The organism is Clostridium swellfunianum (assembly GCF_023656515.1).
GTDB classification, from domain to species: Bacteria; Bacillota; Clostridia; order Clostridiales; family Clostridiaceae; genus Clostridium_AT; species Clostridium_AT swellfunianum.
Genome location: NZ_JAMOFV010000006.1, coordinates 2,969,518 through 3,027,188, shown reverse-complemented (window position 1 = coordinate 3,027,188; position 57,671 = coordinate 2,969,518). Strand labels below are relative to the sequence as shown.

46 protein-coding genes and 1 riboswitch (2 of these 47 only partly in view) are annotated in these 57,671 nt (G+C 35.3%); of the genes, 7 read left to right on the top strand and 39 right to left on the bottom strand.

What is annotated here, in order from left to right; all coding sequences use genetic code 11:
* The 6 genes from kduD to NBE98_RS14455 form a co-directional block, all read right to left on the bottom strand.
* Nucleotides 1-466, bottom strand: partial view of a 2-dehydro-3-deoxy-D-gluconate 5-dehydrogenase KduD gene (kduD, locus tag NBE98_RS14480; RefSeq protein WP_250815708.1) — the 5' portion only. The gene continues 317 nt to the left of window position 1, outside the view; the window shows 466 of its 783 coding nt (coding positions 1-466); its start codon is at nucleotides 464-466; its stop codon lies off the left edge, out of view.
* Between the two features lie 21 nt (nucleotides 467-487).
* Nucleotides 488-1,318 (bottom strand): 5-dehydro-4-deoxy-D-glucuronate isomerase, encoded by an 831-nt coding sequence (gene kduI / locus NBE98_RS14475; protein WP_250815705.1) that lies wholly within the window; start codon nucleotides 1,316-1,318, stop codon nucleotides 488-490.
* A gap of 144 nt (nucleotides 1,319-1,462) precedes the next feature.
* A complete protein-coding gene (locus tag NBE98_RS14470) occupies nucleotides 1,463-2,452 on the bottom strand; it encodes a LacI family DNA-binding transcriptional regulator (protein ID WP_250815704.1) in 990 nt (329 codons plus the stop codon).
* A gap of 124 nt (nucleotides 2,453-2,576) precedes the next feature.
* The gene (locus tag NBE98_RS14465; protein ID WP_250815703.1) at nucleotides 2,577-4,616 is read right to left on the bottom strand and encodes a methyl-accepting chemotaxis protein; all 2,040 of its coding nucleotides are present in this window, start codon (nucleotides 4,614-4,616) and stop codon (nucleotides 2,577-2,579) included.
* A gap of 252 nt (nucleotides 4,617-4,868) precedes the next feature.
* The gene (ilvD, locus tag NBE98_RS14460; protein WP_349305957.1) at nucleotides 4,869-6,617 is read right to left on the bottom strand and encodes a dihydroxy-acid dehydratase; all 1,749 of its coding nucleotides are present in this window, start codon (nucleotides 6,615-6,617) and stop codon (nucleotides 4,869-4,871) included.
* Nucleotides 6,618-6,751: 134 nt separating this feature from the next.
* Nucleotides 6,752-7,438: a FadR/GntR family transcriptional regulator gene (locus NBE98_RS14455; RefSeq protein ID WP_250815700.1), complete on the bottom strand. Its 687-nt coding sequence runs from the start codon at nucleotides 7,436-7,438 to the stop codon at nucleotides 6,752-6,754.
* A gap of 164 nt (nucleotides 7,439-7,602) precedes the next feature.
* On the opposite strand from NBE98_RS14455, the gene NBE98_RS14450 reads away from it, so the two are divergent.
* Entirely contained in the window at nucleotides 7,603-8,166 is a 564-nt protein-coding gene (locus NBE98_RS14450; protein ID WP_250815699.1) for a serine/threonine-protein kinase, read from the top strand.
* 22 nt (nucleotides 8,167-8,188) lie between these two features.
* Here NBE98_RS14450 and NBE98_RS14445 read toward each other — a convergent pair whose 3' ends face one another.
* The 5 genes from NBE98_RS14445 to NBE98_RS14425 form a co-directional block, all read right to left on the bottom strand.
* Nucleotides 8,189-8,470: a putative quinol monooxygenase gene (locus NBE98_RS14445; RefSeq protein ID WP_250815698.1), complete on the bottom strand. Its 282-nt coding sequence runs from the start codon at nucleotides 8,468-8,470 to the stop codon at nucleotides 8,189-8,191.
* Between the two features lie 25 nt (nucleotides 8,471-8,495).
* A complete protein-coding gene (gene ybaK, locus NBE98_RS14440) occupies nucleotides 8,496-8,972 on the bottom strand; it encodes a Cys-tRNA(Pro) deacylase (protein WP_250815697.1) in 477 nt (158 codons plus the stop codon).
* 318 nt (nucleotides 8,973-9,290) lie between these two features.
* Nucleotides 9,291-10,481, bottom strand: coding sequence for an electron transfer flavoprotein subunit alpha (locus tag NBE98_RS14435; protein WP_250815696.1), 1,191 nt, complete (start codon nucleotides 10,479-10,481; stop codon nucleotides 9,291-9,293).
* A gap of 15 nt (nucleotides 10,482-10,496) precedes the next feature.
* Nucleotides 10,497-11,285, bottom strand: a complete 789-nt coding sequence (locus NBE98_RS14430; protein ID WP_250815695.1) for an electron transfer flavoprotein subunit beta/FixA family protein — start codon at nucleotides 11,283-11,285, stop codon at nucleotides 10,497-10,499.
* Between the two features lie 19 nt (nucleotides 11,286-11,304).
* Nucleotides 11,305-12,444, bottom strand: coding sequence for an acyl-CoA dehydrogenase (locus NBE98_RS14425; protein ID WP_250815694.1), 1,140 nt, complete (start codon nucleotides 12,442-12,444; stop codon nucleotides 11,305-11,307).
* 235 nt (nucleotides 12,445-12,679) lie between these two features.
* Between NBE98_RS14425 and NBE98_RS14420 the strand changes: the two genes are divergently transcribed.
* Entirely contained in the window at nucleotides 12,680-13,459 is a 780-nt protein-coding gene (locus NBE98_RS14420) for an alpha/beta hydrolase (RefSeq protein WP_250815693.1), read from the top strand.
* A 180-nt stretch (nucleotides 13,460-13,639) separates the two neighbouring features.
* Here the strand turns inward: NBE98_RS14420 and NBE98_RS14415 are convergent, their stop codons facing one another.
* Entirely contained in the window at nucleotides 13,640-14,605 is a 966-nt protein-coding gene (locus tag NBE98_RS14415) for an acetylxylan esterase (protein WP_250815692.1), read from the bottom strand.
* 805 nt (nucleotides 14,606-15,410) lie between these two features.
* Between NBE98_RS14415 and rocF the strand changes: the two genes are divergently transcribed.
* The 3 genes from rocF (at nucleotide 15,411) to NBE98_RS14400 (ending at nucleotide 19,967) form a co-directional block, all read left to right on the top strand.
* The gene (gene rocF / locus NBE98_RS14410) at nucleotides 15,411-16,337 is read left to right on the top strand and encodes an arginase (RefSeq protein ID WP_250815690.1); all 927 of its coding nucleotides are present in this window, start codon (nucleotides 15,411-15,413) and stop codon (nucleotides 16,335-16,337) included.
* Nucleotides 16,338-16,659: 322 nt separating this feature from the next.
* Nucleotides 16,660-18,363 (top strand): methyl-accepting chemotaxis protein, encoded by a 1,704-nt coding sequence (locus NBE98_RS14405; RefSeq protein WP_250815689.1) that lies wholly within the window; start codon nucleotides 16,660-16,662, stop codon nucleotides 18,361-18,363.
* Nucleotides 18,364-18,572: 209 nt separating this feature from the next.
* On the top strand, nucleotides 18,573-19,967 hold the full coding sequence (locus NBE98_RS14400) for an aldehyde dehydrogenase (RefSeq protein WP_250815688.1): 1,395 nt from the start codon (nucleotides 18,573-18,575) through the stop codon (nucleotides 19,965-19,967).
* A 56-nt stretch (nucleotides 19,968-20,023) separates the two neighbouring features.
* Here the strand turns inward: NBE98_RS14400 and carB are convergent, their stop codons facing one another.
* From carB to NBE98_RS14345, 11 genes are all read right to left on the bottom strand, one after another.
* Nucleotides 20,024-23,254 (bottom strand): carbamoyl-phosphate synthase large subunit, encoded by a 3,231-nt coding sequence (carB, locus tag NBE98_RS14395; protein WP_250815687.1) that lies wholly within the window; start codon nucleotides 23,252-23,254, stop codon nucleotides 20,024-20,026.
* 18 nt (nucleotides 23,255-23,272) lie between these two features.
* Entirely contained in the window at nucleotides 23,273-24,316 is a 1,044-nt protein-coding gene (locus tag NBE98_RS14390; RefSeq protein ID WP_250815684.1) for a carbamoyl phosphate synthase small subunit, read from the bottom strand.
* 159 nt (nucleotides 24,317-24,475) lie between these two features.
* Nucleotides 24,476-25,042, bottom strand: coding sequence for an orotate phosphoribosyltransferase (gene pyrE, locus NBE98_RS14385; protein ID WP_250815683.1), 567 nt, complete (start codon nucleotides 25,040-25,042; stop codon nucleotides 24,476-24,478).
* 19 nt (nucleotides 25,043-25,061) lie between these two features.
* Nucleotides 25,062-25,958 carry a dihydroorotate dehydrogenase gene (locus NBE98_RS14380; RefSeq protein ID WP_250815682.1) on the bottom strand — a complete coding sequence of 299 codons (897 nt, stop codon included), beginning with the start codon at nucleotides 25,956-25,958 and terminating at the stop codon, nucleotides 25,062-25,064.
* Complete coding sequence (locus tag NBE98_RS14375; protein ID WP_250817586.1) at nucleotides 25,951-26,691, bottom strand: dihydroorotate dehydrogenase electron transfer subunit; 741 nt, start codon at nucleotides 26,689-26,691, stop codon at nucleotides 25,951-25,953. The genes NBE98_RS14380 and NBE98_RS14375 overlap by 8 nt, the downstream gene beginning before the upstream one ends.
* Entirely contained in the window at nucleotides 26,657-27,577 is a 921-nt protein-coding gene (pyrF, locus tag NBE98_RS14370; protein ID WP_250815681.1) for an orotidine-5'-phosphate decarboxylase, read from the bottom strand. The genes NBE98_RS14375 and pyrF overlap by 35 nt, the downstream gene beginning before the upstream one ends.
* A gap of 79 nt (nucleotides 27,578-27,656) precedes the next feature.
* Nucleotides 27,657-28,841 (bottom strand): dihydroorotase, encoded by a 1,185-nt coding sequence (locus NBE98_RS14365; RefSeq protein ID WP_250815680.1) that lies wholly within the window; start codon nucleotides 28,839-28,841, stop codon nucleotides 27,657-27,659.
* A gap of 14 nt (nucleotides 28,842-28,855) precedes the next feature.
* Nucleotides 28,856-29,041: a hypothetical protein gene (locus NBE98_RS14360; protein WP_250815679.1), complete on the bottom strand. Its 186-nt coding sequence runs from the start codon at nucleotides 29,039-29,041 to the stop codon at nucleotides 28,856-28,858.
* An 11-nt stretch (nucleotides 29,042-29,052) separates the two neighbouring features.
* Entirely contained in the window at nucleotides 29,053-29,976 is a 924-nt protein-coding gene (gene pyrB, locus NBE98_RS14355) for an aspartate carbamoyltransferase (protein ID WP_250815676.1), read from the bottom strand.
* A 239-nt stretch (nucleotides 29,977-30,215) separates the two neighbouring features.
* On the bottom strand, nucleotides 30,216-31,997 hold the full coding sequence (locus tag NBE98_RS14350) for an ABC transporter ATP-binding protein (protein ID WP_250815675.1): 1,782 nt from the start codon (nucleotides 31,995-31,997) through the stop codon (nucleotides 30,216-30,218).
* Nucleotides 31,998-33,746 carry an ABC transporter ATP-binding protein gene (locus NBE98_RS14345; RefSeq protein WP_250815674.1) on the bottom strand — a complete coding sequence of 583 codons (1,749 nt, stop codon included), beginning with the start codon at nucleotides 33,744-33,746 and terminating at the stop codon, nucleotides 31,998-32,000.
* Between the two features lie 189 nt (nucleotides 33,747-33,935).
* Between NBE98_RS14345 and NBE98_RS14340 the strand changes: the two genes are divergently transcribed.
* Nucleotides 33,936-34,772 (top strand): helix-turn-helix domain-containing protein, encoded by an 837-nt coding sequence (locus tag NBE98_RS14340; RefSeq protein WP_250815673.1) that lies wholly within the window; start codon nucleotides 33,936-33,938, stop codon nucleotides 34,770-34,772.
* 46 nt (nucleotides 34,773-34,818) lie between these two features.
* Here the strand turns inward: NBE98_RS14340 and NBE98_RS14335 are convergent, their stop codons facing one another.
* The 11 genes from NBE98_RS14335 to NBE98_RS14285 all read right to left on the bottom strand — a co-directional run bounded on the left by NBE98_RS14335 (nucleotide 34,819) and on the right by NBE98_RS14285 (nucleotide 51,074).
* A complete protein-coding gene (locus NBE98_RS14335; protein ID WP_250815672.1) occupies nucleotides 34,819-36,600 on the bottom strand; it encodes an ABC transporter ATP-binding protein in 1,782 nt (593 codons plus the stop codon).
* Nucleotides 36,581-38,350, bottom strand: a complete 1,770-nt coding sequence (locus NBE98_RS14330; RefSeq protein WP_250815671.1) for an ABC transporter ATP-binding protein — start codon at nucleotides 38,348-38,350, stop codon at nucleotides 36,581-36,583. Before NBE98_RS14330 ends, NBE98_RS14335 begins: the two co-directional genes overlap by 20 nt.
* A gap of 216 nt (nucleotides 38,351-38,566) precedes the next feature.
* Nucleotides 38,567-39,811, bottom strand: a complete 1,245-nt coding sequence (gene purD, locus NBE98_RS14325; protein WP_250815669.1) for a phosphoribosylamine--glycine ligase — start codon at nucleotides 39,809-39,811, stop codon at nucleotides 38,567-38,569.
* Between the two features lie 16 nt (nucleotides 39,812-39,827).
* On the bottom strand, nucleotides 39,828-41,327 hold the full coding sequence (purH, locus tag NBE98_RS14320) for a bifunctional phosphoribosylaminoimidazolecarboxamide formyltransferase/IMP cyclohydrolase (RefSeq protein ID WP_250815667.1): 1,500 nt from the start codon (nucleotides 41,325-41,327) through the stop codon (nucleotides 39,828-39,830).
* Nucleotides 41,321-41,950, bottom strand: coding sequence for a phosphoribosylglycinamide formyltransferase (purN, locus tag NBE98_RS14315; RefSeq protein WP_250815666.1), 630 nt, complete (start codon nucleotides 41,948-41,950; stop codon nucleotides 41,321-41,323). The genes purH and purN overlap by 7 nt, the downstream gene beginning before the upstream one ends.
* Nucleotides 41,938-42,936, bottom strand: a complete 999-nt coding sequence (gene purM, locus NBE98_RS14310; RefSeq protein ID WP_250815664.1) for a phosphoribosylformylglycinamidine cyclo-ligase — start codon at nucleotides 42,934-42,936, stop codon at nucleotides 41,938-41,940. The genes purN and purM overlap by 13 nt, the downstream gene beginning before the upstream one ends.
* 22 nt (nucleotides 42,937-42,958) lie before the next feature.
* Complete coding sequence (purF, locus tag NBE98_RS14305) at nucleotides 42,959-44,368, bottom strand: amidophosphoribosyltransferase (protein ID WP_250815663.1); 1,410 nt, start codon at nucleotides 44,366-44,368, stop codon at nucleotides 42,959-42,961.
* A 5-nt stretch (nucleotides 44,369-44,373) separates the two neighbouring features.
* Nucleotides 44,374-45,084, bottom strand: coding sequence for a phosphoribosylaminoimidazolesuccinocarboxamide synthase (gene purC / locus NBE98_RS14300; RefSeq protein ID WP_250815662.1), 711 nt, complete (start codon nucleotides 45,082-45,084; stop codon nucleotides 44,374-44,376).
* Complete coding sequence (gene purE, locus NBE98_RS14295; protein ID WP_250815661.1) at nucleotides 45,084-45,563, bottom strand: 5-(carboxyamino)imidazole ribonucleotide mutase; 480 nt, start codon at nucleotides 45,561-45,563, stop codon at nucleotides 45,084-45,086. The genes purC and purE overlap by 1 nt, the downstream gene beginning before the upstream one ends.
* 15 nt (nucleotides 45,564-45,578) lie before the next feature.
* Entirely contained in the window at nucleotides 45,579-49,319 is a 3,741-nt protein-coding gene (locus tag NBE98_RS14290; RefSeq protein ID WP_250815660.1) for a phosphoribosylformylglycinamidine synthase, read from the bottom strand.
* A 110-nt stretch (nucleotides 49,320-49,429) separates the two neighbouring features.
* A riboswitch (purine riboswitch) is annotated at nucleotides 49,430-49,531 on the bottom strand.
* 130 nt (nucleotides 49,532-49,661) lie between these two features.
* Nucleotides 49,662-51,074 (bottom strand): phosphoglucomutase/phosphomannomutase family protein, encoded by a 1,413-nt coding sequence (locus NBE98_RS14285; RefSeq protein ID WP_250815659.1) that lies wholly within the window; start codon nucleotides 51,072-51,074, stop codon nucleotides 49,662-49,664.
* 307 nt (nucleotides 51,075-51,381) lie between these two features.
* Between NBE98_RS14285 and NBE98_RS14280 the strand changes: the two genes are divergently transcribed.
* Nucleotides 51,382-52,311, top strand: coding sequence for a DUF2935 domain-containing protein (locus tag NBE98_RS14280; protein ID WP_250815658.1), 930 nt, complete (start codon nucleotides 51,382-51,384; stop codon nucleotides 52,309-52,311).
* Between the two features lie 44 nt (nucleotides 52,312-52,355).
* Here NBE98_RS14280 and galE read toward each other — a convergent pair whose 3' ends face one another.
* The 5 genes from galE to NBE98_RS14255 all read right to left on the bottom strand — a co-directional run.
* Nucleotides 52,356-53,342 (bottom strand): UDP-glucose 4-epimerase GalE, encoded by a 987-nt coding sequence (gene galE, locus NBE98_RS14275; protein ID WP_250815656.1) that lies wholly within the window; start codon nucleotides 53,340-53,342, stop codon nucleotides 52,356-52,358.
* Between the two features lie 22 nt (nucleotides 53,343-53,364).
* Nucleotides 53,365-54,528, bottom strand: coding sequence for a galactokinase (locus NBE98_RS14270; protein WP_432432685.1), 1,164 nt, complete (start codon nucleotides 54,526-54,528; stop codon nucleotides 53,365-53,367).
* 47 nt (nucleotides 54,529-54,575) lie between these two features.
* Nucleotides 54,576-56,144: a UDP-glucose--hexose-1-phosphate uridylyltransferase gene (locus NBE98_RS14265; RefSeq protein WP_250815653.1), complete on the bottom strand. Its 1,569-nt coding sequence runs from the start codon at nucleotides 56,142-56,144 to the stop codon at nucleotides 54,576-54,578.
* Between the two features lie 153 nt (nucleotides 56,145-56,297).
* Nucleotides 56,298-57,314 (bottom strand): LacI family DNA-binding transcriptional regulator, encoded by a 1,017-nt coding sequence (locus NBE98_RS14260; RefSeq protein WP_250815652.1) that lies wholly within the window; start codon nucleotides 57,312-57,314, stop codon nucleotides 56,298-56,300.
* 108 nt (nucleotides 57,315-57,422) lie between these two features.
* On the bottom strand, nucleotides 57,423-57,671 hold the 3' end of the coding sequence (locus NBE98_RS14255; protein WP_250815651.1) for a polysaccharide deacetylase family protein. The gene runs 666 nt beyond the window's last position; only the last 249 of its 915 coding nucleotides appear in the window; its start codon lies off the right edge, out of view — the gene reads right to left on this strand; its stop codon occupies nucleotides 57,423-57,425.

The window sequence follows — 57,671 nt, the reverse complement described above, 5'->3', positions numbered from 1 at the left end:
AGGCAAGCATTGAAGCTATGTTTATTATCTTTCCTCCACCTTGCTTTACCATAACATTAGCTACATCTTGGCTTAAGTAGTAAACAGCATTTAAATTTATATCCAATACTGCTTTCCAGTCCTCATCTTTGTATTCAAGAAGAGGTGCTCTTCTAATTGTTCCTGCGTTGTTAACAAGTACATCTATTCTTTCATATACCTCTAAGCAACGTTCAACAACAGCAGTTATACACTCTCTTTTTGATAAATCTGCTTGAAAAAACTCTACTCTTCTTCCTTCAGCCTCTATAAGCTGCTTTGTTTCTTCCCAATTTGTATCATAAGTAACTATAAATAAATCAGCTCCAGCTTTTGCAAGACCAACAGCATACCCTTGTCCGAGACCAGTATTGCCACCAGTTACTATAGCTACCTTACCATCTAATTTAAAAAAATCCATTGAAAAATTTTGTATTGAAAAGTCCATAATCCATTCTCCTCCTATGCTTTATCTTAAATCTTTAGCTGCAACTACGTCCATATCGGTAAAGGTTTGATTTTCTCCAACCATACCCCAAATAAAGGTATAATTTTTAGTTCCAACTCCAGAATGTATTGACCAACTTGGTGATATAACAGCCTGCTCATTTCTTACTACTATGTGTCTAGTCTCATCTGGTGTTCCCATCAGATGGAATACATTACTTTCTTCATCCATGTTGAAGTATAAATAAACTTCCATTCTTCTTTCATGAGTATGGCAAGGCATTGTGTTCCAAACACTTCCTGGCTCAAGTATTGTCATTCCCATAACTAACTGGCAGCTCTCGCAAACTGCTGGATGCACATATTGATTTATTGTTCTCTTATTACATTCCTCATCGCTTCCAGCCTTTACTTTGTTAGCTTTATCTAAGCCAATTTTAACTGTTGGGTAAGTTTTGTGTGCCGTTCCACTGTTCACATAGAATTTTGCAGGACTATTTGCATCTAGGCTTTCAAAGCTTACTTCCTTAACACCCATACCTACATAAAGTCCATCTTCTTTGTTTAATTCATATTTTTCACCATCAAGTTTAACGATACCAGCTCCGCCAATATTTATAACACCTAATTCTCTTCTTTCTAGAAAATATGTGCAGCCTAGCTCTTTACTGCCTTCTAAGGACAGTGCTTTATCTGTTGGGGTAATCCCTGCAACAATAATTCTATCTATATGACTATAGGTCATTTTTATTTCGCCTGGTACAAAAAGCTTTTCTATTAAAAAATGTCTTCTTAAGTCAGAGGTATCATATTTTTTTGCGTCTTCAAAGTGGCTTGAGTATCTAATATCCATTTCTAACTCCCCTTTTAAAATAAATTATAATATAGTCGTTAACGTTAACGACTTATTTAAAAAATAAAAGCGAACGGCAGATTCACTTCGTTAACGCTAACATATTATGATTATACATCTTTATGCAGGCTTGGTCAACAGCTTTTATTGTTCTCCACAGGATTTTCTAATAATCAACTTAGGCTTTAGTATTATTTCTTTACTCTGCTTGGTACTATCATTAATTTGCTCCATTAAGGTTTCTGCCGCAGTCATTCCAAGTATACTTGAGTTTTGATCAACAGTAGTTAAAGGTACAGGCATCATCGCTGATTGTTCAATATTATCGTAACCTGCCACTCCCAATTGCTCAGGTATTTTAATATCATTTAAGTAACAGTACTTAATTACACCCATAGCAACAGTATCATTTATAGCAAAAATACTATCTACACCTTTATTAACAAGTCGTTCAGCTAAGCTAAAACCATCTTCAAAGGTAGGATTGCTGTTTACTATAATATCTTCATCCAAATCTATATTATGAGATTTCAAAACATCTTCATAAGCTCTGAATCTTTCATTTGAGGCAGAGGACTTTTTATCCCCTAGTATTACTCCTATCTTTTTATAACCTTGCTTTATCATATGTTTGATAATTTTAGTACCGCCATAATAATTATCATTTCCAACAAAGCTTGCTTTAAGACCTTCTACATAGTTATCCGCCATAACTAGAGGAAGCTCTTTTGAAATACTTTCATAATCTTCTTTGTGAGGCTTCACAGGCAAAATTATAATTCCATCAACTCTGCCTTCAGATAAGAAACCTAGATACCTTGTTTCATTTGATTTTTTTCTATCGCTATTACATAGTATAAGGCCATAACCATGAGTCTCTAAATAAGAGCTTACACCTCTGCTCACATTTGCATAGTACTGATTTGTTATATCTGGTACAACAAGACCAATCATATTTGTTTTTCTAGTAATTAAACTTTTAGCAGCAGAATTTGGCCTATAACCAAGATCTTGGCATGCTTTTAATACTCTTTCCTTTGTAGATTGAGAAATTTCACTGCTGTTATTTAGTGCCCTTGAAACCGTCATAGCTGATACTCCGCAGTATATTGCTATGTCTTTTATAGTAGCCATAAGACTGCCTCCTTTTTTATTACCATGAAATTATGATAAAGTATTAATCTTATAAATGCAAGTATCTTAAAACAAGTAGAAGTCAACACTTATTACTTTGTTGACTTCTACTTGTTTTAAATAATTATTCTATTTTAAATAAATCTACGGCAGAATTCAACCTGCCAACCATGTCATTTAAACTTGCAGCAAGGTCTGATATTTTCTGTACACCCTCTATTTGGTCTTGAGTGCTTGCAGAAACCTGCTCAGTGGTAGCTGCTGTTTCTTCTGATACGGAAGAAATCTCCTCCATTGCTGTTGTAGTATTATCTCTTGCTGTAACTATTTCATCTACTGAATTCACCATTCTTGAAAGCCCAATAGATATTTCATCCATAGCATCAAATATCACTTTAAAAGCATTGTCAGTTTTTCCTACAGCATCAATTTGTTGTTCTAGGATAACCTTAGTATTGTTAGCTTCTTTTGCTGTAAGTTCAGTTTTCTTTTGAATATCATTTATGATATTGTTAATCTGAATAGAAGCTTCCTTCGATTGATCTGCAAGCTTTCTAATTTCTTCTGCAACTACTGCAAACCCCCTGCCCGATTCTCCTGCTCTTGCTGCCTCTATTGCTGCATTTAATGATAACAAATTTGTCTGATCCGCTATTGCTACTATCATTTCCACTACTGTCTTGATATGTTTAGTATCTACATTTAATGTATTTATATCATTTATGATTTTATTAGAAGCACCGCTTGTCTCAATAGCTTTTTCATTAAGTACTTTTACAGATCGTTTTGCTTCTTCTTCAAGTTTTTTTGTAGATGTTAATATCTTTGCCACCGTATCTACATTATCATTAACCACATTGATACCTTGAGATAAAATATTTAAATTATTTAACCCGTTAGAAACCTCAACAGCCTGGTCTGAGGTCCCTCTAGCAATTTCATTCATGGTTGAAGCAATTTCTTCTGAGGCTGAATAAGAATGTTCTGAAACCTGAGCAATAATTTTTGTGCTATCCGTAACACTTGAAATTAGTCCTTTTACATTTAAAATAAGCATACTTATCCTTTTAACCATTTCATCGAAAGCATAAATTACTTCACCGATTTCGTCTTTACTATTATCATTTATATGTAAAGCAAAGTTACCCTCCTTTGCTTGATTCATAAGTTCAACTAGTGAGTTTAAAGGAGTGGATATGCTTCTGGATATAGCCAATGCAGCAATCATTGCTATAACAAACGCAATAAATCCTATAACGATAATATTAGCCCTTAAAAAATTTGATTGTGAATTCATATAACTAAAGGGGATCATACCAACTATATGCCAGTCAGTTCCATTCAAGGGAACATAAGAAACTAAATACTTATTATCATTTGACTTGAAAAATTTATTTCCTTCAGCTAAATTTTCATCTTTACTTGTTATAGAGGAAATAATAGAAGTATCTTCCATAGGTTTACCTATTATGTTTTTATCTTTACTTGATATAATAATACCTTCTGAATTTATAATATTTATGAATCCGCCTTCCCCTATATTTACATTTTTATAAACATCAGCTAAAGCTTCTGGTTTAAACGCTGCAAAGGCAATACCTATATTTTCATTTGTATCCAGTGATTTAATATACTTGCTAGCTACAATACCAACACCTTGTTCTGAGTGGAATCTCCAGGACAATTTATTGTTATCCTTATTTGTATTTTCATTCAAAGCTTTTGTAAAATTATCATTTAAAGTCTCACTATTGAACTCACCGAAGATTTGATTGTTATTATCAATAATTCCAAGACTTTTTATCCCCTGATTCACAAATACCTTAGTAGAAATCAAGTTATTTATGTCTTTCGTAGTATTTAATTTATCAATTATATTTTCATATTTTTCCTTCTCAATAGCTTGCTGTATTTTTTTATCAAAGGACACTTCATCCATCAAGCCTTGATATTTAGAAAGCTCAGCTCCAACGTTTCTTCCTACCTGCTCCATTATTTGAGCAGAGAAGGCGGATATTTTATCCTCCATAGCTTGCTTCGAAACCATAAAAGATGTAACTCCTAACACTATTAAAGGTGTAATTACTAATATTCCAAATGAAATTATTAGTCTAGATTTTATTTTTAATTTCCTTAACCTACCATGGTTTTTTTTACCTCTCATAATAAACACCCATCCCTACCATAAATAAACTGCCAATTTAAAATTTACATAATTTTCACTTTGTCGACTTATTATACCACGCCTTTGGAAAATTTTAAATGTTTTACGATTACATTTACAGACTTTTGTCATAAATCACAATACGTCAAAATATATAATGCAATATAAACTAACATATTTAGGCATATATACAAAAATAAAAACTGCTGAATTAACTATCAGCAGTTTTTTATATAAAAACCAAAGCAGGCTCTACTCCATATATCCACCTTTCATAGGAGATACAGCAAGTCTAGTGTAAATTCCTAAAGTACCTTTTGTATATTTAGGAGTTGGTTTAATCCACTTAGCTCTTCTATCAGCTAAAATTCGATCCATTTCTTCTTCTGATTTTTCTTCGCTCTTTACTCCTACTATTGCTATAATTCTGTTTGCAATATCAATCTTTATTAAATCTCCTTCTTCAACTAAAGCGATATTTCCGCCCTCACTTGCTTCTGGAGAAACGTGTCCTATAGCTGGACCTCTGGTTGCCCCTGAGAATCTTCCATCTGTAATAAGCGCAACAGATTCTGAAAGGTTTGGATCTGAAACTATAGCTTCTGTAGTATAAAACATTTCAGGCATTCCAGTACCCTTAGGTCCTTCATATCTTATAAACACTGCATCTCCTGGTTTTATTTCTCCAGTAAGCACAGCATTTAATGCCTCTTCTTCACTGTTAAAAGGTCTCGCTTTTAATATTACGTTATGCATTTTCTTTGATACAGCTGAGTGCTTAACTACAGCGCCTTCTGTTGCTAGATTTCCCTTTAATATAGCTACTGCACCCTGAGCTTGAATTGGATTCTTAACAGATTTAATAATATCATCCTTCTTAACTCCTGTTTTCTCAAGATACTTGTAGCAGCCTTCATAATATCCATTCTTCTTTAAATCCTCTAGATTTTCTCCTAGTGTCTTACCAGTAACGGTTAAAACGTCAAGATGCAAGAATTCTTTAATTTCTTCCATTACTGCTGGAACTCCACCTGCATACCAAAAATATTCTCCTGGATAGAAGCCGCTTGGTCTTATATTTAATATATAAGGTATTCTTCTGTGGATTTCATCAAATAATTCCGGCTCTATCTCAAAGCCTAATTCATGAGCTATAGCTGGTATATGAAGAAGAGTATTTGTAGAACCAGCAATGGCAGCATGCACCATTATTGCATTTTCAAAAGCTTTCATAGTTAGTATCTTGGACGGTTTTAAATCCATTTCTATAAGCTTTAAAGCATGAGTTCCTGCATTAGCTGCAGCTTCTTTTAAATCCTCTGCGGTAGCAGCCATTAAAGCTGTTCCTGGCAGTGTCAAACCTAATGCTTCAGCCATAACCTGCATAGTTGCAGCCGTTCCCATAAATGAACATGCACCGCAGCTTGGGCACGCACTATGTTTATATGCAGTAAGCTGCTCTTCTGTTATTTCTCTCTTTTGAAACTGCGCACTATACATTCCTATTTGCTCTAATGTAAGCATATTGGGACCAGCCTTCATTATTCCACCTGTTACCATTACAGCTGGCATATCGAGTCTTGCAATAGCCTTTAAGTGAGCTGGCATTCCCTTATCGCAGCTTGCTATAAATACACCTGCATCAAATGGTGTTGCCCCTACCTGCATTTCAATCATGTTAGCTATATATTCTCTTGAAGGTAGAGAATAGTTCATACCATCATGGCCTTGAGCTTGGCCATCACAAATATCCGTTACAAAATACTTTGCTGGCTTTCCACCCTTTTCTTGTATTGCCTTATATGCTGAATCCACTAGCACATCTAGATGAGCGCTTCCTGGGTGGCTGTGGCCAAAAGTACTTTCAATAATAATCTGAGGCTTGGACAAATCTTCAACCTTCCATCCTGCCCCAAGTCTTAAAGGATCCATTTCAGGAGCCATTTTTCTTATTTCCTGACTTCTTAGCAAATTAATCACTCCTTGCAACTTGTCTGACATGTTATATTTATCATTTTAAGTTCAAGCTGTTTAATAGTCAATATATTTAATAAAACAAAATAAAAAAATCATTTTAGTCAGTAAATATAACTATTACTTTTGCCAAAATGATTTAACTTGTAGGACAACCGTCATTATTTGCCCAATCTTTCTAAACCTTTAATATCTTTGATTGTTCTGTCTATATGTCTTCTCATATATATGGCACTAAGCTCACAATCTCTATTTTTTATAGCATCCAATATCAGCTTATGTTCTTTTATTCCGCCTGTTGGTCCTAGCTTTGTATATAATACCTTCTGATGATATTCCAGTAAGCTTTTTAAAACATTATTAACCTTTAGCACCATCGAATTACCGCTGCCTTCTGCAATTATAAGGTGAAAGTTCATATCTGCAGTTGTATACCTATCGAAATCTTCTTCATTATTAAGCATATCGTTATAAGTTTCTTCAAGCCTATGCACAATTTCCTCACTGCACCTTTCTGCGCACAGCCTTGCACTTTCTACATCTGTAATAAGCCTGAATTCTAATATATCCAAATAATTATCTTTATCCAGTGTAATCATTGGAATAAGACTGTTTAAATATACCGCAGGGGTTAAGTCATTAACAAAAGTACCTTCTCCTTGCCTCTTTGTTAATATATCAAGAGCAACCATTTTTTCAATTGCTTCCCTAACAGACATCCTGCTTACACCAAGTTCCTTCGCCAGCTGAGGCTCAGACATAATTTTGCTGCCAGAATTCCATTCTCCGCTTAATATTCTCTTTTCTATCTTATTAAATACTATATCGCTTATTTTCTTGGCTTGCATTTTTTGCTCCTATTAGTTCTATAAATTTATACAATGTATTATAGCATTATTAAATAAAAAATAAAATTACTGTCTTAAGTACAAAGTCAATCTTATAACTGTAGCAAATCTAATTCTAAATCATAAAATATAATTAATAGCTGTTTATTTTGTGAGGTGGGTCAATGAAGAAAATGCCGAAATATAGATTTCAATACTTAGGCTATGATATTACAAAGCTAAAGCTGATTGGAGAGGGGCACGAAGGAAAAGTTTATATGCTGCCTGAGGATAAGGTATTAAAGGTTTTTCACAATCCTGATTCCTGCAAAAGGCAGCTTGAGGTTCTTCTAGCGGCTAAGAACAGCAGGTTTTTTCCTACTGTTTTTGATTTTGATTCCTATTCTATAGTTATGAGTTTTGTATATGGCAGCCGTTTATCCTTTTATTTAAAACAACATAATATTAATAAGAGCTTATCCATTGAGCTTGTAAAACTTGTTGAAGAATTTAAGAAGCTTGGCTTTGCAAAATTGGATGCTCGTCTTGGCCATATATTCCTGCAGCCTGATGATACTATTAAGGTTATCGATCCTAGAGGTACTTATGATAAAATAACACCATACCCTCGCTCCATGCTAAAAGGTCTTCAAAAGCATGGGGACTTAAGAGCCTTTTTCGATTACATTAAGCGTGATTACCCAGAATACTATAACAGCTGGAGAAAGATGATGTCTAAGAATTCTTAAAAAGGAAGCTCAATGGCTTCCTTTAAATTATTTCATATAAATTAACTTCTGAACTTTCTCTCAGTTCAGCAAACTTCGGCACAATTGTAGCAAAGTGAACACTGCTGTTGTGAAGTGCGATTGCCTCTTTATCCTTCCACTCCTCTATAAAGGTCAGCACATTTTTGTTGTTGATATCTTGATACAGATTGTAGGATATGCAACCCGCTTCCTTTTGGCTTTCCTCAACAAGCTTTTTTGCCAACACTTTATACTCTTCCAGCCTCTCGTCTTTTACTACACTTTTTGCAATAATAATAATCATTTTATATTCCCCTCTCTTTATTTAATTACATAGTTATATTATCTATTTCACAATTAACAACTTTAACCAAATCCATTGGAGTAACTTCAATTTGATGCCCTATCTTTCCGGCACTTACAATTATAGCATCTAAACTCTCACAAGCCTTATCTAATACGGTTTTATAATTCTTTTTCATTCCTATAGGTGAACAGCCTCCGCGAATATAGCCTGTAACCTTGTTTATATCACTAACCTTAATCATCTCTACTGATTTTTCACCTACAGCTTTTGCTGCTGTCTTTAAATCCAGTTCTTTAGCTACAGGAATAATAAAGACATAATATTCTCTGCTTGCACCTTTGGCCACAAGGGTTTTATAAACTTTCTCTACTGGCTTTCCTATCTTTCCTGCCACTGAAACTCCATCTATCAAATCATCATTGGAATCATAGGAATATGTATTATAGGAAACGCCTACCTTATCAAGAATTCTCATGGCATTTGTCTTTAAACTACTCATAGTTCTACCTCCATGTAAATTGTTGCCTAGAATCGTTATAAAATACAGTGTAGCATAACAAAGTAATAAAAACATTAAAAGAGGAAGAATCCAGCATGACTCTTCCTTTTTTAACCTACTCAACTTTTATTACAGCAGCTTTACCCACTAACACGAATTCTTTGCGTCATTGCTCTGCAAATAATACGTTATGATTAAGTACTTTCTTTACTATATACTTATCCATAGTTTTCCTCCTGAGTAAACTTACTTGCTACGCTCATTTTTTCTAAATATGTATTTTTTATTACTGAGTCGAAAAAAGCTACAATAATTTTATTATTTCCCCTTTCTAATTTCCTCAATCATTTCTGGAATTACCTTATAAAGATCTCCAACTATTCCGTAATCTGCTATCTTAAAAATTGGAGCATCTGGATTCTTATTTATAGCTATAATACAGTCGCTTCCCTGCATGCCTGCAAGATGCTGAATAGCTCCTGAAATACCGCAAGCAATATAAATCCTCGGTCTTACTGTTTTTCCAGTCTGACCAACTTGATGATCAGTAGTTATCCATCCCTCATCTACAGCAGCACGCGAAGAACCAACTACTCCACCAACAGCCTTTGCAAGCTCTTCCAGCAGCTTAAATCCCTCCTTATTTCCTACTCCTCTTCCTCCTGAAACTATAACCTCTGCTTCTACTAGTTCTACTGCCTGCTTTACTGTTTTAACCTTTTCCAAGACTTTTACCCTTATTTCTTCTGCATTTATATCTGCATTAATTACTTCGATAGATCCTTTTCTTTTAGGAGCATATTCTCCTTTTTTCATAACACCAGGCCTAACTGTAGCCATTTGAGGTCTATGCTTTTCAGTTATTATCGTAGCCATGAGGTTTCCTCCAAAGGCTGGTCTTGTTTGCAGAAGCAGTCTTCTTTCCACATCTATTTCAAGCTTTGTGCAATCCGCTGTAAGACCTGTTTTAATTCTTGCTGATAGCCTTGGTCCTAAATCCCTGCCTATATTTGTAGCTCCTATTAGTACTACTTCAGGTTTTCTTTCTTCTATAAGTTCTGCAATAACCTTTGTATAGGGTTCTGTAGTATAGTCCTTCAGTTCAGTATGTTCCACATTAATAACATTATTCGCGCCATAATTAATTAGTTCCTGAGCTAACAAAGTAACATTATAACCTATAAGCACAGCTGTAAGTTCAACACCTAATGTGTCTGCAAGCTTCCTTCCCTCTCCTAAAAGCTCTAGAACTGTGCTCATTATTTCTCCATCTCTTTGTTCAGCAAATACCCATACCCCTTTATAGGCTGAAAGATCAACTTCACTGTTTGTCTTTTCTCTATCAACAATTATAGCCTTAAATTTGCAGGAAGGCTCACAAACACCGCAAACTGTGCAATTATCTTTTATAGCAGCCTTCTTATCTATCACTTCAATAGCATCAAAAGGACATGCCTTTATACACAATTTACAACCTATACATTTATCTTTTAAAACTTTCACACTCATTTTTCTCTTCCCCCACTAAAGAACATATTTTTCTCTTAGCTTGCTTACTAACTCTTCAATAGTTTCTCTGTCAGCATTTTCATATATAATCCCCTTGCCCTTTTGTGAAGGAGTAAAGCTCTTCCACACATTTGTAGGAGAACCCTTTAATCCAATATTAACAACATCTATATCTATATCTTTAACAGACCAATATTCAACTGTCTTTTCGTTATAAGCCTCAAATATCTTTTTCACCCTCATGTATCTTGGTTTATTTAACTCTTTTACTGCGGTCAGAAGGCATGGAGTCTTAAGTGCTAAGATTTCATAACCATCCTCTAGAGCTCTTGTAACTAATAAGTTATCTTTCTCTATTTCAACTCTTTGCACATAGGTAGCCTGAGCAAGTCCAAGATGTTCAGCCAGCTGTGGCCCAACCTGTGCTGTATCGCCATCTATAGCTTGTCTTCCACATAATATTATATCAAAGTTTCCGAGTTTCTTAATTGCAGCTGCAAGGGTTCTTGAGGTAGCAAGAGTATCAGCACCCGCAAATGTTTTGTCAGACAGAAGTATTGCTCTGTCTGCTCCCATAGCTAAAGCCTCTATAAGTGCAACTTCAGCCTGAGGTGGCCCCATAGTCACAACGATTACATTTACATCATCATATTTATCCTTTATACTCAAGGCTTGCTCTAAAGCATTTTTATCATCCGGATTTATTATGCTTGGAACTCCCTCTCTAATAAGAGTCCCTGTTTTTTGATCTATCTTAACCTCGTTAGTATCTGGCACTTGCTTAATACATACTATAATCTTCATATAAATCACCCACCCATCATTATTTAAACAAGTTTGCGGCAATAACCATCTTTTGAACCTGTGAAGTTCCTTCATAAATCTCTGTAATTTTTGCGTCTCTCATCATTCTCTCTACTGGATAATCTTTTGTATAGCCATAACCTCCGTGAAGCTGAATAGCCATCGTAGTCACTTCCATAGCAGCCTCGGAAGCATAAAGTTTTGCCATGGCAGCCTCCTTTGAAAACGGGAGTTTATTTTGCTTTCTAAAGGCAGCATTATAAACCATCCACCTAGCAGCCTGAACCTTTACTTCCATATCTGCAGCCATCCACTGGAGCCCCTGGAAACTTGAAAGTGCATTCCCAAATTGTTTTCTTTCCTTCATATATTTGATACTCTCATCAAGTGCCCCCTGAGCAATTCCAAGTGCCTGAGCGGCAACACCTATTCTTCCCCCATCTAGAGTCTGCATTGCAATACCAAAGCCCTTTCCTTCCTGCCCTAAAAGATTTTCTTTTGGGACTCTGCAGTTTTCAAATATTAATTCTGTAGTGCTTGAGGCACGAATTCCTAATTTATTTTCTTTCTTCCCAATTTTAAAGCCAGGAAAATGCTTTTCTATAATAAAGGCTGAAATACCTCTTGTTCCCTTTGATTTATCAGTCATAGCAAAAACTATATAAATATCAGACTGCCCACCATTAGTTATAAAAACCTTGCTTCCGTTTAAAATGTAACAATCTTCTTTCAGTATCGCTATTGTCTGTTGAGATGAAGCATCCGTACCAGCATTAGGTTCAGTAAGCGCAAATGCTCCCAGCCACTCTCCCGAGGCGAGCTTTGGAAGATATTTTTTCTTTTGTTCTTCAGTGCCAAACTGATAAATTGGACTCATTCCTAGTGAAGTATGTGCTGAAAGTATTATTCCAGTAGATGCACACACTCTTGACAGCTCCTCAATTGTTAAAACATATGACAGGTAGTCCCCATTTGCTCCACCATATCCCTTTGGGAATGGTATTCCCATCATGTCACACTTTGCCATCTTCTCTACTGTTTCCCTTGGAAACCTTCCACTTTCATCAATCTCTGCCGCCAAAGGCTTCACTTCATTTTCAGCGAATTCTCTAGCAAGCTTCTTAACCATTTCTTGTTCCTTTGTCAGGTTGAAATTCATTAATAATCCCCCCAGTAATATAACAATTAAATTTTTATCTAGATTCCATATTCTGCATAGTCCTATTATACAGCTTTTGACCTCATATTCATCATTCTTAGAAAAAATATGCGAGTTGTACAATTATTATGTTAATTTTTTAACTATTTAACAAAAGCTTTACTTAAAAAGCTCTTGCAAAGTTTTATATATTGTATAAGAATTATATTAATTACAAAAATATGGAGGGATTAAATTGGCATTAATACATTGCGACTTTTTCTCAGAAGTCCTAGGAATATCAACTTCAATTTGTGTTATACTTCCGCAGGAAACGCGCTCTCAAATAGGTATGAGGGGCTCAGAGAAAAAAGAAAAATATCCAACTCTTTATCTGCTTCACGGTCTTTCTGATGATCACACCATTTGGCAAAGGAGAACTTCAATTGAAAGATATGTTTCTGACATAGGACTTGCAGTTGTAATGCCTAACGCAGGAAGAAGCTTTTACACAGACATGAAGCATGGCTATAAATACTTTACTTTTATAAGTGAGGAACTACCTGAGATAACTAAACAATTCTTTCCCCTTTCTGACAAAAGAGAAGATACCTTTGCAGCAGGGCTTTCAATGGGTGGTTATGGTGCCTTTAAACTTGCTTTAAGCTGTCCTGACAAATATGCTGCTGCAGCAAGTCTTTCTGGAGTAGTAGATATAGCAAGCAGAGTAAAGCGCGCTCAGCTTCAAGATACAGCAGAACTTGAAAGTATCTTCGGAAACTTAAATGCCGTAGAAAACAGCGAGAATGATCTGTTTTATCTTTCTAAAAAAGTACTAGCTTCAGATGTTCCTAAGCCAAAGCTTTATCAGTGTTGCGGCACAGAGGATTTTCTCTATGAAGATAACATAAACTTTAAAGGTTACATAGAAAAAACTAATTTTGATTATACCTATGAGGAAGGGCCAGGCATACATAATTGGAATTATTGGGATACTCAGATTCAGAAAGTTTTAAAGTGGCTTCCGATTAAGTAATAACCAAATTAATGAATTAATTTAAGATTTAAAATATTTTAAGACAGTATTGATATAGAGGGAAAGATGTATTGCAGGAGTCATTAGACTAAGACTTAATGATTTTAGCTTTCTCGCAAAGCAAACAACTTTCCAAAAGCCTCTTTCATTCTATATATCAACACTGTCTTAAAATATAACTTACTTAAACCTTGTCTTTAAAAAAGCAATTTTCTCTTCCTCTTGCTGGTTAAATCCACCGTGCCCAAACTCAGGATATACTCTTATCTCTTTATTTGTATTCATGTGATTGTAAGCGGCAAAAACAGTTGATGGCGGGCAAGTTACATCCTCTAGACCAACACTTGCAAGTACATCAGCTTTTATTTTTGTTCCTAAATTCATGCAGTCAAAATAACTCAAAGTCCTATATACCTGTTCTTCTGTTTTATGGAGGCTGTCATGAATTTTAAAATAATGATATATTTCTTTGTAAGGACTATCTAGATAAAGCTGTACAGATCTTTTAAAGTGACATAGGTATGGCACATCTGTTAGCACTATTTTCACCTTATCAGAAAGTGCTCCTGCAGCTATTGATAAAGCACCCCCCTGGCTGCTGCCGTGAACAGCAATTTTTTCCTCATCAATTTCTTCTCTGTTTGCAATAAAATCAACAGCTCTTACGCAATCCATATAAACGTATCTATAATAGTAATTATAGGGATTTAATATTCCATTAGTCATCCAGCCAGCTGCACCTCCATTATCATAGTGGTTGTGATCAGGGCTTTTCACGTTTTGTCCTCTAACATCAACAATGAGCACTCCATAACCCATAATAGAATACTTTAAAACGTCGCTTATCACATAGCTGTTCCAATTGTAGCCGTGAAAAAATACCACCGCTGGAACTTTATTTTCTTTGTCTGCATTCTTCGGGAGAACATATCTTGCATAAATTTTTGAGTTCTTAAAGCCATCGAAGTATACATCATATACATTTACTTGGCTAATTGGATAATTTCTCGGAACGACCTCTGCATTTATAGGCTGAGCTTTCGATTCCTTTAGTGTCGCCTCCCAAAACTCATTAAAGTCATTCTCTTTTGTAAGAGCAGGCTTGTATGCTTTTAGTTCCTCCAAAGGCATATCAAACAAATTCATAATATCACCTCATCATTAAATTATTCCCTTCTATTTTACACATTTATGCCGGTCGTTTACAATCTATAATTTTCTTTACAAAAACTTCAAGGCAGCGTTATCGATCCTATCCTGACGACCATAAGGGTTTGAAATGAATTTATGGGGAAGCTATCACCAAGAAGATTTATTAGAATGATGAACAATCCGAACTTGCCAATTGAGCATATGTATTTGCCTATTAGTTTAGTTGAAATAGCCTCTGTTATAGAAGTTAATAACCAGACTAAATGAAGCAGCCAATGTTAGTATATATGTAATTTTAATGTCCTAACAGATAAACATTTGTTTGGCATTTTTATTTTTATCAGTATAGTTTTTTTATTAAAAGCTTTTAAAAACCAGTTATAAAAAATTTATGTTTATGCAAAAATACTGTAAATTTATTAGTTTTACTATGGAAACCCTTAAGTCTGTTAACTTGTTTATATTTTCATCTCCATTATTACTTAAATCACAAAATGTAGTTATCTTTTGCGTATTGCATATTTATAAACACCTCTGTTTCTTTCAGTATTTTTCGCTAAAATTTCTTATAGACAACCCCCTGCATATGCTGTACAATAAATCTCGTTTATATGTTCTAAACCCCCATGCAACCGAGGGCTAAAAACATTTTGTATTTTATAAACATAAACAAATTTCAGCATTATTTAACTACAAAAGGCAGAGAGATTAATCATCAACCTGTGCTGGAGTAAAATACAAAAGGCATGAAGCATAACATGCTTCATGTACTGAATTAAAATTCAGAGGGGGAATATACATGGCAGTGCATTTAGTAGGTATGCCTATATTTTACGGATCAGATAGATTCGGAGCAAATTTTGGTCCAGACAAATTTAGAGAGATGGACATTTTATCAGCCCTAAAGGAGCTTGGTTATGACGTAAAGGATCTTGGAGACATCGAGGTTGCAGATGTATCAGAACAAGATAAGTACAAGTATCATGAAAAGATGAAGTATTACGATGCTATCATTGATGCTAATACCAGGCTTGCATTTAAAGTATATAGTTCCATAGCAAGAGGACACTTTCCTGTTACTCTAGGGGGAGACCACAGCCTTGGTATGGGAAGTATCGCAGGAGTAAGCAAACATGTTAAAAACCTTGGCGTTATTTGGATAGATGCTCACGGCGATATAAATACAGAGGAAACTACTTTTACAGGCAATGTACATGGAATGCCATTGGCAGCATCTATGGGTTTTGGTCCTGACAAGCTAGTTAATCTTTTTGAACATAGAGTAAAGGTTAAGGATGAAAATGTAGTTCTTATCGCAGCTAGAGATTTAGATGACGGCGAATTAGAACTAATTAGAAATTCTAACATCAAAGTCTTTACTATGGATATGGTAAAGGACCTTGGACTTGAAAGAGTTATTGAAGAGAGTATGGAGTATCTAAAGGAAAGAGTAGACGCTATTCACGTTAGCTTTGATATAGATTCTGTAGACTCAATTTATGTTCCCGGTACTGGAACTCCTGTTGGAGATGGACTGACTGCAGACCAGGCTAGACGACTTCTTCAAGCTTTTGCAGCTTCTGGAATGATGTCTTCACTTGACTTTGTTGAGTTAAATCCTGTGCTTGATAGGAACGATATTACAGCAGATATATGTAAGGAGCTTTTAGTAGGTTTCTTTGAAAGCTTAAATATTTCTGTTAAGGATCAATTAATGCTTGGATAATTTGCGGATGCCTCGATTAAGAGGCATCCTTTTGTATTTATATTATAAAATTTCGTATTTACTCAATTGCCTATTATAAGTTCTTAGTTTTTACCAACTATATCGCTTCGCACCATGTTCTCACTTTCAAAACTATACACAATACCTGTATTTATAAAAAATTGCAACTTATATGCGATTATTTTGGCGAGATTTTTCTGTAAATCAAAAATCTAACTTCTCTGTCCATCAAAATTCTGTATATTCATAATTAATTATGTAAATTTCATCAAATTTTATGCTACAATATAAGTGTACATACACATTAAAGGGGGCTAAAATTATGTTAAAATTACTTAAAAATCTAAAAATCTCTACCACCATACTTTTTATGAGTATCCTTTCGATTGTGTTTATGAGCATAATTGGGGCATTTGCTTTTATAAACCTTGGAACTATAAATAGTAACTTAACAAATATGTATAAAAACAATTTACAACCTATAGCAAAAATAGGGCAAATAAGAGGTGATTTCCTTAATATGAGGCTTGAAACTTTAACTGCGTTATCAGTTTACTCTTCAAGCCTTGACAGCAATATTACAAAATACATTTCTAGGACAGACTCTAGTATAAAAGGCTACCAAAGCGACACCTTAGACAACTATGAAACTAAAACCTTTGCTCAATTCACAGATTACTACAAGCAGTATCTTAATCATTGGAATCAAATCAAGGAGAAACTTGTAAAAGGTCAACCAGCTGATGAAACTGACCGTTCAACTTTGAATTCTATCGGTTCATTAGCAGAAGAAAAGCTTGCAATGATTAGAGATTATAATGAGAAACAGGCAGAAACAGTTAATATCTCAAGTAACTCTCTCTACACTAATACCTTTAAAGTTATGATATACATATTTGCTGCTTGCGTTCTTTTGTCATTTGGTACAAGCTTTTTTATCATAAGAGTCATAAAGAACTCCTCAAAGGAAATGATCCAAACCATGGAAATAGTTGCAGATGGAGATTTCACTTTAGAATTAGATACAGATAGAAAAGATGAATTTGGACTTATGCAAAAGTCTCTTTATAAAACTGTTAATAATATTTCAACTATGCTCAAAGCTATAAAAACCAAATCTCAAGCCATTGATTTTCAGTCTGAAGGCCTTTCTTCTATATCTGAAGAAATGTCCTCTTCTGCTGAAAATGTATCTGCTTCTATTACTCAAGTTGCTAGTGGTGCAAGCTCCCAAGCTCAGGAGTTAGTTAGTATTACTATGACGCTTAATGATTTTTCTGAAAAGCTTGAGGCAATGATTGGAGCAATCAAAAATATAGGAACTTATACTGAAGGAGTAAATTCAATAGCTATAGAGAGCAATGTAGATATGGAAACCTTAATTTCCTCAATTAGCAAAGTTAGTACTTCCTTTAAGGAATTTTCTACAACCATAGTTAAATTAAGTTCTGACATAGCTAAAATAAATGAGATAACAAACTTTATAAATGGTATATCAGAGCAAACAAATCTTTTAGCTTTAAACGCTGCTATAGAAGCAGCACGGGCTGGAGAGGCTGGAAGAGGTTTCTCTGTAGTTGCAGATGAAATAAGAAAGCTAGCTGAGCAAAGCAAAGTTTCAGCAGGAAACATAAATTCTTTAATTTCTGGAGTATCAAATAATTCTTCTGCAATGATAAAGACAACAGACGCAATGAATTTAGAATTAGATAATCAAGTTAATATTATTAATACCGCAATAGCTTCTTTTAAAAAGATATTAGTTTCTGTTAATTCAATAATTCCCCAAATAGATGAAGTAACCACCTCAGCTATGAGCATCAATTCAGCAAAAAATTCTATAATTGATAAAATCGAAGCTTCTTCTTCTATTGCACAGGAGGTTTCTTCAGCCTCTGAGGAAATAGCGGCTTCTTCTGAAACAATGAGCAGTTCTTCTAGTGAAGTAGCTGCTTCTGCTCAAGCACTAAGTAAAATGACAAGTGAAATGATGGAACAGGTAAGTAATTTCAAATTGAATAATTAAATTATAGGGGAGGAAAACTTTGTTTTCCTCCCCTACTTCAAATAATACATATAATTTCCTATCTATTGCTTTCATATATTTAATAACCTAAATAAGATGGCTATATTCCTTTATTGTTTTCTTACTGCTTATACATTTTCAAATTGAGTTTATAATATTATTATGATATTGTGATTTTACTGATATAAATTTCTTAAGGAGAATATAATATGGAACCTATAATTGATAAAGAAAAACTTATTGAAATGCTCAAGGAACATAAGTCTTACTTTCACACAGGAATAACAAAAGATATTAATTTTAGAATAAGACAGCTTAAAAAGCTTAAAATATCAATTCAAAAATTCGAAAAAGAAATTTTGGACGCCTTATATAAAGATCTTAGAAAAAGCGAATTTGAAGCCTACAGCACTGAAATTGGCTTTGTCTTGGACAGTATAAGCTATATGATTAAAAACCTCAAGAAGTGGTCAAAACCTGTCAGGGTTAAAACTCCTATCCATCAATGTCCTTCAAAAACTTATGTTATGTATGAGCCTTATGGAACTGTTTTAATAATAGGGCCTTTTAATTATCCCTTCCAGCTTGTTATTGAGCCTCTTATAGGCGCTATGGCTTCTGGAAACTGTGCCGTGCTTAAGCCCTCAGAAAGCACTCCAACAATTTCTGCTCTAATAAGGAGGCTTATTGAAGAAACCTTCGACAAAAATTATATAAGAGTTGTTGAAGGTGAAAAAGAAACAACCTCGGCATTAATAAATTCACCCTTTGATTATATATTTTTCACAGGAAGTGTGCCAGTTGGAAGAATTGTTATGGAGGCTGCGGCTAAAAACCTTGTACCTGTTACTCTTGAGCTTGGAGGAAAAAGTCCTACTATAGTAGATAAGACTGCTAACTTGGATATCGCAGCCAAAAGAATCATGTGGGGCAAGCTAATAAACACAGGACAAACCTGCATTGCACCAGATTATCTTTTAGTTCATAAAGATATCAAGGATTTATTTTTGTCTAAGCTTAAAATGACAATTGTTGATTTTTATGGTGCTGTTGCCTCTGATAGTAAAGATTACGGACGAATAGTAAATTCAAGACAATTTGACAGACTGGCTTCTATTATTGATAAAGATAAACCTAAAATTGTATATGGTGGCAGCTGCAATAGAAAGGACTTATACATTGAGCCAACACTCATAAACAATGCAACTTGGGAAGACGCGTCCATGAAGGATGAAATATTCGGGCCAATACTGCCAATCCTAGAATACAATGATTTACAAGAAGCGATAAACATAATAAACGAAAGACCTAAACCATTAGCTTTATATTTATTTACAGAGGACAGTGCTGTTGAACATAAGGTTCTAAACAGCGTATCTTTCGGCGGCGGCTGTGTGAACGATACAATTTCCCATGTTGCAAGTCCATATATGCCCTTTGGTGGTGTAGGAAACTCCGGCATAGGCGGTTATCATGGGGAAGAAAGCTTTAAAACCTTCTCTCACAGAAAGAGTATATTAAAAAAGAGTACTGCCTTTGATATGAATATAATCTACCCACCCTACAAAAACAAAGTAACCCTAGTTAGAAAGCTGCTAAAATAGGGTAAAAAAACCTCCTAACTTAGCCTGCTAAGTTAGGAGGTTTTTTTACCTTATTATTAATTGTAAGTTTTACCTTCTCCAATATCAAACACATCAGCTTTACATAAGCCTTCTGCTGAGCTCATCTCTTTGCTGACATACACAAGTGCCTTCATTGTATCTAAGGATGTTATAACTTGAATGTTTTTCTCTATGGCAGTTCTTCTTATGACAAAGCCATCTCTATGAGAATCATTGCCTTTCGTAGGGGTATTTATAACAATATCCACTTCTCTATTTTTAATAGCATCAAGTATATTAGGTTTCCCATCATTTATTTTTAAGACTTCATGCGCATTTAAGCCTGCTGCTTTCAAAACCTCAGCAGTTCCGCTGGTTGATATAAAACTATATCCCATCTCGCTAAGTTCCTTAGCTATTTCTAAAAATTCTTCCTTGTCGTGATTATTTACAGTTGCAAGTACTAAGCCCTTATCATTCTTAAGCTGCATTCCTGCTGCTATAAAGCCTTTGTACAGAGCTTCATATATATTTTTTCCTATACCTAGCACTTCACCAGTGGATTTCATTTCCGGTCCAAGTGAAACTTCCACCTTAGGAAGCTTTTGAGTTGAAAAAACAGGTACCTTCACAGCCACAATATCAGGCTCCTTGTAAATATCAGTTCCATAGCCTAAATTCTCAAGCTTTTCTCCAAGCATAACCTTTGTAGCAAGCTCTACTATAGGCACTCCGCTCACCTTGCTTATATACGGAACAGTTCTGCTGGCTCTTGGGTTAACTTCTATCACATAAAGCTTTTCCTGATATTCTATAAATTGAATATTAATCATACCTTTAATCCCAATTCCGATTGCCAGTTTTTTTGTGTATTCCAGTACCTTTTCTTTTATAGCCCGGGAAACATTCTGAGTCGGATACAAGGTTATACTGTCCCCTGAGTGAACTCCTGCTCTTTCCAAATGTTCCATGATTCCTGGAATTAAAACCTTCTCTCCGTCACATATAGCATCTACCTCTAGTTCTCTTCCCATAAGGTACTTGTCTATTAGCACCGGATTTTTCTTATCCTTTATAAAAGCATTCTTAAGATAATATTTAAGCTCTTCATCTCCATAAGTTATTTCCATGCCTTGTCCCCCAAGAACATAGGAAGGCCTTACAAGCACAGGATATCCCAATATTTCTGCTTCCTCTAATCCTGCCTCTATACTCCAAATCGCTTTCCCCTTTGGTCTTTCAATATTTAATTTCTCAAGAAGTTCATCAAATTTTTCTCTATTTTCAGCTGCATCAATTTGTTCAGAGGTTGTGCCTAAAATATATATATCCTTTTCTCTTAAGAACTTTGCCAGCTTTATAGCTGTCTGGCCGCCAAATTGAAGGATAACTCCAAAAGGCTTTTCCTTGTCTATAATATTCAGCACCTCTTCTTCAGTAAGAGGTTCAAAATAAAGCTTATCTGAAACATTAAAATCTGTACTAACTGTTTCTGGGTTATTATTTATTATTATGGTTTCAATCCCCATTTTTCTTAATGACTTAACCGCATGAACTGAAGCGTAGTCAAATTCAATCCCCTGTCCTATTCTTATTGGGCCTGAACCTATAACAATTACCTTTTTTCTGTCACTAACCTCTACCTCGTCATACATATCGTAGGTTGAATAATAATAAGGTGATAAGGCTTCAAACTCTCCCGCACATGTATCCACCATCTTATAAACCGGCGTTATATCCCACTTTGTCCTCAGCTTATATATTTCATCTGGACTTACCCTTAAAAGGTCTCCAATACCTTTGTCAGAAAATCCCTTAGCCTTTAGCTCATAAAGAAGCTCTCTTGATACATCCTTCAAGCTTATGTTCTTTAGAAATTCTTCCTTTTGAACAATATTTTTTATTTTTCTTACAAAGAAGCTATCTACCCCTGTTATCTGCGATATCATTTCTTCTCTGTAATTTCTTCTTATCATTTCAGCAAGTGCAAAAATTCTTTCATCATCCGGAGATACTACTCTGCTTTTTAGCTCCTCAAGGGTAAGTTTTTTCATTGCCTTATGTTCTAATGAATAAGTTCCAAGCTCTAAGGAGCGAATTCCCTTTAAAAAAGCCGCTTCAAAGCTGCTCCCTATAGCCATAACCTCTCCTGTAGCCATCATTTTTGTTCCAAGCTGTCTGTCTGCTCCCTGAAATTTGTCAAATGGCCATTTAGGAATTTTAACAACCACATAATCAAGTGTAGGCTCAAAGCAGGCAAAAGTCTTTTGAGTTACAGCATTCTTTATTTCATCAAGCCCATAGCCTAAAGCAATCTTTGCAGCAACCTTTGCTATTGGATATCCCGTTGCCTTTGAAGCAAGTGCCGAAGAGCGGCTTACCCTTGGATTTATCTCTATAACTCCGTAATCAAAGCTGTAAGGATTTAAAGCAAACTGCACATTGCAGCCTCCTTCTATCCCTATATGATTTATTATATCTATAGCAGCGCTTCTAAGCATTTGATACTCTGCATCTGAAAGGGTTTGGCTTGGTGCAACAACTATGCTGTCGCCAGTGTGTATTCCAACTGGATCTATATTTTCCATATTGCATACGGTAATGCAGTTTCCCTTGCTGTCTCGCATAACCTCATACTCAATTTCCTTCCAGCCTTTAACGCTTTTTTCAATAAGCACCTGGCCAATGGCGCTAAGCTGCAAACCTTGAGCCAAGATAACTTCAAGTTCCTCCTCATTTTCAGCTATTCCTCCGCCTGTTCCACCGAGTGTATAAGCAGGTCTAACAATAACAGGATAGCCTATTTTTCTGCTGAATTCTTTGCCGCTTTCAATATCTGTAATTATTTCGCTTTCGATGCAGGGCTGGTTTATTTTTTCCATCTCTGCTCTAAATAGTTCTCTGTCTTCACCTTTTTTAATTGCTTCAATGGAAGTTCCAATTACTCTTACCTTATACTTTTCAAGTATCCCTTTTTCATAAAGCTCTACTGCTAAATTAAGTCCTGTTTGACCTCCCATGCCAGCAATTATACTATCTGGTTTCTCTTTTTCAATTATTTTTTCTACAAATTCAACCGTTAAAGGCTCTATATAAATTTTATGGGCAGTTTCCTTATCTGTCATTATAGTTGCTGGATTGCTGTTAACTAGTACAACCTCTACTCCCTCTTCCTTAAGCGCCTCGCAAGCTTGTGTTCCTGAGTAATCGAACTCAGCCGCTTGTCCTATAATTATCGGTCCAGAACCTATTACTAAAACCTTTTTGATGTCATTATTTCTTGGCATATATATTCCTCCTTTTAGCTAAAGCTCTAGAAATTTATCAAATATATAATCCGCATCCTTAGGACCTGGACATGCTTCGGGGTGGTACTGCACGCTGAAGATTGGAAGTACTTTATGTCTCATTCCCTCTATAGTGTTATCATTCATGCTTATATGTGTTGCAGCAACCTGCTCTGGAAGCTCCTTAACATAATAGCCATGATTCTGTGAGGTTATATAAACTCTATCTGCTTCTAAATCCTTAACCGGGTGATTACAACCCCTGTGACCAAACTTTAATTTTGCTGTTTTACCTCCTAATGCTAAAGCTAGAAGCTGATGTCCTAAGCATATGCCGGCTATTGGCTTTTTTCCTATTAGCCTCTTAATATTTTCTATTATCTCTGTTAAGTCCTCCGGATCTCCCGGGCCATTGGATAAGAATATCTTATCCGGATTAACCTTTAATATTTCTTCATAGGAAGTATATGCTGGAAATACGGTTAAACTGCAGCCTCTCTTCTTAAAAGATTTTAATATGTTGCCTTTTATACCGAAATCTAAAACTGCTATATGCTGTCCATATCCATTTATCTTATAAATGCTTTTAGTAGTAACCTCTCTAACAGCCTTTGCATTGCTAAATTCTTTAAGCTTCCTGTTTACGTATGCTTCACTTAATTCCTCAGTGGTTATTATACCTTTCATAGTACCGCTGTTTCTTAGTACTTTTGTAAGAGCTCTTGTATCAATCCCCTCTAAAGCCATTATTTTATGGTTCTTCAAATAGTCATTAAGTTTAAGCTCGCATCTAAAGTTATTTGGATAATCACAGGCTTCTTTTACTATAAACCCTTTAACCTTGGGGGTGTCTGATTCCCCATCCTCAAGGTTTATTCCATAATTCCCAACTAGGGGATATGTCATCGTTACTATCTGCCCATAGTATGATGGATCTGTAAGTACCTGCTGATATCCTGCCATTCCCGTATTAAAAACTACTTCCCCAATAGTTTCTTCCAAATATCCAAAAGCTTTTCCCTCAAAAATCATTCCATTTTCTAATATAAGCTTTGCCTTCATCCTTCACACCTCGCAGCTTCTACATAAAGAGAAACGGTCTATAAGCTCTTTTTCAACCGTTTCTCGCAGCTATTCTTAAATTGTTATATTGTTATATTGTTAAATTTTTATATTGTTATATTGTTAAATTTTTATATTCCTAATTTCCGTTTCAGTTATTTATTTTAAGTTTCTGCTTCCAGGCTTTACGGCTGGCAGTCCTTCCTTACATAAAGGGCAGTTGTCTTTATCATAAGTTTCTATTTGCAGTTTCACTGAACTGTATAAAGGATATTGTATATCCCCATTAGTTCTATCTACTATAGAAGCTATTCCTACAACCTCTCCACCCAATGTCTTAATTAATTCTGCAACCTCCATAGATGACTTTGCAGTAGTAACTACATCCTCTGTAATAAGCACCTTTTGTCCTGGTAAAACCTCAAAGCCTCTTCTAAGCGTCATCTGCCCATTTTCTCTTTCAGTAAATATTGCTGGTTTGCTAAGCTGTCTTCCAAGCTCATAGGCAACTATCACTCCACCCATAGCAGGTCCCACAACTAAATCAAAATCTATGTTCTTTACCTTCTCGCTAACAACCCTTAATACCTCTTCAGCCTTATCAGCATGCATCATGAGCTTAGCACACTGACAATATCTATTGCTATGCTTTCCTGATGACAAAAGAAAATGTCCTTCAAGCAGCGCTCCAACTTCACTTAATATAGTTAAAACTTTATTTTCCATAATTAACACTCCTCTTTAATTAAACCATTCCTCTAATTTCTGATAAATCTTTAATTCCCTCTTTTATCATAAATTTTTCAATTCCATCAATTATATCTAATGCTGCATCTGGTTTTATAAAATTTATTGTCCCAACCTGCACAGCATGAGCACCTGCCATAATAAATTCTACAGCGTCCTGCCAAGACACTATTCCTCCAATTCCTAAAACAGGAATATCAACAGCTTTGCATACCTCATAAACCATTCTAAGTGCTACAGGTTTTACAGCTGGTCCCGAAAGCCCTGCAAATATATTTTCAAACACTGGCCTTCTCTTTTCTATGTCAATAGCCATACCTTTAAGTGTATTTATTAGTGAAAGTGCGTCTGCTCCTGCCTCTCTGCAGCTATAAGCCATGTCCACTATATCCTCAGCATTTGGTGAAAGCTTAACTATAAGAGGTTTTTTACAAACAGATTTTACTTCCTTCACCACATCATAAGCAGTTGCTGCTTTTATACCAAAAGCCATTCCCCCGCATTTAACATTTGGACAAGATATATTTAGCTCTATCATATCGACTTCAGTAGTATTAATTTTATCTATAGCCTCTAAATATTCTTCTATAGTTGCTCCGCCTACATTAGCAATAATATTTGTTTCAAATTTTTTCATTTTAGGAAGCTCAACTTCAATAAAATTATTTACTCCAGGATTCTGAAGGCCAACACTATTGAGCATTCCAGAGCTAGTTTCAAAAACTCTCATTCCAGAGTTTCCTTCTCTTTTATTCAAGGTTAATCCCTTTGAACAAATACCTCCCAGCCTTCCTACATCATAAAGCCTGTTGAATTCTTCTCCGAAGCCATAGGTTCCAGAGGCAGCAACTACAGGATTTTTAAAATCAACTCCGCAAATATTTACCTTAAGCATCCAATTGCAGCTCCTCTCCTTGAAAAACCGGTCCGTCAGCACAGGTTCTTTTATTTCCGTATATAGTTTTACAGGTACATACAAGGCAGGCTCCAAGTCCGCAGGCCATGTACTTTTCCATTGATACATACACAGGTACACCTGCTTCTCTGCATCTTATCGCAACCTTTTTCATCATAACTTCTGGTCCGCAGCAAAGCACCATATCATATTCCTTAGGATCAAATATTTCTGTTATAAAACCTTTATGTCCTGTAGTTCCTTTGTCTGTGGATATATAAATTTTACTTACAGCCTTTTTTATTTTATCAACTCCGTAAACCTCATCTCTAAAACCGCAGTACAAATCTATATCGCAATTACTCAAGGATTTAATTAAGTAGCTCATGGGAGCAATTCCTATTCCGCCAGCAACTACAGCTACTCTGCCTTTAATCTTCTCCACATCAAACCCATTCCCTAAAGGTCCTAAAATATTCAGGCTTTCACCTTCTCTCAGCTGACTAAGAAGTTTAGTTCCTTTTCCTTTTGTCTGATATAAAAATACAATCTCTCCTTCATTAACATGATGTACGCTTATAGGCCTAGGAAGCAGCATCTGCCCTTCCCAGGCGCTTAACATAAAAAACTGTCCTGGTTTTATATTGACGCTTGAACCTACATGAAGCTCATATATTCCCTCTGCTACCTCAACATTACTAAGCACTTTGCTCGCTGCATACTTTAGCTCCATCATTCTTGCCCCCTTCAGTCTTAGCCCTTGCCGCCTTATCTATAGACTCTCTTATTTGTAGAACCTCTTCTCTAGCACAGAGCTCAAACTCAGCTTCTCTTCCTTCATGATTTTTATAAGCTAAAAGTATTCCTCTTGAGGAGTTTACTACGCCGCCATTTCCATTCTTTAGATATAAAGCAACATCTTCAGCAGTGCCTCCTTGTGCGCCATAGCCCGGTATTAAGAAAAATAGGTTATTAAGTTTTCCTCTAAGTTTTACAGCCTCTTCAACGTGAGTGCAGCCAACTACTGCTCCTATATTTCCATAGCCACAGTTTCCTATATAATCCTCTGTCATTTTGCTTAGCTTTTCCCCTACAGTTTCATATACACTTTGTCCCTGTTCATCTCTAATAAATTGTATATCTCTTGCTCCCTCATTAGAGGTTCTAGCAAGTACAAACAGTCCCTTATCACCAGAATTAACATACTTCAAATATGGTTCTATGCTGTCCATACCCATGTAAGGATTAAGAGTTACAAAGTCGCTTTCAAAATCTCCAGAAAAATGGGCCTTTGCATACATCTCTGCTGTCTTTGCTATATCCCCTCTCTTTATATCCGCTATAACAATTCCACCTAGACTTCTTATATATTCAAGAGTTCTTTGATAAACCTTAAGTCCCATTATTCCAAGAGCTTCGTAGTAAGCTATTTGTACTTTATAGCACGCTGATACATCAAAGGTTGCATCTATAATCTTTTGATTAAATCTAAATATAGCGTGATCCAAATAATTGTATTTCTCTAAGAAACTCTTAGGTATATATGAAATATCTGTATCAAGTCCTACACAAACCGTTCCTTTTTTCTCTACACTTTCATACAATCTATCTATAATCATTATGCTCTTATCTCCCTTCACTCGAACCGGTGGTCAATCTATGCTCTCCCGCTAAAGACCATTTAGGACTTTAACTTAATTATTTGCTAAAGATTACTCTGCCGCCTTTAATTGTCTTAATAATTTCTCCCTTAAGTACCTTTCCACTAAAAGGCGTATTCTTTCCTTTAGACTTAAAGCTGCTTGCATCAACTACATAGCTACTGTTTAAATCAGCTAAGACTAAATCTCCTTCATAACCAATTTTTATTTCTCCCTTGTTAACTCTCATAAGCTTTGCAGGATTTTTTGACATCAACTCTGAAAGCTTATTTAAAGTTATATGACCTTCCTCTACAAGCTTTGTAAAACATACCGAAAAAGCTGTCTCAATGCCCGAAATTCCATTTGCGCCTTTTAGCTTATCTTCATAGCTATGAGGTGCATGGTCTGTAGCTATGGTATCTACAAAGCCTTCTCTAATCGCCTCTATAAGATAATCTATATCCTCATTTTCTCTCAGAGGTGGATTTACCCTATAATCTGTTTCTTTTGTTAAAGCAAGATGATGTGGAGTTACCTCACAGCTTACCTTAACACCGTCTTTTTTAGCTTCTATAACTGACTTCATAGCTTCTTTTGTACTGACGTGAGCTACATGCAGATGGCATCCTGTAAACTTAGCTAAGGTTATATCTCTCCAAGTCATGGTGTTTTCAGCAAGACGTGTATCTACTTCGGTTAATTCCTCGCTCTCCGCATGTGATATAACCATAATATTTTTTTCCTTTGCTTTATTCATTGCCTCAAGCATGACCTTGCTGTCTGAAACACCTCTACCATCGTCTGAAATCATTTTTACTTCTGCATCTAGGCTATCTAAGTGTTTTGTGCATTCTCCCTGCATATCCTTAGTTATAGATACTGTCTGGTGAATATCTATTAAATCTAGCGTTCTAGACTTATCAAGCACATAATTAACGGTCTCCATGTGACTGCAGACTGGATTAGTATTTGCCATTAAATTTACTGCTGTGTAGCCGCCACATGCTGCAGCAAGGCTTCCTGAATATATATCTTCCTTATAGGTCTGCCCTGGATCCCTAAAGTGAGCATGTAAATCTACAAAGGAAGGCATAAGCACTAGACCCTCTGCATCTATAGTTTCACAGTTCTTGGTTAAGTTTGCCCCAAGCTCCTGAATAGTCCCAAATTTTATATAAACATCTCCTTTAAAATCCTGAGACGCATCTATTACTCTTGCGTTTTTAATTAAAAGTTCCATTCATAACCCATCCTTTACGCAGTATATACTTCATCACAATATTCGCATCTGTATTCACCCTTTTTCTTATCTGACACATAAAAAAGCTTTGGCGCATTATGTTCAGTTGAAGTTATACATCTTGGGTTTTTACACCTTCTTGTTTCCTTTACTTTGCTGTTTATTTTAATTTGATCCTTTATTAAATTCATATTTAACATTTTACATCCTCCTATCTAACACCTAATAATTTAGCTATTAGTGCCATTCTCACATACATTCCATATTTAGCCTGATCAAAATAGCAGGCTCTATGGTCTTCATCTACCTCATAGGCTATCTCATTTACTCTAGGAAGAGGATGAAGCACTATCATATCTTCTTTAGCTTTCTTCATCTTGTCTACATCAAGGATATAGCTGTCCTTAAGCCTTAGATATTCTTCCTCACTAAAAAACCTTTCTCTCTGAATCCTTGTCATGTAAAGAATGTCTATCTTGTCCATAACTTCTTCCATAGTTTCAGATTCAATAAAATCAATATTATTTTTTTGAAGAATCTCTTTTTTAATATACTCCGGGATTTTTAATTCTTTGGGAGATATAAGAACAAACTTATTATTTTTATATCTTGAAAGAGCCTTTATAAGCGAGTGCACTGTTCTTCCAAACTTTAGATCGCCGCATATTCCAATGACATGGTTTTCAAGGCTGTTTTTTATAGATTTTATTGTTAACAGATCTGTTAAGGTTTGAGTTGGATGATGATGACCGCCGTCTCCGGCATTAATAACTGGAATTGTAGAGTAGATAGAAGCTACCTTCGGGGCACCTTCCTTTGGATGTCTCATAACAGCTATATCAGCATAGCAAGCAACTGTTCTTATAGTATCTGCTACACTTTCCCCTTTAGCAACTGAACTGGAATTAGGTTCTGAAAAACCAAGTACACTGCCGCCAAGTCTAAGCATAGCAGCTTCAAAGCTAAATCTTGTTCTTGTGCTTGGTTCATAGAATAAGGTAGCTAAAAGCTTACCCTGACAAAGATGTGAAAATTCTTGTGGACATTCAATAATTTGATTTGCAAGCTGAAAAATCTCTTCGAACTCGTCCAAGGAAAAGTCCATTGGATCGATTAAGTGTCTTCCCTTTAACATGATATTTTCCTCCTTCTTAACCTCTCGGGCCAAATTAAAGTTGGTTATAAACTTATTAATTTTAAGCATTAAAAAACGCCTTCCTTTAGAAAGGAAGGCGTAGTTATCTCTTTGTTACGCTAAGATAAAAATCTACTATTACGCTTTCCTTCATGGCCTCACGGAACCATTCTTAAAGGTTTTACATAATATTATCACATCATATATACTTTGTCAAGTTATTTTCAAGCTTCATTAACTTAGATAGCTTCCATAAGATCAAACTGAGAAATATAAAGCTTATAATATTCTCCTTTCATTCTTATAAGCTCATCATGAGTTCCCTGTTCAACAATTTTACCGTTATCAATATACATAATTCTTGATGCATTCTTAATTGTTGAAAGCCTGTGAGCAATAATAAAGGAGGTTCTTCCCTTAAGAAGCCTTTCAAGCCCCTCTTGCAGTGCTATTTCTGTTTTTGTATCAATACTTGAGGTAGCCTCATCCAAAATTAGTATTTTAGGATTAGCTAACAAAGCTCTCGCAAAAGAAACAAGCTGTCTTTGTCCTACCGACAACCTAGTTCCTCTTTCATTTACTTCTGTTTTGTATCCATCCTTAAGAGTAACTATAAAATCATGGGCCTTTACAGCTTTTGCTGCTGCTATCACTTCTTCATCGGTTGCTTCAAGCTTTCCATATCGTATGTTATCCATAATTGTACCTGAAAATATAAAGGTATCCTGAAGCATAACTCCCATTTGTTTTCTCAAAGATTGAAGAGTTACCTTGCTTATGTTTTCTCCGTCAATCCTTATGTTCCCGCTGTCTATATTATAAAATCTGCTTATAAGGTTAATTATAGTTGTTTTTCCTGCTCCAGTTGGTCCAACTAAAGCTATGGTTTCTCCTTCCTTTACCTTAAAGCTTATATCATCTAAGATTTTTTTATCTTCTTCGTAGCTGAAGCTTACATTTTCAAAAGAAACACTTCCACTTATATCTGGGAGTTCTTTAGCCCCCACTGCATCTTGAACAATTACCTCTTCATCTATAGTTTCAAATATTCTTTCAAGATATGCCATGGCCATAATTATCGAGTTATAAAAATTGCTTATATTAGTAATTGGAGCCCAGAACCTGCCTATGTATCCTATAAAAGCTATCAGTACTCCTACAGTTACGCCTTTGCCTATCAACGATATCCCTAATATATAAACCGCTGAAACTGTAACTACTGATATATTCTCAACTGCTGGCCATAGCAAAAACTGAACACTTACAGCCTTAAGCCAGGAGATTTTATAGCTGTTGCTTACCTGCCTAAATATTTTTAAGTTTTCTTCTTCTCTAGCAAAGGCTTGAGTAACCTTGATGCCTGCTATACTCTCATGAATATATGCATTCATATTTGACTGTTTGCTGCTTAATACCTGATAGGCTCTTCTTTGCGCATTTTTTATTAGGAATACTACAACTGCCAAAATAGGAAGGCCAAGCAAACAAATTAGTGTAAGTCTTGCATCAATTGCAAACATAAAGCACACTATAACTATAAGGCTAAATAAGTCTGTAATAAGATTTATAAGTCCATTTGACAGTAAATCGCTTAGAGAATTAACATAGTTAACAACTCTCACCAAAATTTTGCCATGAGGTCTGTTGTCATAGAAAGTAAAGGGCAGCTTTTGAAGATGCTTAAATAAATCCAGTCTTATATTCTCTATAACTCTCTGTCCCATTGAAGACATAATTCTGATTCTAAACTTCATACAGATTCCAGTAATCACTATTGTAGATATAAACACTAAAGATAGCATCCAAAGTCCTTTTTTATCTCCCTGTGGAATCTCAGCGTCTATAGCTATTTTAATAAGATAAGGTCCAATGAGACTGGCAGCACTAGCTAGAAGCATTAATAAAACAGTTGCCAAAACTTCTTTTTTGTATGGTCTAATATAACCACCTAATCTTTTTAAATGATTTATGTTAAATTCACTTTCCAGTCTCTCATCAACATCAAATTTATTTCTTGCCATCTACACGACCTCCTTGCTCTTAACGTTGTCAAAGTCTCCAAATTGATTCATATATACATTATAGTAGTAACCCTTTTTACTCAATAGCTCCTCATGTTTTCCCTTTTCAACTATAGTGCCTTTATCAATAACGAGAATTAAATCTGCATTCTTTACTGAAGAAATCCTATGAGCAATTATAAAATTAGTTCTGTTGCTATACACAGATTTTAAAGCTCTCTGAATCTTGTGCTCAGTCTCCATATCCACAGCTGAAGTAGTATCATCTAAGATTAGTATGGAAGGGTTCTTTAAAAGAGCTCTTGCCAAAGCGATTCTCTGTTTTTGGCCTCCCGATAGACCAACTCCTCTTTCACCAATGATAGTGTCATAGCCTTCAGGCATATTAGTAATAAATTCATGAGCTCCAGCAAGCCCTGCTACTTTCCTTACTTGATCCATAGACGCCTGAGGATCTCCATAGGCAATATTTCCTTCTATAGTGTCCGAGAATAGGAATATATCCTGCATTGCAACTGCTGTGTTATCCCTAATCTTCTTAATGTCCCATTCTTTAATGTTCATTTCATCAATAAGCACTTCTCCCTCAGTAACATCATAAAACCTGCAAATAAGATTTACTAAAGTAGATTTTCCAGAACCAGTAGGACCTAATATAGCCACTGTTTGACCTGGTTTTGCAGTAAAATTAATGTTCATCAAAACAAGTTCATTCTCATAACTGAAGCTTACATTTCTAAATTCTACCTGACCCATTATTCTTTGTTTATCCATTGGGAAATCCACCGTTTTAATCTTAGGTTCTACCTCCATAAGAGCTTTTATCTTTTCAGCTGAAGCAGCAAACCTTTGAATATCGTTAATAAGCCATCCGGCCATACGCATTGGATTGTTAAGAGCCCAGATAAGTCCATTAAAAACAACTAATTCGCTTAAGGTTAAAGTCTTATTTATAACCATAATTCCACCTGTAAGGATCATGGTGACGGAAAGCATTCCAGCCAAAGAATCCAATACAGGCAGATATTTTTCCCACACCTTTGCAGATTCCATATTTTTCAGTCTGTAGCCTTGGTTTTCCTTTGTAAATTTTTCCACTTCATAATCCTCTTTTGCAAAGGCCTTAACCACTCTATTTCCGCTGATATTTTCCTGAACTACAGAGTTAAGCTTTGAAAACTGTTCTCTTATTGCTGAGAAGGTTGGCTTAACTTCAAAAGTCATTCTATAAGCTAGAAATCCTATTAACGGAGTAACGGCTAATAAAATCAGAGTGAACTTTAAACTAATTGAAGCCATCATAACTACTGCAAATATAAATATTGCAGCGTTCTCTAAGACATTATAGACAACCCAGGCTACAAAATGCCTTACCGCATCCATATCGCCTGTCATCCTAGCCATAATATCTCCAGTTCTATTTTGATTATAGAAATCAAAATCAAGCTCCTGAAGCCTTGAATAAATTTTTTCTCTTAGGTTAAAGATTACATTTTGTGATACCCTCTCAAAGGTCATCTGAAAGAAATATCTTATTACCGATTTAAGGAATGTGGCACCAATCATAGAAACTAGCAGCATAACTAGAAGGCTTTTATCCCCCTGGATTATTACCTTGTCTACAATTTTTCCGGATATATATGGATTAACCATATTGAGAGCAGAGCAGAATAAAACGAGTATAAATCCTAAGCCCATCTTCCAAGAGTAAGGTTTAATATATTTCCAAATCCACTTAATACTTCCCATTGAGTATCCCCCTTTTATTATTAGTACATATAGATTGCTAATTTTTATGCCCCTTCTATTTCTTCTAATTTATTAACCTTTTAAATTATGAACTAAATAAAGCAAAATAAAAATGTACTTTTTTAACATGATGATGTATATTCTTATATAGATTAACTTATATTTTTCATACTGATTGGGGTGGCTTACATGGGTTATCTTTGCATTAAACCTGAGGAATTTAATCCTCAGATATTATATATTTTCAGATCAGATAATAAGAATGGGTACGCTGGAAAGAATCATTATCACGATAACATAGAGTTAAACTATGTTGTATCAGGCACTGCTTTTTATACGATTGACGATACTGTATATGAAGTTAGGGAGGGGAATCTTTTAATTCTCAATCCCGGAATATATCATCAGCAGTTTATTCCCTCAGATGTTCACACACAGGGGCTTCATATAGGTATTAATAAACTTTTTTTAAAAGGTCTCTCTCAAAACCTTATACTCCCAGATGGAACCTCTCCGTTAGCTGTTCTTACAAAGTATGCAAATGAATTCTCATCTTGTATACATCAAATAATTGTTGAACAAGAAAGCAAGCTGGCTGGCCATGAACTTGTACTTAAGACTTTGGTAATGAGACTTATAGTAATACTTATAAGAGAACTGTATTCTGTAGAAGATAAGGCTGACAGCTATAAATTAAGTTTTGAGTACTCAGAAAAATCAATTATGGTAAATACGATTATTGAATATATAAATAACCACTACAATGAAGAAATTTCTTTAGACAAGCTTTCTAAGAACCATTATTTGAGTCCTGTATATCTTTCAAAGGTTTTTAAAGAGGAAACCGGAGATTCTCCTATCAATTATTTGATAAATCTTAGGTTAGACAAAGCAAAAGAACTTCTCGAAAAAGGAAGCCTATCAATAAAAGCAGTGGCAAAGCTTGTTGGCTATAATGATGCCTACTACTTCAGCAAACTCTTCAAAAAACACTTTGGGATTTCACCTTCAAAACTAAAAAAATGAGAGCGATAAGTTGTCTTATCGCTCTCATTTTACATTATTTATTTTTTTATATAGCTTCCATAAGTTCAAATTGAGAAATATAAAGTTTATAGTATTCTCCTCTTTTTCTCATAAGCTCCTGATGGCTTCCTTCCTCTATAATTTCTCCTTTATCGATAAACATAATCCTACTTGCATTCTTAATAGTAGACAGCCTGTGAGCAATCATAAAAGAGGTTCTACCTTTCAATAGCTGTTCAAGACCCTTTTGCAAGACTATTTCAGTCTTAGTGTCTATACTTGAGGTTGCTTCATCCAATATTATAATCTTTGGCTTCGCAAGTAATGTTCTTGCAAAACATACAAGTTGTCTTTGCCCTACTGAAAGCCTTGTTCCTCTCTCATTAACCTCAGTATAGTAACCCTTTTCCATTTCCATTATAAAATCATGAGCCTTTACAGCTTTAGCTGCTTCTATCACTTCTTCGTCTGTGGCCTCTAGTCTTCCATACCTAATGTTATCCATGATTGTACCTGAAAATATAAAAGAGTCCTGAAGCATTATACCCATCTGCTTTCTAAGTGACTCTAGTGTGACATCTTTTATATCAAATCCATCTATTAATATTTCGCCTTCTTGTATATCATAAAATCTGCTTATTAAATTTACTATAGTACTTTTTCCACAACCCGTTGTTCCCACTATGGCTATACATTCTCCTGGTTCTATAGAAAAATTCATAGCGTTTAATATCAATTTAGAAGGTTCGTAGGCAAAACTTACATTCTTAAATTCTACTTTACCCTTTATATCTGGAAGTTCCTTAGCATTGGGCAAATCCTCAACTGTTACTTTTTCATCCATTGTTTCAAAGATTCTTTCTAGATAAGCCATAGCTGTAACTATTGCATTATAGAAACTTCCAAGGTTAGTTATAGGCTGCCAGAACCTCCACACATAACTTATAAAGGCTATGAGAACCCCAACTGTTACACCAGCTCCTACTTGAGCTATTCCTATAACATAAATTGCACTTACTGTAAGCACGGATATATTTTCTGTGGCAGGCCAAAGCAAAAACTGAATTCCTACTGCTCTCATCCAAGCCCTTCTATATTCGCTGCTTAAATCTTTGAATATATTTAAACTCTCCTCTTCTCTTGCGAAGGATTGAGTAATTTTCATTCCACAGATACTTTCATGAACATAGGCATTCATATTTGAAGTCTTGCTGCTTACCCTTTGCCAAGCTTTCCTTTGAGCGTTTTTTATCAAGAAAATTGCTATCCCTAAAGCAGGTAGAGAAACAATGCTTATAAGAGTAAGTCTTACATTTATAGCAAACATAAAAATCAAAATAACAAATAAACTAAAAAGCTCAGATATCATGTTAATTATTCCATTAGACAAGAGATCGCTTAAGGAATTAATATAATTTACTACTCTCACTAATATCTTTCCATGAGGTCTATTGTCATAGTAATGAAAAGGCAGCTTCTGCAAGTGAGTGAATATATCCTTTCGCATATTAAAGATTATATTTTGCCCAACCTCAGACATAGTTCTTATCTTATACTTTAGCGCAAATGCAATTATAATAAGAGTTCCGAGGTAAATTGCACTTAGTCCTATAAGTCCTGAAATATTACCACCTGGAATCATATAATCCAATGCAATTTTCACTAAATATGGCCCTACTAAACCTGCTGTGCTCGCAATTAGCATGGACAGTATAGCAAGAAAAACTTCTTTTTTGTAAAGCATTATATATTTCATAAGCCTTTTAAAATATTTGAAATTAAATGTACTTTTTAACTCTTCATCTATATCAAATTTGTTTCTTGCCATATATTTCTTCCCCCTTTCCTCCAATAACGTCTTCCTTCTTTCCACACTGACTTTCATAAACGCTATAGTAGTAACCTTTGTTTTTCAAAAGTTCTTGATGCTTTCCTTGTTCAACAATTTTCCCTTCATCTATAACTATAATTCTATCTGCATTTTTAACAGATGCTATTCTATGAGCAATTACAAAAGTTGTTTTATCCTTGTAATAGGGCTTTAAGCTTTTATATATTTTCTGCTCAGTCTCTAAATCCAAGCTTGAGGTTGTATCATCTAAAATTAAAATTGAAGGGTTTCTCAAAAGAGCTCTTGCAAGGGAAATTCTTTGTCTTTGTCCTCCCGATAGGCCAACACCTCTTTCACCAACAATTGTATCGTAGCCATCCGGCAGATTAAGTATGAAATTATGAGCCTCAGCAAGGCTTGCTGCCCATTTAACCTGATCATTTGTAATTTTCGGCACGCCATAGGAAATATTGCCCTCTATTGTATCTGAAAATAAAAATACATCCTGCATAGCAACTCCAACATTTTCTCTAAGAGTTTTAATATCATAAAGCTTAACGTTGTTGCCATCAACTAAAACTTCACCCTCTGACGCATCATAAAATCTGCAAATCAGATTTATCAAAGTAGTTTTACCTGAACCTGTTGGTCCAATAATTCCTATAGTTTCTCCTGGACTTGCTTTAAAGCTTATATCTTTTAAAATCCACTGTTCACCATATTTGAAGCTCACATTTTTAAGTTCTACTTTCCCTTTTATTTTATCCTTTTTAGAAACCTCTTCTCCATTGCTTATCTTTGTTTTTGTTTCAACCAAACTTATTATTTTTACAGCTGAGGCTCTGAATCGTTCTATGTCATTTATAAGCCACCCGGAAGCTTTCATTGGATTATTAAGAGCAAAAATGAAGGAATTAAAAGTAACAAGCTCTCCTAATGTTAAGCTTTTTCTTATAACCATTATTCCACCCACAATTAACATGACTACGGGTAATATATTTGCAGTAGTTTCAATAATAGGCAAATATTTTTCCCAAACTCTAGAAGAATCTATATTGCTCTTTCTAAAATCCTCATTGGCTTCTAGAAATTTTTCTGTTTCATATTTCTCCTTAGCAAAAGCCTTAACAATTCTGTTACCGCTTATGTTTTCTTGAACTATAGAATTAAGCTTAGAAAACTGGTTTCTTATATTTTCAAAGGTAGGTCTTACTGTAAATGCAAGCTTATATGCAAAGTATCCTGTCACAGGTGTAATAAGCATAAGTATTAAAGCAAACTTAAAATTTATATAGAACATAACAGCTGCTGCAAACAAAAATACCATTCCATTTTCAAAGACCATATAAACTACCCATGCTACAAAGTGCCTAACCATGTCAATGTCTCCAGTCATCCTTGCCATAATATCCCCAGTTCTAGTGCAATCAAAGAAACCAAAGTCTTTTTTCTGCAAATCACTGTAAATTTCTTCTCTTATATTGAAGATTACATTTTGGGATATTCTTTCAATTGTTATTTGAAAGATATATTTTGCTATGGTCTTAGTTATAGTTACAGCTATTAAAGCGGTAATAATAGGAAAAAGTAAACTCTTATTTTTCCCTATTATTACTTGGTCTACTATTATTCCAGAAACATATGGTCCAACCATATTTAAAAGGGCAACCAAAAGCACTAAGGCAAGCCCAATAAACATTTTTGCTTTGTACTGACTGACATGCTGCCAAACCCATCTAAATGCCATAAAAATTGCCCCCTTCATAAAAAATTTTCTCTTTTTATTATGTGTCGTATCCATAAAAGTAAAAGAGTTTTTAAACTGTATTTTTATGAAGAGAACTTATATTTTTCTTATATTTACATTTTTTAAGTAAATTTTAAAAATTGAGTATAGTACCGTGTATATAAAAAAGATGGTTCTGCAAAACTCAGAACCATCTTAATCAACTCTGCTTTATTCTTATAATCCAATATCTTTTCGATAATAGCTATCACTAAAACTTATTTTATCAATTCCATTGTAAGCTCTTATTCTTGCTTTCTCCAAGCTTTCATCCAGAGAGGTTACAGCAAGTACTCTACCGCCAGAAGTTAACAGTTTATCCCCTTCAAGCCTTGCTCCAGCAATAAATACTTTATCGCCGTCATTACTAATTCCATTTACTTCAAATCCAATTTTATATTTATTGGGATATCCCCCTGAAGCCGCCACAACACAGCAGGAATATTTATTCTTCCAACGTAGATTATAGTTGCAAAGATTTTTATCTAGAGCGTTAATTATTAGTTCAGCAAAATCGCTTTCCATAAGCGGAAGCACAGCTTGTGTTTCGGGATCGCCCATTCTAACATTGTATTCTAGAAGATACACTCCTTTTTTAGTTATCATAATCCCAAAAAAAATAACACCTACATAATCCATATCCTCTTTGCCAATACCTTTAAGAGTTGGCTCCATTATCTCTGTCCTAAAACTCTCTAAAACCTCTTTTGTGCAGAAAGGGTTAGGAGTCACAGCTCCCATTCCACCAGTATTAGGTCCTTCATTATTTTCGTAAATGGTCTTATGATCCTTTGCAGATAACAACGGAATTATTGTAGTTCCATCTGTTACAGCAAGAATTGAGGCCTCAACACCTTCTAAGAATTCCTCTATAATAATTCTTCTTCCAGCACCTTTAAATATATCATCCACCATAAAGCTCTCGATGCAGTCTGCAGCTTCTTTAGGACTTTGGCATATAGAAACTCCTTTTCCTGCCGCAAGTCCATCTGCTTTTATAACTATAGGATAGGAACAGCTCTTTAAATAGTTTAAAGCACTTAACGGTTCATGAAAAACCTCATAAGCAGCTGTTTTGACTCCATATTTTTTCATAAAATCCTTTGCAAAGGCTTTACTGCCTTCAAGGGCAGCAGCCTGCTTTGAAGGACCAAAGATTTTAATTCCGTTAGCTTTAAAAATATCCGTTATTCCATCAACTAAAGGAGCTTCAGGCCCAACTACCACAAAATCTATCTTATTATCTTTAGAAAAATTTAACAGTTTTTTAAAGTCATAGATTTTTATGTTCTCACATTTATTTTCTAAAGCAGTTCCACCATTTCCTGGAGCACAGTAGATTTTATCTATCAACTGACTTTGTGATAGTTTCCAAGCAATTGCATGTTCTCTTCCACCACTTCCTATTACTATTGCCTTCATATCTTCACCACCAATCTTAATGCTTAAAGTGCCTTATACCTGTAAACACCATTGCAATTCCATGATTGTTGCAGACTTCTATTGAATCATTGTCTCGTATAGATCCACCTGGCTGAATAATTGCCTTAATGTTATGCTTAGCAGCTTCTTCGGCTACATCGCCAAATGGGAAGAAAGCATCAGAAGCTAAAACAACACCGTTCTTTGCTCTATCCAAAGCCTGAGCAGCAGCCCATATTCTATTAGTTTGTCCGCCACCAATGCCTTTTGCCATACCATCCTTAATTACCACAATGGCATTAGACTTTATATACTTAACAACCTTCATTCCAAACATTAAATCTGTCATTTGGTGTTCTGTTGGCTTTTTTTCTGTAACATAATTTATACCCTCTATAAGCTTTTTATCAGTTGCTTGTACTAATATTCCCCCATCTACTGAAACAAACTCTAGGTCGTTTTGAGGCTTGCTTTCCCCTTTTATAATTCTTAGGTTTTTCTTTGCTTTTAAAACTTCTATAGCTTCCTCGTCAAAGTCAGGTGCAATAACTATTTCTAAAAATATTTTTACAAGTTCTTCAGCAGTTATCTTATCAACTTTTTTATTGAATGCCACTATTCCTCCAAAAATAGAAACAGGATCGCATTCAAAGGCTTTTAAATATGCTTCTTGAACACTCTGCCCTAGTGCTACACCACAAGGGGTGTTATGTTTTACTGCACAGCATACAGTTTCCTCAAACTCACTAACTACCTTCCAAGCAATATCCATATCCTTAATGTTATTGTAGGAAAGCTCCTTGCCATTTAACTGGCTAAATGTTTTTATGGCTCCTTTGCCAGTAGTTGAGGTATAATACGCCGCACTTTGATGAGGATTTTCACCATATCTTAAGTCCATGAGCTTTTTATAGGAAGCAGTAAAATATTCAGGATAACTGTCTTCCAAAAGAAATCCGCTTATAGCTGCATCATAAGCTGACATAAGGTTAAATACCTTGCCTGCTAAACGTCTCCTAGTAACAAAATCAACCTGCCCACTTTTTTCTAGTTGATTTATTATATCCTCATAGTCTTTTGTGTCTGTTAGCACAATGACATCCTTAAAATTCTTAGCTGCTGCTCTTATCATTGTAGGGCCACCAATATCTATAAATTCAACCTTTTCCTCAAAGGATATATTCTCTTCTACCTTGTCAAAGAAAGGATATAGATTCACAACTACAATATCTATAGGAGTTATATCCTTTCTTTTTATTGTTTCCATATGTTCATTATTATCCCTTATGGCAAGTATCCCTCCGTGTATTACCGGATGAAGGGTTTTAACTCTGCCGTCAAGTATTTCCTCAAAGCCAGTTACCTCAGAAACTTCTGTAACTTCTATATTGTTTTCTTTTAAAAATCTATAGGTTCCACCTGTAGATAAAATCTCTATATCTTTATCCTTAAAAAATCTTGCTAATGGAAGTAAATTTGTTTTATCATAAACACTTATAAGCGCTCTTTTTAGCATATTTCAAAACCTCCCTCATCAATTAAAACCTTTCGTCCTTTAACTTTAATTCTCTTTTCAGCAATCAGCCTAATAACCTCAGGAAGCGCATTATGTTCTTCCTCAAGGACTCTCTTTTGCAAAAGTTCTGCTGAATCCTGTGGAAAAACAGGCACTATTTTTTGGCAGATTATAGCTCCAGTATCTGTACCTTCATCCACAAAATGCACTGTGCATCCTGAGAATTTAACCCCGTAATCCACAGCCTTTTGGTGAACTTTTATGCCGTACATTCCCGGGCCACAGAAGGCAGGTATTAGAGATGGATGGATATTTATTATTTTATTTTTAAAGCTTGATACTAGTTCCCCTTCTAGTATTGATAGGAAGCCAGCTAAAACAATTAAATCTATTTTATCTTTGGTAAGCTTTAAAATTTCCTGGGAAAGAGTATCCCTGTGGAGTTCTCTGTCTATCACATATGTTTTTATCTCCCTGCTTTTAGCTCTCTCAATCCCATAAGCTTCCTCTCTATCACTTATGACCATCTCTATGGAACAGTTTAAGTTTCCTGCTTCAATGCTATCTATTATTGCCTGAAGATTACTGCCTGAGCCTGAGATAAGAACTGCTATTTTAAGCAAACCCCTGCACCTCCAGCTTCCACATGCCCAATGTGATATGCCTTCAAGTTCATTTCTTTTAAAGCAGTTATGACTTTCTCTTTGTCAGCATTGTCAACACATAGCACAAAGCCTATCCCCATATTAAAGGTGTTAAATGCGTGCTCCTCTTCTACCCCAAGCTCTAGCAAATATTTAAGTATTTCTGGAATTCTGATGCTATCCTTATAAATTACAGCAGTAAGATTATCCTTGAACATCCTAGGAATATTTTCATAAAAACCTCCTCCAGTTATATGAGCCATCCCTTTAATTTCAAAGCTTTCTAAAAGCTTAAGAACAGGCTTAACATATATTTTCGTTGGAGTTAAAAGCTCTTCTCCCATGCTTTTTCCATTAAACTCTGCTCCCAAATCTGAAATAAGCTTTCTAACCAAAGAATACCCATTGCTGTGTAAGCCTGAGGATTCGATTCCTACAAGAGCATCTCCAAGTTTGATACTGCTGCCATCAATTATCTTATTTTTATCAACTATTCCTACTGCAAATCCTGCAATATCGTATTCTCCTTCTCTATAAAAGCCTGGCATCTCTGCGGTTTCTCCACCAATAAGTGCACATCCTGCCTCTAAGCATCCTTCTGAAACTCCTTTAACAAGCTGTTGTGCAGTCTCTGCCTCAAGCTTTCCGCAGGCAAGATAATCTAGAAAAAACAAAGGCTTGGCTCCATGGCATAAAATATCATTAACACACATTGCTACACAATCTATGCCTACAGTATCATACTTTTCCGTTCTAAAAGCTATGTCAAGCTTTGTACCAACTCCATCTGTTCCTGATACTAGAACAGGATTTTCATAACCTTTACCCAGTTCAAACATTCCTGCAAAGCTTCCTATATTACTTAAAACACCAGGTATAAAGGTCTTTTGTGCATGCTCTTTTATAAGCTTAACTGACTTGTAGCCTTCCTCAATATTAACTCCAGAATCCTTATAAGTAGTCATATTTCGTTCTTCCTTTCAACCTTTATTTTTCTAAATATTCCTTAGGGGTTTCCATTGGTGCGGCAACAGGATAAACCCCATTAAAGCACCCTAAACAAAACTTGTTTTTTCCGCCTAAAGCAGCTAGAAGCCCTTCCATGCTTAGATAAGCTAAACTATCTGCTCCAATATCTTCTCTTATATTTTCAATATCCTGCTGAGCTCCGATAAGCTCTTTTCTATATGGAGTATCTATCCCAAAATAACAGGGATATTTAACTACAGGCGATGCTGACCTAAAATGCACCTCTAAAGCACCTGCCCTCCTTAAGGAATCTACAAGCTTTCTGCTGGTAGTTCCTCTTACTATAGAATCATCTATTAGCACAACTCTCTTTCCCTCAACATTAACCTTAAGAGGGTTTAGCTTTACAGCAACAGCCCTTTCTCTTAGTTCTTGCGAAGGAGCTATAAAGGTTCTAGCAACATATTTATTTTTTATAAAGCCATTATCATAGGGTATTCCAGATGCCTTAGCATACCCCATAGCTGCCTGCATTCCCGAGTCCGGCACGCCTATGACTATATCTGCATCCACAGGGCTTTCCTTAAAAAGCTGCTTTCCGGCTTCAATTCTGGAGGTATAAACATTTATCCCATCTATTACACTGTCTGGTCTAGCAAAGTATATATATTCAAAGGCACAAGTTTCAGGCCTTATCCTTTCTGCAAAGCTTATAGAGCTTATCCCTTCCTTATCGATAATAACTATTTCCCCTGGATCTACATCTCTTACAAATTCAGCTCCTACAGCATCAAGCGCGCAGCTTTCCGAGCAAATAATGTAGCTGTCATCTATCCTTCCAATACAAAGTGGCCTGATTCCATTAGGGTCTCTAACTCCAATAAGCTTATCTTCTGTTAATAGAACAATAGCATAAGAACCTTTAACTGCTTGTATTGCATCCACAATAGCTCTTTCCATACCCCGTTTGGCACCTCTAGCGATGAGGTTTAATATAACCTCTGAATCAATTGAGGTTTGAAATATGCAGCCACAATCCTCCAAAAGTTCTCTTATAACATCAGCGTTAACAAGATTTCCGTTATGGGCTACAGCAATATTTCCAAGCTTATATCTTCCTATTATAGGCTGAGCATTTGTTACGTTGCTTGCTCCTGTAGTTGAATACCTAACATGACCTATTGCAATAGAGCCTGTCATCGCCCTAAGATTTTCCTCATTAAAAACATTTGCCACAAGTCCCATATCTTTATGGCATTGTATATTGCTGAAATCCGACACTGCTATTCCTGCACTTTCTTGACCCCTGTGCTGAAGAGCGTAAAGCCCATAGTAAGTCAATGTTGATACATCTAGAGCTTCCTTAGCAAAAATTCCAAACACTCCGCATTCCTCTTTGAATTTATCTTCATCCTCCCATATTCTCATAGCTTTTACTCCCCACATACTCTTTTTAATATTTCAGTATAAGCCTCTCGTACATTTCCTAAATCTCTTCTAAATCTATCCTTATCTAATTTTTCATTTGTTCTAGCATCCCAAAATCTGCAGGTATCTGGTGATATCTCATCAGCTAAAAGTATTTCTCTATTTTTTGTTTTTCCAAATTCAAGCTTGAAATCTATAAGCTTAATATTCTGTCTCATAAAGAATTCTTTTAATATATTGTTTACATTAGCAGCCATTGCATAGATAGTCTCAAGTTCCTCAAAAGTTGTTGCTCCTATGGAGACAGCATGATAATCATTTATAAGAGGATCCCCAAGCTCGTCGTTTTTGTAGCTAAGCTCAAAAACTGTAGTACTAAGCTTGTATCCTTCTTCTAGCCCAAGTCTTTTTGCCATGCTTCCGGCAGCCACATTTCTCACTATAACCTCAAGAGGTATAATATCTACTTTTTTACAAAGCTGTTCCCTATCATTTAATTTCTCAATAAAATGAGTTTTAACCCCTCTTCCTTCAAGCAGCTTAAAAATTTCTGAAGTTATCGTATTATTTAAAATTCCCTTGTCTTCAATTTCGCCTTTTTTCTCACCATTAAAAGCAGTAGCATCGTCCTTATAGTATATAACGACTTTATCTTTATCCTCTGTGCTGTAGATTTTTTTTGCCTTTCCCTCGTACATCATGTTTAACTTTTCCATTATAATTCCACCCCTTCATTGTTTTCTCTTATAAATTTTTCTTTCATATTTTTCCTATATTCCAATAGGCTCTTTTTAAGCTCTGGATACTTAAGTGCCAAAATTTCAATAGCCAGCATTCCAGCATTATAGCTATTATTTATTCCAACAGTAGCTACAGGAATAGACTTTGGCATTTGTACTATTGATAAAAGAGAATCCATTCCGCTTACTGCAGCATTTATCGGAACTCCTATAACAGGTAGTATTGAATGAGAAGCTATAACTCCAGGCAAATGTGCAGCAAGCCCAGCCCCTGCAATAATGCATTCAAAGTCCTCTTCTTCAGCATGTTTTAAGACCTCCATAAGCCTTTCAGGCACACGGTGAGCAGATAGAATAAAAGCTTTATATTCAACTCCAAATTCCTTTAACGCTTCTGCCGCTCCCTTCATTATTTCTTTATCTGACTTGCTTCCAAAAATTATTGCTACCTTCATGAAACAACCTCCTAATTATTTAAAGTATTCAACTCCAGCTTCAAACAACTTCTGATTCTTATTTCCCGGTACATTTTTATAAAGTCCATTTCCTATTCTCTCGCTATGTGCCATTTTCCCAAGCACCCTTCCATCCGGACTTGTTATTCCCTCAACAGCATAGAATGAGCCATTAGGGTTTTCCCCAATATACTGCGTGGCTATTTGTCCATTGTGAATTAATGTATTAATTTCCTCTTGACTGCAAAGAAATCGTCCTTCTCCATGAGAAATTGGAAGAGTATGAATCTCTCCTAGTTCAACCTTGCTAAACCATGGAGACAACTTAGATACTACTTTTGTATTAACCATACATGATACATGCCTTCCTATACTGTTATGAGTCAAAGTTGGGCAATTCTCATCCAAATCTACTATCTCTCCGTAAGGTACTAGTCCAAGTTTTATGAGAGCTTGGAAGCCATTACAAATACCTAACATTAAACCATCTCTTTTATTTAACAGATTCATAACCGCTTCTTTAACTCTTTCATTTCTAAATACTGCAGCTATAAATTTACCAGAACCATCCGGCTCATCCCCTGCACTAAAGCCTCCTGGAAGCATAATGATTTGAGAATTGTTTATTTTCTTAACCATATATTCTATAGATTCTTCAATAGCTTGAGAGGTTAGGTTTCTAAATACAAGGCTGTCAACTATTCCTCCTGCTCTTTCAAAAGCTCTTTGAGAATCATATTCGCAATTGGTTCCTGGAAAAGCTGGAATAAATATTCTTGGCTTTACTGCAGAACTTAAAGCGGTTTTTTTATTCTCTTTACTAAAGTTTGTATCTAAGATATACTGCATGCTCTGTTCAGCCTTAACCGGAAATACGTCTGCAAGCGGCTTTTCATATGCTTTATACGCTTCTTTTAGAGTAATTTCCTCTTCACAAACTTTTATAGACTCATTACCTTGTGTATATCCGAGCAACCTATAGTTTGCTTCGTCAAATGCTTCCTTTAAATCTTCTACTTCATTTAGCTCCAAAATGATGGAACCGTAATCAGGTGCAAATAGCTCCATTGGTTTAACAACTTCATTAAACACGAATCCTATTCTATTACCGAAGCACATTTTACTTACTGCTTCTGCAATTCCTCCACCCTTTACAGAAAAAGCTGCTAAAACTTTTCCTGCTTTTATAAGCTCTGTTACCTTTGTAAAATTATATTTTAATCCTTCAAAATCAGGAATATCCTTATCGTCTCTATTGACTGAAACTAGAACAACCTTACTGTTTGCTCTTTTAAACTCAGAAGATATAATATGATGGATTTTGCTTGTAGCAACTGCAAAAGCTGCAAGTGTTGGTGGAACATTTAAATCCTTAAAGCTTCCTGACATGCTGTCTTTTCCACCAATAGCTGCTATTTGAAGCTCCCTTTGAGCTTTAAGGGCTCCTAGCAGTGCAGCCAAAGGCTTTCCCCATTTTTCTGATTCTTTTCCTAGCTTTTCAAAGTATTCCTGAAGGGATAACTTAATATTTTTAAATTCTCCTCCCATAGCAACAATTTTTGCCACGGCTTCTACTATGGAATATAAGGCTCCATGATAGGGACTCCACTTTCCTATTTGAGGATTATATCCAAAGGTCATTATAGAAGCAGTATTTGTCTCTCCGTTCAATACAGGTATTTTAGCTGACATACCCTCTGCTGGAGAGGCTTGATATTTTCCTCCAAAAGGCATAATAACTGTTCCAGCGCCTATCGTACTGTCAAACCTCTCAGTAAGCCCCTTTTGAGAACAAATATTTAATTTCTGAAGATTATTAATCCAAGCAGCCTTAAGATTGGTTTCATTTATATGTGGTATATTTTTAAAATAACAGTCTTTCTCAACTGGAGCTTCAACCACAACCTTAATAGTTTGTTTCACTCCATTGGTGTCAAGAAAATCCCTGCTTAAGTTAACAATGCTGTTTCCTCTCCAAAGCATTTTTAGCCTTCTGTTGTCTGTAACCTCTGCAACTATAACCGCCTCTAAATTTTCCTCTTTTGCTAAGGCAATCAGTTTTTGAGAATTATCTTTTGAAACTACTACGGCCATACGTTCCTGTGATTCGGATATAGCAAGCTCTGTTCCATCTAGTCCTTCATATTTTTTAGGAACTAAATCTAAGTTTATATCAAGTCCTTCTGCAAGTTCACCTATAGCAACAGCTACACCACCTGCTCCAAAGTCATTGCATCTTTTAATCAATTTGCTTGCCTCTGGATTTCTAAACAATCTTTGCAGTTTTCTTTCTATTACAGGATTTCCCTTTTGAACTTCAGCTCCGCAGGTTAATATTGATTCTTCATCATGCTCTTTTGAAGAACCAGTAGCACCACCGCAGCCATCTCTTCCTGTTTTTCCTCCTATAAGTAAAACCACATCACCACTGCTTGGTTTTTCTCTTTTAACATTTTCCTTTGGTGCAGCTGCAATAACTGCTCCAATCTCCATCCTTTTAGCTATAAATCCTTCATCATAAAGCTCTGAGACTTGTCCCGTAGCTAATCCTATTTGGTTGCCATAAGAGCTGTAGCCTTGTGCCGCACCTATGGTTATCTTTCTTTGAGGCAGCTTTCCTGGAAGGGTGTCCTCTACTTTCGTTCTAGGATCACCGCTTCCCGTTACCCTCATTGCTTGGTAAACATAAGCTCTACCAGATAACGGATCTCTTATTGCTCCACCAAGGCAAGTAGCTGCACCACCAAAAGGTTCAATTTCTGTTGGATGATTGTGTGTTTCGTTCTTAAACATCAGGAGCCATTTTTCATCTCTGCCGTCAACATCTACATCTATTTCAATGCTGCACGCATTTATTTCATCTGAAACATCTAAGTCCTGAAGTAAGCCATTCTTCCTTAGTTCTTTCATTCCTATAATGGCTATATCCATTAAATTTATAGGTTTGTAGTTTTTTTCATAAACATATTCCCTGCTTTTTAAATACTCCTCATAGGTTTTAGCAATAGGCTCAGAATATTTTCCTTCCTCTATCTGAACACCTTCAATAGTTGTCATGAAGGTTGTGTGCCTGCAGTGATCAGACCAATATGTGTCAATTACTCTTAGCTCTGTAATACTTGGATTTCTTTTTTCTTTATCTCTAAAATATTCTTTACAAAAGTTTAAATCTTCATAAGTCATAGCTAAGTTTAGTCTGTCTTTAATAGCTTTTAGGTCCATATCTCCGCTTTTAATAAATCCATGTAAAACAATAACATCATCTGGTATTTCAACTTCTGGACTTAGTGTTGATGGCTTTTCAAGAGAGGCCTCTCTAGAATCAACAGGATTAATACAGTAGCTTTTTATCTTGATTAATTCGTCCTCTGATATGTCTCCATAGACAACAATAACTTTTGCTGTATTAATAATTGCTTCTACGCTTTTTTCTAGAATTTGTATACATTGAAGTGCTGAGTCTGCTGTTTGATTGTACTGACCAGGTAAGTATTCTATTGCAAAACACTTGCTTTGCTTAGTTAAAGGTAACTGTTCTTCGCAAATTTTGTCTGCTGCCTTATCTGCAAAAACAAAATCTCTTGCTCTTTCATAGACCTTTTGTGAAAGGCCTGAAATATCATATCTGTTTATAACTCTTATATGTTCAATTTTTTCTATCCCAAGATTTAGCTTTAGATCATTAAGCAAATGCTGCGCTTCTATGTCAAACCCATTCTTTTTTTCAACATAAAGTCTTTTTACTTTGCCGTTCATAGCCTACCCCCTAAATTCTAAAAAAATAAATCCACCTCGAGCTTTTCTAAAAAACAGGTAAGCCCAAAGTGGATTTTTAAGTATGAAAAACATACCACATATAAAATGCAGAAAAATCCGGACTCACCCATAGACAGAAAATTAACGGTTTTCTCGTAGAAACTCTCGAACCATATTATCGAGATTATATGGATGATTTAATATTCATTTATCATATAATTATGGTAACATTAAAACTTTCTTTTTTCAATACATTTCTATAAATTTTTATCATATTGTTCGTATATAGCGAAACTTTTTATATTAATTCAGTTTTATAGTTCGTAGTTTAAGCGTTAAATATCATATTTTCAGAAACTGTTTAAATTTATTACTTATTGCTTTAGCTTCCTTTTCAGTAGACATCTCTGTAAATATTCTTAAAAGTGGTTCTGTACCTGAAAACCTGGCTACAGTCCATCCTCCATTTTTAAAATAAACTTTAACTCCATCAAAATATTTTACTTCACTAATGTCGCATCCAAAATCGGGCAATAATCTCTCCTCAAATAAAACTTTCATGAGCCTATCTTTTATTTCTTTGCTAAAGGAGTAGTTCCCTTCAATCATCACAAAATTGCCGAATTTATCATATATATCATTTAGCATTTCAGATATACTTCTGCCTGTTTTACTTATCATCTCAACTAGCAATGTAGCAGCAAAGATACCATCTTTTCCTTTAATATGTCCTCTGATTGTCAAACCACCGCTGCTTTCTCCGCCTATGACAGCATCAGTTTCTTCCATCTTTGAGCTTATGTGTTTAAAGCCAACAGGAACCTCATAGCATTTTTCATCGAAGCTTTCTGCAATTCTATCCAGAAGATGCGTGGTAGCAAGGTTTCTAACAACTGGTCCTCTCCAGCCTTTATACTTGTGCAAATAATAGTAAAGTAAAACCATTATTTCATTTGGATGAATGAAATTTCCCTTATCGTCTATTACTCCAAGTCTATCTGCGTCTCCATCTGTAGCAATACCTAAATCATATCCTTTTTCAGCTACCATAGACTTAAGCCTGGCTAAAGTATCATTGCTTGGTGATGGAAGCCTTCCTCCAAATAATGCATCATGTCTGTCATTTATTATATCCAAATCACATCTTGTTGTTATAAGTATAGTTTGAAGTGAAGTCTTTGAAACTCCAAACATTGGGTCAAGAAGTATTTTTAAGCCTTTATTTTTAATCGCTTCTGAATCTATCATACTAAGAATAGTATCTATGTAATCATTGAAGGGATTTATTATATTTATAAGACCTTTATTCACGCCATCTTGAAAATCAACTGTCTTTACTTCCTCAACTTTTATCTCATTTGCTATATCCTCAAGCCTTTGTGTTACACTTGCTTCAGCATCTCTTCCCCCCTTAGTAAAGACCTTTATTCCATTGTATTCAGCAGGATTATGACTTGCTGTAACAGCAATTCCATAGAAAGTATTCATCTTCTTTACAGCAAACATTGTAAGGGGAGTTGGTGATATTTTATCAATAAAGTGAACCACAATTCCATTAGCAGCAAATACTTCCGACGCCCATTTCGCAGCCCTATCTGAAAGAAATCTTCTATCAAATCCAATTACTATTTCCTTTTTTTCCTGTTCTTGTGCAACTAAATCATCAGCTATGGCCTGTGATAGTAGCCTTATATTCGATGCTATAAACTCCTCGCCTATAATAGCTCTCCAACCACCTGTTCCAAATTTTATCATAACAACATCACCTCATATATTACTTAAACTAACCATTTATTAACATGCATTCTTTAGTATATTATCCCTAACATTTTAAAGAATATTAATAAACGTCAAGAGGCTTATTTTCTTTAAGCTCTTGCACACAATTATTTTAGAACTTCATTGCTCTCATGACATTAAGTACAGCTGTTTATTATCTGACCGAATATATAGAATTTCAACCAACTCATTTGTTAACCTATAATAACATTATCAAAACTTTAGCATACAATAATAAATGTAAATATTTATATATTTAAACAATTTAATGAGAGGGGATATTGTGTTATCAAATCAAGATTACATTAAACATTCTTTGGAATTTAATCTATTCTTTTTAAGAATTGCAAAAGAGCATGCTATCTTTGCAGCAGCCTCACTCCCTCCAAGAGATAGAGCAGTAGCTCAGCAGCTTTTGGGAGTAAAAGAAGCCTATGAAGGTCTTTTATCTAAAGCAGTTTCTCTAGCTCCAAGTATAGTTAGTGAAGAATTTTTGCTTTCTGATGAGATAGTTACAGAGCTTACTCTTCCTGCTGAAGAAGCCACACAATTTTTAACTGGACTTCCTATTAATACTCAAATTACAAAACAGGAGCTTAACTTAGTTGCGAAGGCAAAAATGAGAAGAGATGAGGATCTATCGGATGAATTGTCAGATTTAAATAAAAAGGCTATTGCTCTGACAGAAAAAACGATAGCTTTTCTTGAACAAATGCTTAATAACATTTTAAACTGCAAAGCCTTTAGCTACACCTATCCTTTAATGCTTCATCACGTTATTCACGAGTCAAAACTTGCAGTTATGATGCTTAAAAAGTTTGAGCAAAGAGATGCGGTTGACAGTATTAAAGAAATTATTGAACTTGAAATAAACTGGAATGATATTATGCAAGAGCATTCTACATTTATAAGAGGTTATCTCGATCCGTCAGAAAAAGCTTTATTTAGAAAAGCAGATACCTTTGCAAATCAGCTTGAAGCACTTGTTGAAAGAACTGAAGCCTTAAGACAAAACCCACAGGCTCTTCCTCAGGTTACTAGAGAAAGTATTAACCTGGTTACTGAGCTTAGAAATTTCAAGAAACAAGGTGCTGTAGGAATACTTGAATGCAAGATTAAGTCTATTATTCCGCCGCTATTAAGTGACCATGTTCTAAGAGAAGCAAATCATTATCTTAGAATGCTAAACATGTTTAAATCAATGAGCAAATAAAAAAATGAAGAATGAAGCTAAAAACTTCATTCTTCATTTTTTTATTATTTCTCATAACCCTTTGGATGATTTAAATGCCAGTTCCATGCCGTCTCAATTATAGTTTCAAGGGAATTAAACCTGGGTTTCCAACCTAACTCTTCAACAGCTTTATTAGAAGAAGCTATAAGTACTGCTGGATCTCCAGCTCTTCTAGGAGCAACTTCTGCCTTTATTTCCCTTCCTGTAACCTTTCTTGCTACCTCAATAACTTCTTTCACTGAGAAGCCAGTTCCATTTCCAAGGTTATAAATTCTACTTTCCCCACCCTTTCTTAGTCTGTCAACCGCTAAAAGATGAGCTGAAGCTAAATCCATAACATGAATGTAGTCTCTTACGCAAGTTCCATCTTCTGTTTTATAGTCATCACCAAACATCATAATCTTTTCTCGTTGACCTAATGCAGTCTGAAGAATCAATGGTATAAGGTGGCTTTCTGGTGAGTGGTCTTCACCGATTTTTCCACTCTCATGAGCACCCGCAGCATTGAAGTATCTAAGTGCTGTATATTTTATGCCATAAGCATTGTCGCACCACTTTAATACCTTCTCTACAGCAAGCTTAGATTCTCCATATGGATTTGTTGGGAAAGTCTTATCATCCTCCAATATTGGAATACTTTCTGGCTCACCATAGGTTGCTGCTGTTGATGAGAATACAATATTCCTAACTCCATAATCCTTCATTGCTCTTAAAAGACTTAAAGTGCCACCTACATTATTTTCAAAATACTTTAAAGGCTCAGTTACGCTTTCACCAACTAATGAGTCTGCTGCAAAGTCTATAACTGCATCTATATTATTTTCTGTAAATACCCTGTCAAGTATAGCTCTGTCCCTTAGGTCTCCTTCGTAAAACTTTCCCCCTAATATTGCATCCCTGTGCCCTTTCTGAAGGTTATCCAATATAGCAACTTCTTCACCTCTTTCAAGAAGTGCTGCAACCATGTGACTTCCTATATAACCTGCGCCACCACAAACTAATATTGCCATAAAATCTACCACCCTTTTATAATTATTTTACTTCCTCAGTTCCTTGGCCGATTCCACTTAAGTAAAAACTTGGTTCATAGCCTATAAGCTTAGAGTAATTTTCTCTAATCCTATTCATGAAACTATCAACTTCAGACTTTTTAACTATGGCTATTGCACAGCCTCCAAAACCTGCTCCAGTCATTCTTGCGCCTATGCAGCCAGACACTTTAAGCGATTCTTCAACTATTGTATCAAGCTCCTTACCAGTGACTTCATATAAATCTCTTAAAGAATTGTGAGATTCAACTAAAAGCTTTCCAAATTCCTTAAGCTCTCCTTTATTTAAACATTCATAAGCTCTCTTAGTTCTTTCATTTTCATATACTGCATGCTTTGCCCTAGCTCTTACCTTACTATTTTCTATTACGTCTTCCAATTTGTCAAATTCTTCAGAAGTTAAATCGCATAATGCGCTTATTGGCTTTTCTTTTCTTAGAATCACAAGAGCCTCATCACACTCTGCTCTTCTTTCATTATACTTAGATTCATTAAGAGCTCTTCTTTTGTTTGTATTCATGATAACCAGTGTATTATCACCTAAGTCTACGTTAGCATAGCTATAACTCAGGCTTCCACAATCTAAAAGTATAGCTTGATTTTTTCTTCCCATACCTACTGCAAATTGATCCATTATTCCACAGTTAACACCAACAAAGGTGTTCTCAGCTTTCTGTGAAATCTTAACAAGATCAACTCTGTCAGAAGTTCCTCCATTAAATAATGTGTCAACAATAACTGCGATTAAAACTTCTAGGGACGCTGATGAAGAAAGTCCTGCACCATTTGGAATATTTCCGCTTATAAGAATATCCATTCCCTTAAGCCTAACCCCCTTTTCAAGCATCACCTTCATAACTCCCTTAGGATAATTAGCCCAATCCTCTTCTTCCTTAAAAGAAATATTATTTATATCAACAGAAACCTTAAGATCAAAGTTAGTTGAAGCTAAGTTTACAATATTATCATTTCGTTCTCTAACTAAGCCATAGGTTCCAAACTCAAGTGCACAGGGAAATACATAACCTCCGTTATAATCAATATGCTCCCCAATTAAATTTACTCTCCCAGGCGAATGAAAAGTTCTTATTTCTCCTTCACCGTAAATTTTAATAAACTGCTCTTTTAACTGTTGAATATTCATTATTATCCCTCCTTATATATCCATAGGATTACTACTCCTATGCCTCCTAATTAATTATTACTTTTATTAAACCCTGCATACTTCATAAATCTTTCAAATCCATGCCTACCTTCTTCGGTTCTTTTATAAACTCCTGCATCCATAAGCACCTTTAAGAATTTGTCTCCAACTTCCTTATTTAATAGTGTCTCAACCGCATCCTTTTCGAAGTTGTTACCATACTTCTGTAAAAGTTCTTTAACCCATGAAATATGCTTGTGAATTGAATCACTTTTATCTTCTTCTGCTTCTTTTAGTCTTTTCATGTTTCCTTGAAGTATTAATCCTACTTCCTTTAGTTCAGAATTTAGTCTTCCTGGAAGAACTGCTAATCCCATTACCTCAATAAGACCTATATTTTCTTTCTTAATATGGTGCAATTCCTTATGAGGGTGGAAAAGGCCATCTGGATGCTCCTGAGTTGTTATATTATTTCTAAGTACTAAGTCAACTTCAAATTCTCCAGCTTTGTTAATTCTAGCAATAGGTGTTATTGTATTATGAGGTATTTTTTCACCATTGACCAAAGTGTAAGCTAAAACCTCAGAAGCTTCATCTGTGTACTCTCTCCATTGATCCAATATTTCAACTGAAAGTTTCACAAGTTCTTCCTTATTCTTGGAAGATAACCTTATCACAGACATCGGCCACTTAACTATTCCAGCCTTCACACCTTTATAACTTTCATTTTTAAAGTTAGCTTCAATTGCGGCTTTTTCCATTGGAAAAACGTGCTTTCCTCCTTGGAAGTGATCGTGACTCAGTATTGAACCTCCAACTATAGGAAGGTCCGCATTAGAGCCTATAAAGTAGTGTGGAAATTGTTCTACGAAATCAAGCAGCTTTACAAAACTTCTATCTGATATTTTCATTGGTACATGCTTTTCATTAAAGAGAATACAGTGCTCATTATAGTAAACATAAGGTGAATATTGAAGATACCACTGCTCTCCCCCTACTGTTACAGGTATTACTCTGTGATTCTGCCTTGCTGGGTGATTTATATGCCCTGCAAATCCAACATTCTCAATGCACAGTAGACACTTAGGATAATTTGCTTGAGGTTTTAGCTTTGATGCTGCAATCTCCTTTGGATCTTTTTCTGGCTTTGACAAATTTACTGTTATATCCAAAGCGCCGTATTCAGTTTCGGCTGCCCAGTATAAATTCTTTGCTATTCTATCCATACGTATATAGTTAGAGGCTTTAGACAAAGCATAAAATTCGTCTGTTGCTTTCTCTATTCCTTTTTTACTTTTAACAGCAAAAAAATTCCCTACTACCTCAGATTGTCTTGGCATTAGCATTCCCATGATTTTTGCATCAAGTAAATCTCTATAAGTAGCTGTATTATCCTCAATAAGTCCGATTTCATGAGCGTAGTCTAGTAAGCTTTCAAGTATCTGTACAGGATTTTCAAACTCCTCTTCCGGAACATTTCCTAAGTATGGCTCTTCAAGCTTAAGCATATCTAAAAGGGAATTTCTTGCTGCGACTACATCTAAATTCATAAGCATCTTATGTTTCAATCCAAATTTAAGCAGCCTCTCAATTTCATAAGCTGCATTTATGTTACTCATATAATTTCCTCCTACTTTATCTTAATAAAATTATCAATATTCTTAAGTTTTTAACCTTAATCTATAAAATTTATCTAATGATATAGAAATCCTTTTCTATATCATTAGATAAAAATCATGGTCAGATTTTTATCTATCCTAATTATTAAATGTCTACTTTATAGCTGGTGCACAGCTGCCCCTAATTACAAGTTTAGTATCAAGAATTAATTTCTTTCTGCTTTTTTCTCCTTCTTCAATAAGCTCCAAAAGTTCAAGTGCTGCTCTATATCCAATCTCTTTCATATTTAAATCTACACTTGTAAGTTTGGGATGTGTTACCTCAGCTAAAATTGTATTATCAAATCCAATTATTGATATATCCTTTGGTACTTTAATACCAAGATCAATGCACGCATTCAAAGCCCCAACAGCCATAAGGTCGTTACAAGCAAAAATCGCTGTTGGCCTTTCTTCCTTTTGAAGTAATTGCTCCACCACTATTTGGGTTCTTTCAATAACCTCACTGCTGTTTCCTTTTCCTGCATCTATAATTTTTTCATAAGATAATTTATTATTTTTTAAAACATTCTTATATATCTTTTCCTTAATATCATAAGAGAAGCTTTTATGTCCTCTAATCAGTGCAATTTTCTCATGCCCAAGCTCAAGAAGATAATCAAAAGCTTCCTGTGTACCAACTTCTTCATCGTAGCACACAAAGCTGCCCTTATAGCCTTCTGGTGAGCCATTTACTATTATTGTTGGAATAGATTTTGAAAGTTCGTTATAACATCTCTTATGAAGATTTTCCATGGTTGGATCTATTAATATTATTCCATCTACCTGTCTTCCAATGAGCTCCTCAACAAGCTTCAGTTCCTTTTTAGGATCACCTTCAGTATTTGAAAGAGCTATACTATAGCCCTTCTTATTAACAAACTCTTCTATAGCTTCAACTATAGTAGGGAAAAACAAGTTTGTTATTCCAGGAACTATCACACCTATCATAGAACTTTTTTTAGTTATCAGACTCCTAGCCATTGTATTAGGTTTATAGTTAAGCTTTTCTATAGCCTTCTCTATTTTAATCCTTGTTTCTTCCTTCACAGGATAATTGTTGTTTAGCACTCTAGATACTGTAGTAATTGATACTCCTGCCTCTTTTGCAACATCATTTATATTAGCCATATACTCACCTTCTTAGAAAACCTTTTCTATATTTCTATAATAGCATATGCACAAATCCATTTCAATATATAAAAAGCCTAGAAATAAATATTTCTAGGTTTCACTTTTTTATTTTGTATTAACTAGCTGCTTAAACTGGTTAATACTATACTTTTCGCTTATATAAATTCTATGAAGTTTATAAATTCCATTTGACTTATGAGCAAGTCCCTTTTCTGTTGAGAACGCCATTTTATATCCTAGCTGCTCTACTAGTTTAAGTGTATCATTGTTATATTTTCCATAGGGATAAGCAATATAATCAATGTTTCTTCCTAAAATTTTCTCTAAGGCTTGTTTTGAACCTCTAAGCTCCTT

What these genes read in the sequence shown, in the direction of transcription:
- purC (WP_250815662.1), bottom strand. Translation starts at nt 45,084, where the DNA reads ATGGAAAAGTTAAACATGATGTACGAGGGAAAGGCAAAAAAAATCTAC.
- NBE98_RS14375 (WP_250817586.1), bottom strand. Translation starts at nt 26,691, where the DNA reads ATGGAGCTAAAGTATGCAGCGAGCAAAGTGCTTAGTAATGTTGAGGTA.
- NBE98_RS14430 (WP_250815695.1), bottom strand. Translation starts at nt 11,285, where the DNA reads ATGAAGATTATAGTATGTATTAAGCAAGTGCCAGATACTAACGAGGTT.
- NBE98_RS14405 (WP_250815689.1), top strand. Translation starts at nt 16,660, where the DNA reads ATGTTAAAATTACTTAAAAATCTAAAAATCTCTACCACCATACTTTTT.
- NBE98_RS14340 (WP_250815673.1), top strand. Translation starts at nt 33,936, where the DNA reads ATGGGTTATCTTTGCATTAAACCTGAGGAATTTAATCCTCAGATATTA.
- NBE98_RS14455 (WP_250815700.1), bottom strand. Translation starts at nt 7,438, where the DNA reads ATGCAAGCCAAGAAAATAAGCGATATAGTATTTAATAAGATAGAAAAG.
- NBE98_RS14290 (WP_250815660.1), bottom strand. Translation starts at nt 49,319, where the DNA reads ATGAACGGCAAAGTAAAAAGACTTTATGTTGAAAAAAAGAATGGGTTT.
- NBE98_RS14380 (WP_250815682.1), bottom strand. Translation starts at nt 25,958, where the DNA reads ATGCTTAAGGTAAATATTTGCGGAGTTGATTTTAAAAATCCTGTAGTT.
- pyrF (WP_250815681.1), bottom strand. Translation starts at nt 27,577, where the DNA reads ATGATTATAGATAGATTGTATGAAAGTGTAGAGAAAAAAGGAACGGTT.
- NBE98_RS14345 (WP_250815674.1), bottom strand. Translation starts at nt 33,746, where the DNA reads ATGGGAAGTATTAAGTGGATTTGGAAATATATTAAACCTTACTCTTGG.
- purE (WP_250815661.1), bottom strand. Translation starts at nt 45,563, where the DNA reads ATGAAGGTAGCAATAATTTTTGGAAGCAAGTCAGATAAAGAAATAATG.
- pyrE (WP_250815683.1), bottom strand. Translation starts at nt 25,042, where the DNA reads ATGGAAAATAAAGTTTTAACTATATTAAGTGAAGTTGGAGCGCTGCTT.
- NBE98_RS14360 (WP_250815679.1), bottom strand. Translation starts at nt 29,041, where the DNA reads ATGTTAAATATGAATTTAATAAAGGATCAAATTAAAATAAACAGCAAA.
- NBE98_RS14365 (WP_250815680.1), bottom strand. Translation starts at nt 28,841, where the DNA reads ATGGAACTTTTAATTAAAAACGCAAGAGTAATAGATGCGTCTCAGGAT.
- purM (WP_250815664.1), bottom strand. Translation starts at nt 42,936, where the DNA reads ATGACTACTTATAAGGATTCTGGAGTTAATATTGAGGAAGGCTACAAG.
- NBE98_RS14415 (WP_250815692.1), bottom strand. Translation starts at nt 14,605, where the DNA reads ATGAATTTGTTTGATATGCCTTTGGAGGAACTAAAAGCATACAAGCCT.
- NBE98_RS14350 (WP_250815675.1), bottom strand. Translation starts at nt 31,997, where the DNA reads ATGGCAAGAAATAAATTTGATGTTGATGAGAGACTGGAAAGTGAATTT.
- NBE98_RS14470 (WP_250815704.1), bottom strand. Translation starts at nt 2,452, where the DNA reads ATGGCTACTATAAAAGACATAGCAATATACTGCGGAGTATCAGCTATG.
- carB (WP_250815687.1), bottom strand. Translation starts at nt 23,254, where the DNA reads ATGCCAAGAAATAATGACATCAAAAAGGTTTTAGTAATAGGTTCTGGA.
- purD (WP_250815669.1), bottom strand. Translation starts at nt 39,811, where the DNA reads ATGAAGGCAATAGTAATAGGAAGTGGTGGAAGAGAACATGCAATTGCT.
- purF (WP_250815663.1), bottom strand. Translation starts at nt 44,368, where the DNA reads ATGAGAATATGGGAGGATGAAGATAAATTCAAAGAGGAATGCGGAGTG.
- NBE98_RS14400 (WP_250815688.1), top strand. Translation starts at nt 18,573, where the DNA reads ATGGAACCTATAATTGATAAAGAAAAACTTATTGAAATGCTCAAGGAA.
- NBE98_RS14330 (WP_250815671.1), bottom strand. Translation starts at nt 38,350, where the DNA reads ATGGCATTTAGATGGGTTTGGCAGCATGTCAGTCAGTACAAAGCAAAA.
- purH (WP_250815667.1), bottom strand. Translation starts at nt 41,327, where the DNA reads ATGCTAAAAAGAGCGCTTATAAGTGTTTATGATAAAACAAATTTACTT.
- NBE98_RS14435 (WP_250815696.1), bottom strand. Translation starts at nt 10,481, where the DNA reads ATGAGTGTGAAAGTTTTAAAAGATAAATGTATAGGTTGTAAATTGTGT.
- rocF (WP_250815690.1), top strand. Translation starts at nt 15,411, where the DNA reads ATGGCAGTGCATTTAGTAGGTATGCCTATATTTTACGGATCAGATAGA.
- galE (WP_250815656.1), bottom strand. Translation starts at nt 53,342, where the DNA reads ATGGCAATATTAGTTTGTGGTGGCGCAGGTTATATAGGAAGTCACATG.
- NBE98_RS14425 (WP_250815694.1), bottom strand. Translation starts at nt 12,444, where the DNA reads ATGAATTTCAACCTGACAAAGGAACAAGAAATGGTTAAGAAGCTTGCT.
- NBE98_RS14390 (WP_250815684.1), bottom strand. Translation starts at nt 24,316, where the DNA reads ATGAAGGCAAAGCTTATATTAGAAAATGGAATGATTTTTGAGGGAAAA.
- ybaK (WP_250815697.1), bottom strand. Translation starts at nt 8,972, where the DNA reads ATGAGTAGTTTAAAGACAAATGCCATGAGAATTCTTGATAAGGTAGGC.
- NBE98_RS14260 (WP_250815652.1), bottom strand. Translation starts at nt 57,314, where the DNA reads ATGGCTAATATAAATGATGTTGCAAAAGAGGCAGGAGTATCAATTACT.
- NBE98_RS14335 (WP_250815672.1), bottom strand. Translation starts at nt 36,600, where the DNA reads ATGGCAAGAAACAAATTTGATATAGATGAAGAGTTAAAAAGTACATTT.
- NBE98_RS14265 (WP_250815653.1), bottom strand. Translation starts at nt 56,144, where the DNA reads ATGAGTAACATAAATGCAGCTTATGAAATTGAGAGGCTGCTTAAATTT.
- ilvD (WP_349305957.1), bottom strand. Translation starts at nt 6,617, where the DNA reads ATGTCAGACAAGTTGCAAGGAGTGATTAATTTGCTAAGAAGTCAGGAA.
- kduI (WP_250815705.1), bottom strand. Translation starts at nt 1,318, where the DNA reads ATGGATATTAGATACTCAAGCCACTTTGAAGACGCAAAAAAATATGAT.
- pyrB (WP_250815676.1), bottom strand. Translation starts at nt 29,976, where the DNA reads ATGTTAAAGGGAAGACACTTAATCGATCCAATGGACTTTTCCTTGGAC.
- NBE98_RS14285 (WP_250815659.1), bottom strand. Translation starts at nt 51,074, where the DNA reads ATGATAAAATTTGGAACAGGTGGTTGGAGAGCTATTATAGGCGAGGAG.
- NBE98_RS14445 (WP_250815698.1), bottom strand. Translation starts at nt 8,470, where the DNA reads ATGATTATTATTATTGCAAAAAGTGTAGTAAAAGACGAGAGGCTGGAA.
- NBE98_RS14450 (WP_250815699.1), top strand. Translation starts at nt 7,603, where the DNA reads ATGAAGAAAATGCCGAAATATAGATTTCAATACTTAGGCTATGATATT.
- NBE98_RS14465 (WP_250815703.1), bottom strand. Translation starts at nt 4,616, where the DNA reads ATGAGAGGTAAAAAAAACCATGGTAGGTTAAGGAAATTAAAAATAAAA.